At 66.7% G+C, this 57,233-nt stretch carries 48 protein-coding genes, 3 tRNA genes and 3 pseudogenes (2 of these 54 only partly in view); 26 read left to right on the top strand and 28 right to left on the bottom strand.

Annotated elements, in window-relative coordinates; genetic code table 11:
- A protein-coding gene (gene eccE / locus ACOI2T_RS36045; RefSeq protein WP_409503020.1) for a type VII secretion protein EccE crosses the window boundary here: on the bottom strand, positions 1–1,343 show its 5' portion. 349 nt of this gene lie to the left of the window's left edge; the window shows 1,343 of its 1,692 coding nt (coding positions 1–1,343); the start codon lies at positions 1,341–1,343; the stop codon falls past the left edge of the window.
- Positions 1,344–1,442: 99 nt separating this feature from the next.
- Between eccE and eccB the strand changes: the two genes are divergently transcribed.
- Positions 1,443–2,957, top strand: coding sequence for a type VII secretion protein EccB (gene eccB / locus ACOI2T_RS36040; protein ID WP_409503019.1), 1,515 nt, complete (start codon positions 1,443–1,445; stop codon positions 2,955–2,957).
- A 1-nt stretch (position 2,958) separates the two neighbouring features.
- On the opposite strand, the gene eccD (ACOI2T_RS36035) is transcribed toward eccB, so the two are convergent.
- Entirely contained in the window at positions 2,959–4,434 is a 1,476-nt protein-coding gene (gene eccD / locus ACOI2T_RS36035) for a type VII secretion integral membrane protein EccD (RefSeq protein WP_409503018.1), read from the bottom strand.
- An 88-nt stretch (positions 4,435–4,522) separates the two neighbouring features.
- Here eccD (ACOI2T_RS36035) and eccCa point away from each other — a divergent pair, with 88 nt between their 5' ends.
- The 3 genes from eccCa to mycP are packed head-to-tail and all read left to right on the top strand — an operon-like array spanning position 4,523 to position 11,471.
- A complete protein-coding gene (gene eccCa, locus ACOI2T_RS36030; RefSeq protein WP_409503017.1) occupies positions 4,523–8,551 on the top strand; it encodes a type VII secretion protein EccCa in 4,029 nt (1,342 codons plus the stop codon).
- Positions 8,548–10,062: a type VII secretion integral membrane protein EccD gene (gene eccD, locus ACOI2T_RS36025; protein ID WP_409503016.1), complete on the top strand. Its 1,515-nt coding sequence runs from the start codon at positions 8,548–8,550 to the stop codon at positions 10,060–10,062. Before eccCa ends, eccD (ACOI2T_RS36025) begins: the two co-directional genes overlap by 4 nt.
- A 38-nt stretch (positions 10,063–10,100) precedes the next feature.
- A complete protein-coding gene (mycP, locus tag ACOI2T_RS36020; RefSeq protein ID WP_409503084.1) occupies positions 10,101–11,471 on the top strand; it encodes a type VII secretion-associated serine protease mycosin in 1,371 nt (456 codons plus the stop codon).
- A gap of 56 nt (positions 11,472–11,527) precedes the next feature.
- Here mycP and ACOI2T_RS36015 read toward each other — a convergent pair whose 3' ends face one another.
- The 9 genes from ACOI2T_RS36015 to ACOI2T_RS35975 all read right to left on the bottom strand — a co-directional run bounded on the left by ACOI2T_RS36015 (position 11,528) and on the right by ACOI2T_RS35975 (position 16,962).
- Complete coding sequence (locus tag ACOI2T_RS36015; RefSeq protein WP_067849915.1) at positions 11,528–11,827, bottom strand: hypothetical protein; 300 nt, start codon at positions 11,825–11,827, stop codon at positions 11,528–11,530.
- Positions 11,828–11,850: 23 nt separating this feature from the next.
- Complete coding sequence (locus tag ACOI2T_RS36010) at positions 11,851–12,120, bottom strand: WXG100 family type VII secretion target (protein WP_067849912.1); 270 nt, start codon at positions 12,118–12,120, stop codon at positions 11,851–11,853.
- Between the two features lie 71 nt (positions 12,121–12,191).
- The gene (locus ACOI2T_RS36005; protein WP_409503015.1) at positions 12,192–13,001 is read right to left on the bottom strand and encodes an ESX secretion-associated protein EspG; all 810 of its coding nucleotides are present in this window, start codon (positions 12,999–13,001) and stop codon (positions 12,192–12,194) included.
- Positions 12,998–14,077, bottom strand: a complete 1,080-nt coding sequence (locus ACOI2T_RS36000; protein ID WP_409503014.1) for a PPE domain-containing protein — start codon at positions 14,075–14,077, stop codon at positions 12,998–13,000. The genes ACOI2T_RS36005 and ACOI2T_RS36000 overlap by 4 nt, the downstream gene beginning before the upstream one ends.
- A 24-nt stretch (positions 14,078–14,101) precedes the next feature.
- Complete coding sequence (locus ACOI2T_RS35995) at positions 14,102–14,398, bottom strand: PE family protein (RefSeq protein ID WP_067849906.1); 297 nt, start codon at positions 14,396–14,398, stop codon at positions 14,102–14,104.
- Positions 14,399–14,431: 33 nt separating this feature from the next.
- Positions 14,432–15,763 carry a hypothetical protein gene (locus ACOI2T_RS35990; protein WP_409503013.1) on the bottom strand — a complete coding sequence of 444 codons (1,332 nt, stop codon included), beginning with the start codon at positions 15,761–15,763 and terminating at the stop codon, positions 14,432–14,434.
- A gap of 9 nt (positions 15,764–15,772) precedes the next feature.
- A complete protein-coding gene (locus ACOI2T_RS35985) occupies positions 15,773–16,066 on the bottom strand; it encodes a hypothetical protein (RefSeq protein WP_067849903.1) in 294 nt (97 codons plus the stop codon).
- 234 nt (positions 16,067–16,300) lie between these two features.
- Positions 16,301–16,642 (bottom strand): YbaB/EbfC family nucleoid-associated protein, encoded by a 342-nt coding sequence (locus tag ACOI2T_RS35980; protein ID WP_409503012.1) that lies wholly within the window; start codon positions 16,640–16,642, stop codon positions 16,301–16,303.
- Positions 16,639–16,962, bottom strand: a complete 324-nt coding sequence (locus ACOI2T_RS35975; RefSeq protein WP_067849895.1) for a hypothetical protein — start codon at positions 16,960–16,962, stop codon at positions 16,639–16,641. The genes ACOI2T_RS35980 and ACOI2T_RS35975 overlap by 4 nt, the downstream gene beginning before the upstream one ends.
- Positions 16,963–17,338: 376 nt before the next feature.
- On the opposite strand from ACOI2T_RS35975, the pseudogene ACOI2T_RS35970 reads away from it, so the two are divergent.
- The 11 genes and pseudogenes from ACOI2T_RS35970 to ACOI2T_RS35920 all read left to right on the top strand — a co-directional run.
- Positions 17,339–18,562 (top strand): annotated as a pseudogene (locus ACOI2T_RS35970) (MinD/ParA family ATP-binding protein); the annotation flags it as partial.
- Positions 18,563–18,584: 22 nt separating this feature from the next.
- Positions 18,585–20,420 carry a type VII secretion AAA-ATPase EccA gene (eccA, locus tag ACOI2T_RS35965; protein WP_067849893.1) on the top strand — a complete coding sequence of 612 codons (1,836 nt, stop codon included), beginning with the start codon at positions 18,585–18,587 and terminating at the stop codon, positions 20,418–20,420.
- Positions 20,408–21,559, top strand: a pseudogene (locus ACOI2T_RS35960) (MinD/ParA family ATP-binding protein); the annotation flags it as partial. The gene eccA and the pseudogene ACOI2T_RS35960, both read left to right, overlap by 13 nt.
- A 108-nt stretch (positions 21,560–21,667) precedes the next feature.
- Positions 21,668–21,985 carry a hypothetical protein gene (locus tag ACOI2T_RS35955; RefSeq protein ID WP_067849891.1) on the top strand — a complete coding sequence of 106 codons (318 nt, stop codon included), beginning with the start codon at positions 21,668–21,670 and terminating at the stop codon, positions 21,983–21,985.
- Between the two features lie 2 nt (positions 21,986–21,987).
- Positions 21,988–24,273: a TPR repeat domain-containing protein gene (locus ACOI2T_RS35950; protein ID WP_067849888.1), complete on the top strand. Its 2,286-nt coding sequence runs from the start codon at positions 21,988–21,990 to the stop codon at positions 24,271–24,273.
- Positions 24,273–24,995, top strand: coding sequence for a hypothetical protein (locus tag ACOI2T_RS35945; protein ID WP_409503011.1), 723 nt, complete (start codon positions 24,273–24,275; stop codon positions 24,993–24,995). Before ACOI2T_RS35950 ends, ACOI2T_RS35945 begins: the two co-directional genes overlap by 1 nt.
- A 162-nt stretch (positions 24,996–25,157) precedes the next feature.
- A complete protein-coding gene (gyrA, locus tag ACOI2T_RS35940) occupies positions 25,158–28,925 on the top strand; it encodes an intein-containing DNA gyrase subunit A (RefSeq protein ID WP_409503010.1) in 3,768 nt (1,255 codons plus the stop codon).
- 52 nt (positions 28,926–28,977) lie between these two features.
- On the top strand, positions 28,978–29,838 hold the full coding sequence (locus ACOI2T_RS35935; RefSeq protein WP_409503009.1) for a DUF3566 domain-containing protein: 861 nt from the start codon (positions 28,978–28,980) through the stop codon (positions 29,836–29,838).
- 80 nt (positions 29,839–29,918) lie between these two features.
- A tRNA-Ile gene (locus ACOI2T_RS35930) sits at positions 29,919–29,992 on the top strand.
- A gap of 150 nt (positions 29,993–30,142) precedes the next feature.
- A tRNA-Ala gene (locus ACOI2T_RS35925) sits at positions 30,143–30,215 on the top strand.
- A gap of 218 nt (positions 30,216–30,433) precedes the next feature.
- Positions 30,434–30,925 carry a MarR family winged helix-turn-helix transcriptional regulator gene (locus ACOI2T_RS35920; protein WP_409503008.1) on the top strand — a complete coding sequence of 164 codons (492 nt, stop codon included), beginning with the start codon at positions 30,434–30,436 and terminating at the stop codon, positions 30,923–30,925.
- 5 nt (positions 30,926–30,930) lie between these two features.
- On the opposite strand, the gene ACOI2T_RS35915 is transcribed toward ACOI2T_RS35920, so the two are convergent.
- Positions 30,931–31,677 carry an SDR family oxidoreductase gene (locus ACOI2T_RS35915; RefSeq protein WP_409503007.1) on the bottom strand — a complete coding sequence of 249 codons (747 nt, stop codon included), beginning with the start codon at positions 31,675–31,677 and terminating at the stop codon, positions 30,931–30,933.
- 109 nt (positions 31,678–31,786) lie between these two features.
- Between ACOI2T_RS35915 and ACOI2T_RS35910 the strand changes: the two genes are divergently transcribed.
- Positions 31,787–32,251 (top strand): SRPBCC family protein, encoded by a 465-nt coding sequence (locus ACOI2T_RS35910; RefSeq protein WP_409503006.1) that lies wholly within the window; start codon positions 31,787–31,789, stop codon positions 32,249–32,251.
- Between the two features lie 3 nt (positions 32,252–32,254).
- Here ACOI2T_RS35910 and cwsA read toward each other — a convergent pair whose 3' ends face one another.
- The gene (gene cwsA, locus ACOI2T_RS35905; RefSeq protein WP_085143618.1) at positions 32,255–32,647 is read right to left on the bottom strand and encodes a cell wall synthesis protein CwsA; all 393 of its coding nucleotides are present in this window, start codon (positions 32,645–32,647) and stop codon (positions 32,255–32,257) included.
- A 123-nt stretch (positions 32,648–32,770) separates the two neighbouring features.
- On the opposite strand from cwsA, the gene ACOI2T_RS35900 reads away from it, so the two are divergent.
- Complete coding sequence (locus ACOI2T_RS35900) at positions 32,771–33,298, top strand: peptidylprolyl isomerase (RefSeq protein WP_067849847.1); 528 nt, start codon at positions 32,771–32,773, stop codon at positions 33,296–33,298.
- Positions 33,299–33,373: 75 nt separating this feature from the next.
- Here ACOI2T_RS35900 and ACOI2T_RS35895 read toward each other — a convergent pair whose 3' ends face one another.
- Both ACOI2T_RS35895 and crgA read right to left on the bottom strand, forming a co-directional pair.
- A complete protein-coding gene (locus tag ACOI2T_RS35895) occupies positions 33,374–33,781 on the bottom strand; it encodes a PH domain-containing protein (RefSeq protein ID WP_085143619.1) in 408 nt (135 codons plus the stop codon).
- 155 nt (positions 33,782–33,936) lie between these two features.
- Positions 33,937–34,221 (bottom strand): cell division protein CrgA, encoded by a 285-nt coding sequence (crgA, locus tag ACOI2T_RS35890; RefSeq protein WP_067849843.1) that lies wholly within the window; start codon positions 34,219–34,221, stop codon positions 33,937–33,939.
- 94 nt (positions 34,222–34,315) lie between these two features.
- Between crgA and ACOI2T_RS35885 the strand changes: the two genes are divergently transcribed.
- Together ACOI2T_RS35885 and ACOI2T_RS35880 are read left to right on the top strand one after the other, a co-directional pair.
- Positions 34,316–35,065, top strand: a complete 750-nt coding sequence (locus tag ACOI2T_RS35885) for a DUF881 domain-containing protein (protein ID WP_409503005.1) — start codon at positions 34,316–34,318, stop codon at positions 35,063–35,065.
- Positions 35,066–35,082: 17 nt separating this feature from the next.
- Entirely contained in the window at positions 35,083–35,757 is a 675-nt protein-coding gene (locus ACOI2T_RS35880; RefSeq protein ID WP_409503004.1) for an aminodeoxychorismate/anthranilate synthase component II, read from the top strand.
- Here the strand turns inward: ACOI2T_RS35880 and pknB are convergent.
- The 7 genes and pseudogenes from pknB to ACOI2T_RS35845 form a co-directional block, all read right to left on the bottom strand.
- On the bottom strand, positions 35,735–37,606 hold the full coding sequence (pknB, locus tag ACOI2T_RS35875; RefSeq protein WP_409503003.1) for a Stk1 family PASTA domain-containing Ser/Thr kinase: 1,872 nt from the start codon (positions 37,604–37,606) through the stop codon (positions 35,735–35,737). The two genes, ACOI2T_RS35880 and pknB, sit on opposite strands and share 23 nt — an antisense overlap.
- Positions 37,603–38,859 carry a protein kinase domain-containing protein gene (locus ACOI2T_RS35870; RefSeq protein WP_067849837.1) on the bottom strand — a complete coding sequence of 419 codons (1,257 nt, stop codon included), beginning with the start codon at positions 38,857–38,859 and terminating at the stop codon, positions 37,603–37,605. The genes pknB and ACOI2T_RS35870 overlap by 4 nt, the downstream gene beginning before the upstream one ends.
- Complete coding sequence (pbpA, locus tag ACOI2T_RS35865) at positions 38,856–40,331, bottom strand: D,D-transpeptidase PbpA (protein ID WP_067849835.1); 1,476 nt, start codon at positions 40,329–40,331, stop codon at positions 38,856–38,858. The genes ACOI2T_RS35870 and pbpA overlap by 4 nt, the downstream gene beginning before the upstream one ends.
- Positions 40,328–41,743: a peptidoglycan glycosyltransferase RodA gene (locus ACOI2T_RS35860; protein WP_409503002.1), complete on the bottom strand. Its 1,416-nt coding sequence runs from the start codon at positions 41,741–41,743 to the stop codon at positions 40,328–40,330. Before ACOI2T_RS35860 ends, pbpA begins: the two co-directional genes overlap by 4 nt.
- A complete protein-coding gene (locus tag ACOI2T_RS35855) occupies positions 41,740–43,263 on the bottom strand; it encodes a PP2C family protein-serine/threonine phosphatase (RefSeq protein ID WP_409503001.1) in 1,524 nt (507 codons plus the stop codon). The genes ACOI2T_RS35860 and ACOI2T_RS35855 overlap by 4 nt, the downstream gene beginning before the upstream one ends.
- A gap of 48 nt (positions 43,264–43,311) precedes the next feature.
- The gene (locus tag ACOI2T_RS35850) at positions 43,312–43,779 is read right to left on the bottom strand and encodes an FHA domain-containing protein FhaB/FipA (RefSeq protein ID WP_067849830.1); all 468 of its coding nucleotides are present in this window, start codon (positions 43,777–43,779) and stop codon (positions 43,312–43,314) included.
- Positions 43,780–43,910: 131 nt separating this feature from the next.
- Positions 43,911–45,357, bottom strand: a pseudogene (locus tag ACOI2T_RS35845) (DUF3662 and FHA domain-containing protein).
- Positions 45,358–45,617: 260 nt separating this feature from the next.
- Between ACOI2T_RS35845 and ACOI2T_RS35840 the strand changes: the two are divergent.
- Positions 45,618–45,700 (top strand) — tRNA-Leu (locus ACOI2T_RS35840).
- Between the two features lie 76 nt (positions 45,701–45,776).
- Here the strand turns inward: ACOI2T_RS35840 and ACOI2T_RS35835 are convergent.
- From ACOI2T_RS35835 to ACOI2T_RS35815, 5 genes are all read right to left on the bottom strand, one after another.
- On the bottom strand, positions 45,777–45,938 hold the full coding sequence (locus tag ACOI2T_RS35835; RefSeq protein WP_409502999.1) for a hypothetical protein: 162 nt from the start codon (positions 45,936–45,938) through the stop codon (positions 45,777–45,779).
- A gap of 126 nt (positions 45,939–46,064) precedes the next feature.
- Positions 46,065–47,039 carry a dipeptidase gene (locus ACOI2T_RS35830; protein WP_409502998.1) on the bottom strand — a complete coding sequence of 325 codons (975 nt, stop codon included), beginning with the start codon at positions 47,037–47,039 and terminating at the stop codon, positions 46,065–46,067.
- Positions 47,039–47,728, bottom strand: a complete 690-nt coding sequence (locus tag ACOI2T_RS35825; RefSeq protein ID WP_409502997.1) for a hypothetical protein — start codon at positions 47,726–47,728, stop codon at positions 47,039–47,041. Before ACOI2T_RS35825 ends, ACOI2T_RS35830 begins: the two co-directional genes overlap by 1 nt.
- Positions 47,728–49,461, bottom strand: a complete 1,734-nt coding sequence (locus ACOI2T_RS35820; RefSeq protein WP_409502996.1) for a hypothetical protein — start codon at positions 49,459–49,461, stop codon at positions 47,728–47,730. Before ACOI2T_RS35820 ends, ACOI2T_RS35825 begins: the two co-directional genes overlap by 1 nt.
- Positions 49,462–49,479: 18 nt before the next feature.
- Positions 49,480–50,238, bottom strand: coding sequence for an IclR family transcriptional regulator (locus ACOI2T_RS35815; RefSeq protein WP_409502995.1), 759 nt, complete (start codon positions 50,236–50,238; stop codon positions 49,480–49,482).
- A gap of 288 nt (positions 50,239–50,526) precedes the next feature.
- On the opposite strand from ACOI2T_RS35815, the gene ACOI2T_RS35810 reads away from it, so the two are divergent.
- From ACOI2T_RS35810 to ACOI2T_RS35785, 6 genes are read left to right on the top strand one after another with little or no spacing between them, the layout of a single operon-like run.
- Positions 50,527–52,140, top strand: coding sequence for an ABC transporter substrate-binding protein (locus ACOI2T_RS35810; RefSeq protein WP_409502994.1), 1,614 nt, complete (start codon positions 50,527–50,529; stop codon positions 52,138–52,140).
- Positions 52,137–53,216: an ABC transporter permease gene (locus ACOI2T_RS35805; RefSeq protein WP_409502993.1), complete on the top strand. Its 1,080-nt coding sequence runs from the start codon at positions 52,137–52,139 to the stop codon at positions 53,214–53,216. The genes ACOI2T_RS35810 and ACOI2T_RS35805 overlap by 4 nt, the downstream gene beginning before the upstream one ends.
- Entirely contained in the window at positions 53,213–54,121 is a 909-nt protein-coding gene (locus ACOI2T_RS35800) for an ABC transporter permease (protein ID WP_409502992.1), read from the top strand. Before ACOI2T_RS35805 ends, ACOI2T_RS35800 begins: the two co-directional genes overlap by 4 nt.
- Positions 54,118–54,930 carry an ABC transporter ATP-binding protein gene (locus tag ACOI2T_RS35795; RefSeq protein WP_409502991.1) on the top strand — a complete coding sequence of 271 codons (813 nt, stop codon included), beginning with the start codon at positions 54,118–54,120 and terminating at the stop codon, positions 54,928–54,930. The genes ACOI2T_RS35800 and ACOI2T_RS35795 overlap by 4 nt, the downstream gene beginning before the upstream one ends.
- Positions 54,927–55,736: an ABC transporter ATP-binding protein gene (locus tag ACOI2T_RS35790; protein WP_409502990.1), complete on the top strand. Its 810-nt coding sequence runs from the start codon at positions 54,927–54,929 to the stop codon at positions 55,734–55,736. The genes ACOI2T_RS35795 and ACOI2T_RS35790 overlap by 4 nt, the downstream gene beginning before the upstream one ends.
- A 30-nt stretch (positions 55,737–55,766) precedes the next feature.
- The gene (locus ACOI2T_RS35785; RefSeq protein ID WP_409502989.1) at positions 55,767–56,165 is read left to right on the top strand and encodes a RidA family protein; all 399 of its coding nucleotides are present in this window, start codon (positions 55,767–55,769) and stop codon (positions 56,163–56,165) included.
- Here the strand turns inward: ACOI2T_RS35785 and ACOI2T_RS35780 are convergent.
- Positions 56,137–57,233: the 3' portion of an MFS transporter gene (locus ACOI2T_RS35780; protein WP_421875454.1), read on the bottom strand. Its footprint extends 157 nt past the window's final position; only the last 1,097 of its 1,254 coding nucleotides appear in the window; the start codon falls outside the window, past its right edge; its stop codon occupies positions 56,137–56,139. The genes ACOI2T_RS35785 and ACOI2T_RS35780 overlap by 29 nt on opposite strands.

The following is a 57,233-nucleotide window of genomic DNA, read 5'->3' as shown; positions in this document are numbered from 1 at the left end:
TGAACCAGGATTCTGGCGCCGAGGGCCAGCGCCCGTAGGACCACCTGCTGAACCAGATGTAGCGACCCGGATATCTCCACCCGAGGGATCCGCGGCCCGAACACCGGAAGCGCGACGGCACGGCCGTGGTCGTCGGCGCCGATCACCTGCCCGCACCCCGACGCCGGTATCCGGATATCGCTGAAATCCGTACTGGCACTGCCGAAGCACCACGGGGTGACCTCATGCGCAGGCCGGGTCATCGGCAAACTCGCCATGAGTGCGGGCAGTTGGCGGCCCGGGAGGTCGCCCAACCCCTCCACCGGAGCACGGTTGACCGGGCCGAAACTGTCGAACCGCGCGGTGCCGGTGATTCCGGTCGAGTCCGCACCGAAATTCCGCAGAGATATCGCCACCGTGGTCGAGTAGCTGGGCACCGTCCACAGCCGGCCGAGGCCTTCGGTGGTCAGGATGTCGCGCATGAGCCCGAAACTCGTCATCCGAAAGTTGCCGTCGGCACAGTAATCCCAATCCTCGTGCAGATTGGCCAAATTCGCGCCTCCGCAGAGTTGACTGATGGCCTGGCCGATCTCGGCCGCTGCCAAGACCCGTACCCGCATACCGGCCTCGGTCAGCCGGTTGGCCACCCGGCGCGTGGCCACCATCGCCGTGCGCAACATACCGGTGCGACCGCCGCCGCGCAGTCCGACCGCTTCTGGGCAGCGTGACGGGTCGAAACGGATCGTCACCCACACGGTTCGGTGCGCGATGGCGGGCAACGGGCCCAGGACGGCGTCATACACCGCGGCCAGCGGGGTGTGACCATGCGATCTCGACCCGTGACTGATCACGTCGATCGAATCGAGCTCGAGGTCGAACTGCCGCAAACATTCGACCAGAATCTCGAGCGGGACCATCTCCCCCGACACCGTCGAGCCGGGTTCCATGACCGTGAGGTCTTCGGGTTTGTCCTCGATGCGCAGCACCGTGACGAGAGTTCGGCCATCCCAACGAAACCCGTATGGACCCCCGTCGGGATCGGCGGCATCCGCGACGTGGTCGAACGCGTCGGGGACCTCGACCAGGCCGGCGCGTCTGCGGCGTCCACGCACGAACGCCCACCGCGCCGCCGCGGCCTGCAGCAAGCTGACGCCGCGCCAGCGGCCGATCATCACGGCGATGAGCAGCACCGCACCGCCTGCCCAGATCCACCATGGCGTGCGCGTCCAGATCCACAGCATCGCCGCCAGCACGACGATGAGCTGTGCCAACACCAGTTCGGTTAACGGAAGCACACGTTGCGGATAAATGTTGGTGGAGGCCAGAAGTCGATTCTGTGGGGCTTGCTCGGTTGCGGTGGCCACGCGTCGATGATCCTGTCCGGAGGCGGAAAGACTTAGCACGCAGTCTAAGCCGCGGTGTAAAGTCGGTGCCCTGCCGCCGATCTGACAGGGGGATGTCGAGTGCCGGCGCAAATCACGACTCGTGCGCAGGTAAACGGATATCGGTTCCTGCTGCGCCGCCTGGAACATGCCTTGATCCGAGGCGATTCGCGCATGATCCACGATCCGATGCGCGGGCAGACCAGATCAATGCTCGTCGGTCTCGTGATCGGCATCATCATCGTCGGAGCGTGCGGCGTCCTGGCGTTCTTCAAGCCGCAACCGTCCGTCGGCAACGCCAACATCTTGCTGAGCAAGTCGAACGGCGCGATATTCGTCCGGATCGGCGACCGTGCGCACCCGGCCCTCAACGTGGCATCGGCCCGGTTGATCGCCGGCAGCAGCGAAGCGCCCGCCGTCGTCGACGACAAGAAGCTGGCTGCCCTGCAACGCGGGCCCGTCGTGGGCATCGTCGGTGCGCCGATGTCGATCGCCGGCGGCGATGACATGTCGAAATCCCATTGGACCGTGTGCGATGCGACCGAGACACCTGCGGTCGTGGAGAGCACCGGGTCACGGATGGTGCGTACGTCGGTGTTGGCCAGCGAGCCGGTGTTGAACGGCGAGACCCGGTCGGCCGGGTCCGGCGACGCGGTGCTCGTGCGGGCAGCCGGGCAGGACTATCTGCTGTATGACGGGGTGCGCGCGCCGATCGATCCGGCTGACCCGGTGCTGGCCAACGCGTTGCATCTGAGCGGGGCCGAATCCCGCGAGATCTCCCCGGGCTTGCTCAACGCGTTCCCGCTGGCGGCGCCCATCGTTCCGGTGTCGGTTCCGGGTGCCGGTCAGCGCGGTCCGGCGGTTCTGCCGGAATCGGTCACGGTGGGTTCGATCATCCGGACCTCCGACACCGCCGGTGACAAGCTCTTCGTCGTGCTGGCCGACGGGGTTCAGCAGATCTCACCCCCGACCGCCGACATCATCCGTTACGGCGACCCCGCCGCCGACCATGAGCCGCAGACCGTGTCACCGGCGCTCCTCACCGCGGTGCCGGTGGTCGAGCGGCTTCCGTTGGGCCACTACCCGACGGTCACGCCCAGGATCGCCGACGTGCATACCGACCCCGTCGTATGCTTTACCTGGCAGCGGGGCAACACCGAGAATTCGGCCTCGACGCACATGCTGATCGGTCGCAGGGTGCCGGTGCCGGCCGGTGCCGCGACCGTGCCGCTGGCCACCGCCGACGGTAATGGTCCACAGCTGGATTCGGTGTATCTCAAACCCGGTACCGGAGAATACGTTCAGGCGGTCGGTGCCGCACCGGCGTCGGGCGCCATGGGCCAGTTGTTCTATGTCGCCGACACCGGTCAGCGCTTCCACATTCACGATCCGGCCGCCGCCGGTGCGCTCGGGGTGCACGGCGTCGACGACCCCGCCAACCCGCACGGTGAACACAAGCTTCCGCAACTCGCGCCATGGCCGGTTCTGTCGTTGTTACCCGCGGGTCCCGAGCTTTCCCAGCAGGCGGCACTCATCGCGCACGATGGGATGTCGGCCGACGCCGCGGGCGGGCCGTTTCAACTGCCCGAGAACTGACCTACAGCCGCAGGCCACGAACGTAGCCGTAGAGGCCGACGATCCAGAAGCACAGCGGGAACACGAGCCCGATCGCGAGGTATTCGAGTATTTCGACCCACCGTCTCATCACCGGTGAGAAGTCCAGCCGCGGTGCGATGAGCCCGCACAACAACGCCAGGGTCGCCAGCGCGACCGCGGCCAGTCCAGCCCGCGCATGCCAGGCGGGAAGTTCGGCCGCGATCTTGAAGACCGTGAGGACCGCGATACTCAGGCCGGCACCGATCATCGTGGCCGACTGCACCAGGTCATGGTGCGTGCGGCCGCGCAGACACATCGCGGCGGCCACCACCACCGCGAACAGCGTTCCCTGCCAATAGAAACCGTCGGACGTGTCGACGGCGAGGTAACAGCCGAACATCGCGGTGATACCGACACCGACGAGGATCCCGGTGAGGTACTCGTTGGCGCGCCTCACCCGGTGCAGCAGGCGTTCCTCGGTGGGTATCACTTGCAGGCCGATCGCACTGACGCCCTCGACCGTAGCCCCGCCGTGGGTCTCGATCTCATCGAGAGGTTCACCTGCCGTCGGTACGCGCGGCAACGGCAGCCGGGAGAGCAGGATCGTGACGCGCGGCGCCAGATACAGCACGATCACCGACACCGTCGCGACGACGGCGCCGAGCGCCCGCGGTTGTGGGTGCCAGAGGTTGACCGCGACCGCAGTCGCACCCCCGAGTAGCGACAACGCGATCACGAAGCTGTGGAACACGTGGCCCGTGCGAGTGATCTGCAGAATGAGTTGTGCCGCAAGCGCAACGACGCCGAACGCCAACGGAAGTGACGGTACGGTGAAACCATCGGGAATAACGCACAACGATCCGGTGAACAACAGCGGAACCGCGAGCACGGAGAGTGCCACCGACGCGAAAAGGCCGTCGTCACGGCGGGTTACGGCGCAGGCAGCGCCGACGAGAATCACCCCGCACGCGAGCGTGACGGCAGCCGCGACGACGGCGGGGCCGGTTTGCGGAAGTTGCCATGACCAGGCGACTGCGGCCAAGAACGCAAAGCTGAAGGCCACCAGACCGGTTCGGTGCGAACTTAGCCACCGGCGCGCGGTCGAGGCATTGGCAGCGCCCTCGATGTCGTCGAACAAGGTTGGCATCGAGGGAGTTGCACAGGCCCGCACGATCAGTACGTCGCCGTCGAACACGCCGGCTGACGACAGTGTTCGGTCCGGCTCGATCACGGGCCGGCCCAACGGTGCGAGGCTCCACCGGTCGGCTGTGTCGTCGAACCGTACATGCATGGCTCCCCGCGCCGTCAGCTGCGCGTTCGCGATGTCGAGCAGATCGGCCATGTAGCTGCGGATTTCGAGATCCTCCGGCAGGCCGACGTCCAGCCGCAGGTCGCCGATCAACACGGTGACGCGAGTGAGCCCGGTATCGGTACCCGACGGGGTTTCCAGGTCCGCAAGCGATGGGGGCAGGGTCATCTGCGGCAACCTATCGTGCGCGCGGTCAGTAAGGTGATGTCTGGAAACTAGCAGCCGGGGACGACAGTTGGCGCCGGGGGGATGTTCGGTGGGGACGCAGGGTTTCGTGCGACGGACGCGAGTCGCGGTGCCCCGGATGCCCGGTGGCGAGGTCAATCTGCAGGCTCCGCCCGAGGTTCCGCGGGTCATCCCGGGCAACCTGTTCATCCGGTTGCTCCCGGTGGTGATGGTCATCGCCGTGATCGGAATGATCGCACTGATGTTCACCGTCGGTGGCCGCGCCATGGCGACCAACCCGATGATGATGATGTTCCCGATGATGATGCTGCTGTCGATGGTCGGCATGTTCATGGGCGGTGGCACCCGATCCGGCAAGGCCGCCGCCGAACTCAACGAGGAACGCAAAGACTACTTCCGGTATCTGTCGAACCTGCGCGACGACGCGGAGAAGACGGGCGACGAGCAACGCCGCGCACTGCAGTGGAGCCACCCCGATCCCCGGACCTTGCCGGACGTCGTGGGGACCCGGCGGATGTGGGAACGCAGGCCCGCCGACGGAGACTTCTGCCACGTGCGAGTCGGCGTCGGGACGCATCGGCTGGCGACCCGGCTCCTGGCCCCGGAAACCGGCCCCGCCGAGGATCTCGAGCCGGTGTCGACGGTGGCGCTGCGCCGCTTCGTGCGGACGCATTCGGTCGCGCATGCCATGCCGACCGCGGTGTCGTTGCGGGCGTTCCCGGTTGTCGACTTCGAAGGCGAGCCCGGGCTGACCCGGCAGCTGGTCCGCTCGATGCTGCTGGAGCTGTGTGTTTTTCACGGGCCGGAGCATTTGGAGGTCGCGGTCGTCACGGCCAATCCCGACGGTGAGAACTGGCAGTGGGTGAAGTGGTTGCCCCAGGCGCAGCACCAGACCGACAGTGACGGCCTCGGGACATCGCGGCTCGTTTTCTCGTCGCTGCGCGATCTCGAGAGCGTCCTGGCGATCGACCTGGGCCAGCGCGGCCGGTTCAGCCGCACGATCCCGCTCAACCAAGGCACCCGGCATCTGGTGGTGATCCTCGACGACGGACACGTCGCCGGCGACGAGCGCCTGGCGACCGAGGCCGGTATCGAGAACACCACGCTGCTCGATCTCAATGCCACCGCTGGGCGAGTGTCGGCCAAGGGCGGTCTGCACCTCGTGGTGGAACGGGACTGGATCGCGGCGCGAACGGCGGCCGACGTGGAACGGTTCGCCACCCCGGATGCGTTGAGCCTGGCCGAGGCCGAGGCCACCGCGCGCCGCATCGGGCGGTACCGGCCCGCCAATGCTGCCCACATCGTCAGCTTGGAGACCGAGACCCGGGCGACCGACCCCGGCCTGATGACGCTGTTGGGTGTCGACGACGCCGCGGAGATCGTTCCCGAACAGGTGTGGCGGCAGCGTTCGCCGCGGGAACGGCTACGTGTCCCGATCGGCTACACGCCCAACGGCCTGCCACTCGAGCTGGACATCAAGGAGTCGGCGGAAGGCGGCATGGGCCCGCACGGCCTGTGTATCGGTGCGACCGGCTCGGGTAAATCCGAGTTCCTGCGGACGCTGGTGCTGGCCATGATCACCTCGCACTCGCCCGAGGTGCTGAACCTGGTGTTGGTCGACTTCAAGGGTGGCGCAACCTTTCTGGGGTTGGACGCGGCCCCGCACGTAGCCGCGGTGATCACCAACCTGGAAGACGAACTCACCATGGTCGACCGCATGCAGGACGCGCTGGCCGGCGAGATCAACCGCAGGCAGGAGTTGCTGCGTGCGGCAGGCAATTTCCCCAATGTCAGCGAATACGAGCGAGCCCGCGCGAGCGGCGCCGACCTGGACCCGTTGCCCGCGTTGTTCATCGTCGTCGACGAGTTCTCCGAACTGCTCTCGCAGAAACCGGATTTCGCCGAACTGTTCGTGATGATCGGCCGCCTGGGCCGGTCGTTGCACATTCACCTGCTGCTGGCGTCGCAGCGGCTCGAGGAGGGCAAGCTGCGGGGCCTGGACTCGCATCTGTCCTACCGGATCGGGTTGAAGACGTTCTCGGCAGGCGAATCCCGCAGCGTGCTCGGGGTGCCGGATGCCTACCATCTGCCGAATGTGCCCGGATCGGCCTACCTCAAATGCGACGCCGACGAACCCAAGCGGTTCAACACCTGCTACGTGTCGGGTGAATATGTGAAACCGCGCACGGTCACCCGGCGTGCCCGCGGCGGGCCGGGTGCGGCGTTGCGGCCCAAGCTCTTCACGGCTGTGCCGGTGCCCAAGGAAGCCGAACCGCCGGTGTACGAACCGGTGCCCGAGCCCGACACCGGGAGCACCGCCCAGACGCCGATCAAGGCGACCGTGCTCGACGTGGTGGTGAGCCGGTTGGCCGGGCACGGCCGGCCTGCGCACGAGGTGTGGCTGCCACCGCTCGATGACAGCCCCGCGGTCAACGACCTGTTGCCGAGCGCGGTGTGGAGTGATCTCGTCAACGTCAACGGGCAACTGTCGATGCCGCTGGGAATCGTGGACCGCCCCTACGATCAGCGCCGAGACGTGCTGACCGTCGACTTGTCCGGTGCCGAAGGCAATTTCGCGGTCATTGGTGGCCCCCAGTCGGGGAAATCGACCACCTTGCGAACGTTGATCATGGCGGGCGCCGCCACCCATACCCCCGAGCAGTTGCAGTTCTACTGTCTGGATTTCGGCGGCGGCACACTGGCCAGCATGGCCCGCCTGCCGCATGTGGGATCGGTGGCAGGCCGCATGGATGCCGACCGTATCCGCCGCACCGTGGCCGAGGTGTCGAGCCTGTTGCGCCGACGCGAAGCGCTGTTCCGCGAGGCGGGCATCGAGTCGATGCGCGAGTTCCGGCGCCGCAAGGCGGAGCTCGCGAAACTACCCGCGGCCGAGGCCGCCAAGCACCCGTTGGCAACTGACGGGTTCGGCGACGTCGTGCTCGTGGTCGATGGGTGGAGTTCGATCCGTAGCGATTTCGAGGCGCTCGAGGGGCCGCTGCAATCCATTGCGGTGCAGGGTTTGTCGTACGGGATCCACCTCGCCGTGTCGGCCACACGCTGGATGGAGATCCGGCCCGCGGTCAAGGACATGCTCGGCACCCGGATCGAACTGCGCCTCGGCGACCCGGTCGACAGCGAGATGGGCCGCAAGGTCGCCGAAGTGGTGCCGATCGGCGTTCCGGGGCGCGGGGTGTCGCGCGACAAGCTGCATCTGCTGATCGGCCTGCCTCGTCTCGATTCCAGCTCGACTGTCGAGGACCTACCGGAAGGCGTGGCCCGCTCGTCCGACGCGGTCGCCGCGCACTACGGCACCCGGCAGGCCCCGCCGGTGCGGATGCTTCCGCACAATCTCGAGCGCGACCGCGTCGTCGCCTTGGCTGCCGAGCGCGGTCTGCTCGGGCACGGTCGCGTCGCAATCGGAATCGACGAAGCCGAATTGGCACCGGTCGTCGTCGATTTCGATGCGCAACCGCACTTCGTCACGCTGGCCGACGTGGAATCGGGCAAGACCAATTTCCTGCGGAACATCGCCCAGGGAGTTCTGGAGAACAGCACTCCGGAACAGGCGAAGCTGTTTCTGGTCGACTACCGCCGGTCGTTGCTCGGTGCGGTCGAGTCGGACCATCTCGGCGGCTATGCCACGGCCGCGCAGTCCTGCGGCGAACTGATGATGAGCCTGGCCGCGACGCTGCAGGACCGGCTGCCGCCGACCGACGTGACACAGCAGCAACTGCGCGACCGGTCGTGGTGGTCGGGACCCGACTTGTACGTGTTGATCGACGATTACGACCTGGTGGCGGTCAGCACCATGAACCATCCGCTGGCACCCATCGCGGAGTATCTGGCGCAGGCCCGCGACATCGGCCTTCGCGTGATCGTCACGCGGCGCAGCGGCGGGGCGGGGCGCGCGATCTTCGACCCGTTCATCGGCAGGCTCAAGGACCTGTCGTGCAACGCGCTCATCATGAGCGGATCGCGCGAGGAGGGCAATCTCTTCGGCGGTGTGAAAGCCACCGCAATGCCGCCCGGCAGAGGCTATCTGGTGTCGCGGACGATGCCGAGCGGCGTCGTGCAGTTGTCACGGATGCCGGACGCATGAGCCTGACCGCGCCCCGCTACCGGATGCCGACCGGAGTGGACGAACTGACCCCGATCCGCACCGTGTCGCCCATACCGGAGCACTTGCGGGTTTCGGTGAGCAGTGGACGAACCCAGGTCGACATCACGCTGCCCGCCAACGCTCGCGTCGCCGACATCCTGCCCTACCTCGTGCGGCTGATCGCCGATCATGAACGCACCGGCGAGGAGCCGGCGTCGATCGATGACGAACGGACGTCGCGTAACACGTTGACCCGAGGTTCTCAGGAGCTGCCCGCCGATCGCACCTTGCGGGAAGCGGGCGTGCGGCACGGCGATGTGCTGACCTTGTGTGCCGAGCCGACGCTGTTGCCGCCCATCCGTTACGACGATGTGGTCGACGCCGCGGCCCAGCTCAATCGCGCCTCGTATGCGTCGTGGGGGCCGACGTCTGCGGCGGTGATGGCGATCGTGGCGCTGTACGCGTGTGTGGGCATCCTCGGTTGGATGTCGTTGGACATGCGTTTCGATCCGGCGCGGCCGGTGATCGTCGGCCTCGACCTCGCCGGCTCGTTGGCGCTCGTCGCGGCGGCCACCGTGGCACAGCGGATGTATTCCTACGGGCGGGTCGCAGCCGTACTGGGTTGGGCGGCAATACTTCTCGCCGGCGCCGCATCGTTGGCGATCTTCGCCGGGCTGCCCGGTTGGGGTGTGGTCGCCACATGCGGTGCGGTGATCGTGCTCAGTTACGGGGCGTACCGGCTGATCGGCGCCGGCGGCGGTGGCTATCTCGCCGGAGCCCTGTATGCGGCGGTCATGGGCGTGGTGGTCGCGGTCCGGACCGGGTTCGGCGTCACCGATGACCGGTTGGGAGTGGCGGTGTGTCTGGTGACGCTACTGCTGTGCTGGGCGGTTCCCCGGGTGACCGCCGGATGGGACCGATTCGACCTCCGAACCGGTTCCACCGCGGCGCCGGTCGATGCGCTCGACGATCCGTTCGGAACCGTCGCGGACCGCTCGCTGCCGGATAGGCGACAACTCGTGGAGACGGTGCCGACCGCCGACGAGATCAGGGAACGCGGTCGCGCCGCGGTGAGCGTACGCGCGGCGTTGTACGTCGGCTGCGGGGCGGCCCTGGTGTCCGGTATGGCGCTGCTGCTGACGCCATGGGGGCAGCCCCGGTGGCCCGACCTTGCCTTCGGGGCACTGTGCGCGGTGGTCTTCGGTCTGCGAGTGCGGTTGTGTCGCAGTGCCGCCGAGCAGTCCGGCGTGTTGCTCACGGCGGCCGTGGCGATCATCATCACGTGCGTGGCGGCCACGGCAGGCCCACCGGAATTCGCCGCGACCGGCTTGGCCGGGCTCGGGCTGATCGTGGCGGGAGGCGCCGCGACCGCGGTATTCGCGGGGCCGGCCCGGTCGCGCCGCCGCGAGCGAACACTGGATTACCTGAATTACCTCGCGGTCGCCGCACTCATTCCCGTGGCGCTGGCGGTGCTCGGCCTGTACGCGCAGTTGCGCGCCGGCGGGCTGTGACCGTGTGGAGGCGGCTCGACCGCGTGCCGGCCATCGCGATGGTCCTACTGATCGTCGCCGGAACCGCAGGAGCGGGAACCGCATTCGCGGTGGAACCGCCCGTTGTACCGCCCGGGCCCGCCCCCGCGGGCCCGGTGGCCCCGCCCGATCCGACCGAACAGAAGACCGTGTGCGCGGTCGCGGGCAGCCGACCGCAAACCGATTACCGGCTGGCCCCCATCGCGCAGGCCATGCTGCACTACCGCGACGCGTGGGCGTACTCGCGCGGGGCCGGGCAGAAGGTCGCGGTGATCGACACCGGGGTCAACCCGCACCCGCGTCTGCCCGCGCTGCAACCCGGTGGTGACTACGTGTCCGGCACCGACGGGTTGTCCGATTGCGATGCCCACGGCACGCTCGTGGCAGGCATCATCGCGGCCGCGCCGAGCGCAGACGACGCGTTCGCCGGGGTGGCGCCGGACGCCGCGATCCTGGCGATCCGGCAGAACAGCCTGTCCTTCGCCGTCAAGGGCGGCCGCCAGTCATACGACCCGAATTCAGTGTCCCCCGGTACCGGCGCCGCGGGTTACGGGAACACCCACACCTTGGCGCTGGCCGTCACGAGGGCCGTCGACCTGGGTGCCACCGTCATCAACCTGTCGGTGTTGGCTTGTGCCCCATCGGGTATCGGGATCGACGATGCGGACTTGGGCCGGGCGGTCCGGTACGCGTTCGACCGCAACGTCGTGGTGGTCGCGGCAGCAGGCAATGTCGACAAACAGGGACCGTGCGGCGCGCAGAACACGATGGCCGACCCGAACCTGCCCGTCGACACCGCCTGGCCGGACGTGCGGACCGTGGCCAGCCCGGCCTGGTTCGACGACTATGTCCTGACGGTCGGTTCGCTGTCTCCGTACGGCGAGCCCTCCGATTTCAGCCTCAACGGCCCCTGGGTCGACGTCGCGGCTCCGGGTGAACAGGTGGTTTCACTCGACCCCAACGGTCCCGGGCTGATCAACGGGATACCGGGGCAGAACGGTCTGGCACCGATCAACGGCACCAGCTACGCCGCACCATACGTGGCCGGGGTGGCTGCGCTCGTACGGGCGCGGTTCCCGGAATTGTCTGCGGCACAAGTGATGGAGCGTATCGAGCGCACCGCCCGAACGCCGGGTGCCGGTCCCAACATCGCCAGCGGATACGGCGTCGTCGATCCGGTCGCGGCTCTCACCGCGGACCTCGTCACTCAGGACGTCGACGATGCTCGCGGTACTCCGATCGCCGGCCCGCCCGCGCCGGGGCCCGATGCGAACCGGGCCAGAAACATCGCGTTCGTCGCGGCAGGTGGCTGCGTGGCCGCGATGGTGTTCGCGTGGGCGCTGAGCGTGGCATACCGTCGCCGCAACGCCGAACAGTCGGAAAATCTCTGAGAATCAACGAAAAGCGAAGCGGGGCACCCAGATAGACCGGGCGCCCCGCTTGCGCGTCACACCAAGTCGGCGGCGTTGGCGCGGTCCAGCGCGGCCATCAGGTCCTGCTGATCACGGCCCCGGGTGTTGCCGACGACCATGTCCTGCACCGCCTGCTCCATCAAGCCGGCGAGCTGCTTGTGCGTGAGCTGCAGCGCCTGGGCGCCCTCGCCCTCGTAGACGCTGTAGAGCACGTTGAACACATTGTTCACCTCATCCTGCAGAGCGCGCGCGTCCCCGAGTCCGGAGTCGAGCGCATCCAAGAATCCGTGGTTCTGCGCGAAGTCGTACTTGATCGTGCTGCCGTCGAACGACATGTTCGTCTCCTTCTCTTCCCGCTCTAGGCCTGGTCCGCCGTGGCGATGCTCTGAATGTGCTTCTTGCCCTTCTCGGCAACGTTGGTCAGCGTCTGGATGAGCAGGTTGTACTCATCGTGCTGACCGGTCTTCAACTCGTTGAACTTGCCTGCCGCGACACCGTTCCACGGACCGCTGACCATGGTCTCGGTCTCGCCCTGCATCTTGGCGACCAGGCTGCGGGCCCGGCCCATGGCCTCGTCGATCTGGGTGATCTTGGCCGCGGCTTCCTGCGGTGTGAGTGCTACTACCATCGGTGCGTTTCCTATCTGGTGGTTGTTTCGATCTACCTAGGCGCTGTCAGGTCTTCGTCTGCTATTGGCGACTACCGGGCGTCCCCTTCCCACCCGCTCGGAGTGAGTTCGGCGAGTTGTGAAATCGCCTGCATCACACGGTGGTCCGAGCCGGGTTTGATGGTCGTCCACAGCTGACCGGACGGCGACACGCTGGGAGCCGACACCAACCTGCCGCGCTTTGTGTAGAAGACTGCGACCGCACCAGGCACGCGGACCACACGATCGGCCGCGGTATCGAGGACGTGACACACGATCTCGGCGAACGCGATGCGGGCCGCGAACGCGGACCCGAGGGCCGACGCCACCTGGTGCCCGGCACCGAGGGCCCGTAATCGATCGGTGAAGAACGTGACGCTGTGTCCGCCGCTGAGGCACTCGGCCAGGTCGGTGGCCGGTGCGCTGAAGGGCTCGACCGCGGCGGGCTGGCTCGCGGGCAGCTCGGCGATCACCGCACCGGCAATACCGGTATGGGAATCGATCGCTCTGAGCTGCAGGCCATTTCCGATCCGGCGGGCTGCCACACACATGAATCCCGTTTGTACGAGCGAGATCCGGGCCAACCCATCGGGTGTGACCAGACGAATGGCGATCTCCCGAGCCGGGCGTCGCAGCGCCGTCACCATTTCGGCGAGTTCGGTGTCGACCCCGTCGGAGCCGATCAGACCCCGTGCGGCCAACTGCCCGGTGGCCAGATCAGTGGCCCTCGCCAACGCCTCGACCGTGCCGTGCCTGGGCCGTATAGCGAGCACAGTCGGGAACTCGGTGACACCGAGTCGCGAGCCGACCACCTGCAGTTCGTCGTCGGTCAGCGCGAACGCCGATGCGGCCCGCGTGCTCACGGCTCCTCCGAGCTTGCACCGATGACGGCAGGCGAAACCCAGCTGTCCGAGACCTGTTCGAGGGTGCGCGAATCGTCGGCGAACTCGTCGGGTGCGGTTCCCGGGTCGGCAAGCCCGTCGAATGCCGCGGTGTCGGGACCCCAGCTGACGCTGTCGACCAGGATGGGTGTGTCGTTGATACCGGTCGCAGGCAGCCAGGTGGAACTGTTCGCGGCAAGACCGGCGGCCGCTTCGCCGCCGCCCTCCAGAACCTCTGGCGGGTACATCGATTCGTGGTCACGTCCACCGTCCTGACCGCGCGCGAGCCCGGCCATCGGTGCGTAGGGCGCACCGGCCATGGTCGACGCGGCCGCCGGTGATACCGCCGAGACCCGGCCGCTGTTGCTCGGCCGTTCGGAACCCGAGACGCCACGGCCGGCGTGCGGGCCCAACGGCATGGGTGGCGGCGCGTACCCGCCGCCTGCTCCCGCGGAGCCGGCCGCAGCACCGGCGGCCGCTGCGGCCGCGGCCCGCTCGGCAGCCGCGGCATCGCCTTTGGCGACCTCGGGTGGCAGCGGCTCTTCCCAAGCCGTTGCCAGGGGCGCGACCGCGTTCTCGTACTGCTGCATGACCGCGGCGGCGTTGGCCTGGTCAGCCGTTGCCGCAGCGTCGAATTCGGCGAACGATCCGGTCAGGACGGCGCCGTTGTAAGCGGCAAGTGAGGCCATCATGTCGCGCTGTGCCTCGCCTTCGACGGCCTCAGACACGCTCGGCATGGCCAGGATCGCGACGGTGGCCGCCACGGCGGCCTGTTCGGCGAGCTGGCCGTTGGCGGCGGCGTTGAGCGCCTTGGCCTGCAGCCAATCGCCCAGTTCCTGCAGACGTGCCAACACATCCGGTGCGTGCTGGCTTTCCCACGAGGTGCGGACCCGGTCGAGGAGCTGGGTGTACTCGGTGGCTGCGGCGTTGAAACCGTTGGCGACCCTGACCCAGGCCGCGCCGGCATCGCCGACCGACGATGGTCCGGGGCCCTCGGTGAGGTCGCGCGCGAGTTGTTCGGTGCTTCGCGACTCCCACACCACGCCGGTGTAACCCACGGTGAATCCGAACCTTTCGGCCTGTCAGACGGTGAACTCTGCGTCGGCGGCAGCGACATTCCCGGCGCTCGAGCGCAGCGCCGCGGCCACCTCGCGGAGCTCCGTGACGCCGAGTGCGGCCGATTTCGCATAGGACGTGTGCACCTCGTTGAGCGTGGACGACGCCCGTACGGAAACCTCATCGCGACCGACCGGCACCGTGTTGAGCTGAGCCTCTTCGGCGCGCAGCAGGCTCTCCAGCCGGTCGGCTATGGCATCGAGCCGCGTGGCGGCGTCACCCAATTCGCGGGTGCGGATCGACAATCCTTGTGAATCGGCCATGTCTTCTCCCCTGTTGTCGTGATTCGCATCGGTTCACGCCTCCCCGATCACCGGCGGTGCTGCCGTACCGAGGTCACCGACGATCTCGTCCCCGTGGTCGGTGGTCTGCAGGAAGGCCGGGGCGGTGTGGTCCCCGCCGGCCATCCGGCCGCCGTGGGCCATCGGTGCCATCGGTGCGCCCATCATCGGCGCGCCGTAACCAGCGCCGAGTGCTGCGCCTGCGCGCGCCGACGAGGCGACCGCCCGACCCAGGTCCTCGCTCACCGGTGGCATCGGGGGCGCAGACCGGGCGGCGAGCGTGCTGGCGCCGGATCCGCCTGCGCTACCACCACCGGCACCGCCGCCCGCGCTTCCGCCGCCGCCCGCCGCATGGCCGGCCCGGGCCGCGGTGCCCGCGGCAGCCGCCGTGGAACCGGCCGTACCGGCCGTGCCCTGGGACGCCATGCCGCTGAGCTGCGAGGCCAGATCGGTCGCGGTCTGCGTGCCGGCCTGCGCGGCCTTCGTCGCAGCACTCATGAGCGAGGAAAGTCCCTGCGAGCCACCCGAAGCCGACGAGGTCGCCGAAGTGAGCTGACTCGGCACGGCGGTGGTGGTCAGCGGTGCCTCGGTCACCGGAACCGGCTCACCCGCCGCGGTGACCGCCGCGGTCTGGGCGGCGAGTTCGGCCTGCAGTTCGGTCATCGTCTCGGTGGCGCGGGTGACTGCCTCGGTGGCCGCGGCGATGGCGGCGGCCCAGCCCCACGGGAAGATGATGTTGGGACCGATCGCGGCCATGGTCGCCATGAACTCGCCGATGATCTCGATCAGCCTGGCCTCGGCCTGTTTGACCGTCGCCGCGGCGGCAGCGAGCGAGTTGCGCAGTGCGTTGGCCTGAGCCTTGAGCGCGGCGCCGTTGTCGAGTGCGGTGGCGGTCTTGGCGGCCGCGGCAGTGCCGCCTGCGCCTTCCCAGTTCCCGGTCAGATCGCCCAGTGCCGATGCCAGGGAGCTGTTGGAGCTGTCGAAGGCCTGTGCGACGCCGTCGAACATCTGAGTCGGATCGAGCCCCTCGAACACACCGTCGCCGAGGGTGCCGAGCGCATCGGTCACGGGTTTGATCAGTTGTCCCGGATCCATCGGACTGGCCGGCGCATTCGGTGGGGGGCCGCCCTCGGGCGGGAGCGGGCCCGGTGGCGGCGCCGTGGGCAGCGGCGGAAACCCGAGCCGCGCCAGGATTTCCTGCACCGGCAGGTTCAGATACTCGGCGAGGCCGTGCTCCTGCGCGGCGATCACCGCGCTCGCGTCGAACCCAGGGAGCTGGCCGGCGAATTGCGCTGTGACATCGCCCGAGCCCGTCACCGCAGCAGTCGGCTGGGGTATTGCAGCCACAGCGAACGCCTAGGCGGAGAAGCCGGAGTCGGCGGATGACAGGCCCGCGCTGGCGCCGGAGGTTACGCCGCCGATGCCGGCGTGTACACCGCCGACGAGCAACGTGCCGGCCAGATTGGTCGCTTGCGCACGCCCGTACGCCGCCAGGTAGGTCGCACCGATCGGCCCGATGGCGGTTGCGGCGGCCGCGAGCATCGCGGCCGAATCTGCCGATCCCGCAGCGCTGATCACCTCGCCGGCCGTCGCGTTGGCAGTGGCGAACGCCGCCATGCCGACGGGCACAGCCGTCAATCCAGAACTCACTGAAAACCCCCGGGTGTGCTGTCGTGTGCGCAGGCCCGCTACGTTGCGGGGATTGTGGCAACTGCTAACACCAAAGCCCAAAGCTGAAGCCTAGCCCGTACCAGTCTCTTTGGCGACCCCCCGACTCGAAATAGTTGTGTGCCAATACAAAACACACGGGGCGTGGCGGCGACGTTCGCAAAGTTTCGCATACGGCCGATCGAGGGTCGGCGTTCTCCGACGTAAGGCGGCGCTTCAGCCGATCGTGTCGTCCGACCGCCGCAGCGGTTCGCGCTCGATCTCCTGATACCGCGAGTTGAACTGTTCGACGAGACGATCCCGACGGTCTACCGCGGCTTTGGCGGCTGTTTGCGCAATGTTCACAATCAGATTCGCGAGCTCATGCGCGCCCAATCGGGTTGCTGCGCCCCCCATGGTGAGGTCGGTCATCGCGCCGGTGGCGTCGACCTCGACGGTCACCGCACGGTCGGGGCTCGTCGCGCGCACCCGGATCGCCGCACACTGTTCCTGCATGGCCGCGAGCAGGTCGCGCTGGCGCGCCATGCGGGCGACCACCGCGTCGGCGAGACCGGTCATACGGATCGCATCCAGCTGTTCGGCAACACGTCGTCGCCCTCCGCGGCGCGGTCCTCGGCCATCCTGAGGTCTTCTTCGTTGGCCAGCTTCAGGTTTCGTATCACCGCTGGTGAAACGTTCTGTGACAGTAGCTCGCGGCGGCGCGCGACCTGAGCCCGTACGGCGGACAGGCGACAGAGTGCGAGGATCTCGGCAGCGAGGAGTTCGGGAGATTTCTGCAGTTCGCGAGGGTCGATCCGCAGGGCGACGGGCAGCCCGCGTTCGGTTGTCGAAACGGCGATTCCCCCGTTACGTGACGTGGCGGTGGGAACTTCTGCCATCGAAACTCCTCGACAGAGAGTTTGCTGGAACGACGGGTGAGGCGGCGAAGTCGAGTTACTACGGCCCCGGATCTTCAGTACGATACCAACCGGGCGCGCCGATAGAGCTGTGTAAGACGTGGAAAGGAATTGGGAGAAGTTGGCCAATGACCGTGGGGCGCCTGCTCAACCGCCCTGGTTGCACGGCTATCAGCAGCCGTCGGTAGGGCCGCGACATTCGTTGCTGGGTCGTGACATTGCACAGGAAGAACACGACGGTGCGCCTTACGCCAGCGACAACCAGTTTGCTGACGAGCCTCAGGACCCACCCGGACGGCATCGCAACGGCAACGGCGAAGCCCGCAGCGAGAAGTTAGCCACGTCGTATCAGCCGGTCCCGCAACCCGATCCGGTCGCGCCGGTCGCACCGCAGGACCCGGTGGAAGCGCGCGCCGCGGAGTTGTTGCGACTGCTCGGCCCGGATCGGCCGGTGGACGTCGAGGCGCCGCAGGCAGTGGACGACGTGACCGACCCCGCGGTGATCGCGTCGCCGAATCCGCCGCCGGTCCCCTCGCCACCACAACCGCCGCCACTGCTGCCGCAGCCTCCACAGCTGCCACCGCCGAACCCGGCCGAGCGCATGCCCGCATACCCGCCACCGCACCACACGTTGCGGCCGCTGGATGACGCGGCGATCGCCAACCGTGACCGCTTCGCCCCGCAATCGGGTTGGCGGCGGGCTCTTTACCGAGCAACCGCAGGCAGGGTGAATCCGGGCGACTCGCCTCGAGACCGGCGCCGCGAAGAGTTGTACAGCCGCATCAGACAGCCGATCCGGGGCGACTTCCGGATCGCGGTGTTGTCGATCAAGGGTGGAGTCGGTAAGACGACGACGACCCTGGGACTCGGTTCGGCGCTCGCCACGATCCGCACTGATCGTGTCATCGCGGTCGATGCGAACCCCGACCGCGGCACGTTGGCTCAGCGCATCAACGACCCGTCGACCGCTACGGTACGAGACCTGTTGTCGGATCCGAACATCACGAGGTACTCCGACGTGCGCTACTACACGCGGATGTCGGAGAGCCGGCTCGAGGTGCTCGGCAGCCCGATCGACCCGGCCATCTCGGAGGCGTTCGGCGAACTCGACTACCGCCGCACGATCGACATCCTGCAGAACTTCTACAACGTCATCCTCACCGACTGCGGCACCGGCATCATGCATTCGGCGATGCGCGGCGTCCTCGATCTCGCCCATGCCGTCGTGCTGGTCAGCTCGCCTGCACTGGATGCCGCGCGCAGCGCGTCGGCCACCCTCGAATGGCTTACCCAGCACGGGTATTCGGATCTGGTGCGGGAGGCTCACCTGGTGCTGAGCGCGTCGCGGCCGGGCGGAACTGCGGTCCGGATGGACAAGGTTTACGAGCATTTCGAATCCCGGTGCCGATCTGTTCACCTGATTCCATTCGACTCCCACCTGGCCGAGGGGGGCGAGGTCGACTTGGAACTGCTCAAACCGGCAACGTTCCAGGCATACGTCGAATTGGCCGGGGCCGTCGCGGAGAAGTTCGCGCTCCTGAGGCCGAACGGCGGGCGGCCGTATGCGGGGCCGGACGCCTGAACCACACGACAGGCAGGACACAATGAGCGGACGCAGCAGAGACGCCCAGCGCGTGTTCGACGCGGGAGTGCTGTCACTGGGAATCCCGATCAACGGCGTCGAGACCGACCGGGATGTCGAGTACGCGAAGTTGGCGTTCGCGCGCGCCACCGAGTACGACCCCGATATGTGCGATGCGTGGTTGGGGCGCGTCGCCGCAGGCGAGTCCAGCCCCGAGATCATCTACCACCTCTACCGCACGAGCAGCACCACGTTGTTTCGCGAACAGCGCCGACTGGGGTTGCCGGGCCGCGCGCTCAGCGGACGGTTCCACACCAATCTCTACATCGACTACGACCTCAGTTCGTTCACCGAGATCTGGCTGGCGTACGCGGCGGGCATGATCGCCGGCAAGGACTACACCGAAGCCGAGAACACCCTCGACGAGCTCGACCGGATCCGGGCGCGGATGCCCGGCGGCGACGCGGCATCGGACGAGATCTGCGCCTACATCCGCGGCGTGATGCACTTTCTCACCCAGCGCTGGCCGGATGTCCTTGTCACCCTGGCCAATTCGGCGTCGTTCCGCGACGAGTTCATCGCCGCGGGCGCGAACATGATGGTGGGCACCGCGTGTGCTCAGCTCGGTCTGTTCGGCGAGGCGATCCGGCGCCTCGAGCAGGCAGGAACCGGGCCGATCCCGGCGGCCCGCCAGGCTGCCGACTTCTGCCGCGGCCTGACGCTGCGGGAGATGGGCAAAGAGGACGAGGCCCGAGCGGTGTTCGAGCGTCTCTACAGCGAGGATCCGGCATTCACGGCGAATGCGGCGGCACTGCGAGATCCGAAATACCGGCTGATGATCACCGATCAAGAGACGATCGATTCGCGGACCGACAAGTGGGATCCCAAATCGGCGCGATCACACAGCGAGCGAGACGACGAGCAGCAGGCCGACCGGAACAACAGCTTCCTGCGGGAAGCGCAAGAGGAATTGGACCGCCAGGTGGGCCTGGCCGAGGTCAAGACGCAGGTCGCGAAGCTGCGGTCGACCGCCAAACTGGCGAAAGTCCGCGAAGACAAGGGTCTCAGCTCGGTACCCCGCAGCCTGCATCTCGCTTTCACCGGCCCACCCGGGACCGGCAAGACCACCATCGCCCGGGTGATCGCCAAAATCTATTGCGGCCTCGGCCTTTTGAAGACGCCGTCGGTGGTCGAAGCGACCCGTGCCGATTTCGTCGGACAGCATCTGGGCAGCACCGCGATCAAGACGTCCGAGCTCATCGACCGTGCCCTCGACGGCGTGCTCTTCATCGACGAGGCCTACACCCTCATCCAGTCGGGTCTGGCCGGCGGTGACGCGTTCGGCAGGGAGGCCGTCGACACGCTGCTGGCCCGTATGGAAGACGACCGGGACCGCCTCGTGGTGATCATCGCGGGCTACGACCGGGAGATCGACCGGTTCCTGGCGGCCAACGAAGGTCTGTCGTCTCGGTTCTCGCGTCGTATCCGGTTCAGTTCCTACAGTGCCGACGAGTTGGGTGACATCGCCCGGGTGATCGCCAGGGCGAGAGATTCCGATCTGACCGACGACGCCTACCGTGAGCTGATCGCGGTGTGCCGGAAATTGTGCGAGACCGAATCGCTCGACCAGGCCGGGCAACGGCGGTTGAGCATCGACATCGCCGGCAACGGTCGCTTCATCCGCAACGTCGTGGAATCCGCCGAGGAGGAACGGGCCTTCCGGCTCAGCGAGGACCCCGACGTCGACCTCGATTCACTCAGCGAGGACGTGTTGCGGCGGATCGAACCGGCCGACATCCGGGCCGGTCTGCGCAACGTGCTCGAAATGCACATGGACATGCACAAGGAGAACCGATGACGGCGCCTTCGGGCAGCGACGGGCCCGCCGAACTCGACGAGCCGACGCGCCAGATCCCGCGCGTCGCCGACGCCGAGGTGTTCAACCAACGCTCGACGTACTCGACACGGTATGTCCCCCAACCACATCCGCCGCTGCAAACCCCGTTCGTGACGGGCCAGCATCCCGGCGCGATGGCCGGACAGCCCGTGGCCGCGGGCCCGCAACAGCTGCGCCTGATCGCACCCGTGCAGCGCAGGCCCAGCAGCGGCTGGCGACGGCTCGTGTACCTGCTGACCGCCGGCCTGATCAATCCCGGTGAATCCCCGCGCGACCGCAACCGGCGGGCACTTGTCGCCCGCGTCAACAAGGAGGTGCGCGGCGACTACCGGATCGCGGTGCTGTCGCTGAAAGGTGGCGTCGGCAAAACCACGACGACCGTCGCGCTGGGGGCCACGCTGGCGTCGATCCGCGGTGACCGGGTGATCGCCGTGGATGCCAATCCGGATTTCGGCACGCTGGCTCAACGCGGCCCCGACCAGACCCGGGCCACCGTGCGTGACCTGCTGGCCGACACGTCGATCAGGCGGTACTCCGATGTGCGGGCCTACACGTCGCAGGGTGAGAGCCGCCTCGAGATCATGGCCTCCGAACGCGACCCGGCGGTGTCCGAGTCGTTCTCGGAAGAGGACTACCGCCAGGTCATCTCGTTGCTGCAGCGGTTCTACAACATCATCCTCACCGACTGCGGAACCGGTCTCATGCACTCGGCGATGAAGGGCGTCCTGGACGAGGCGAACGCGATCATCCTGGTCACCTCGCCCGCGATGGACGGAGCCACCAGTGCGCAGGGCACGCTCGACTGGCTGAGTCACCAGGGTTACGGGCATCTCGTGGCCAATGCCGTCGTGGTGGTGAGTTCGTCGCGTCCGGGGGCCACGTCGATGGATATCGACGAACTGATGCGATATTTCCAAAGCCGTTCACGTGCTGTTCATTTCATCCCGTTCGACGATCACCTCGCCGAAGGCTCGGAAGTGGTCCTGAACTTGATGAATCGCAAGACGCAGGACGCGTTCATCGAACTCGCCGCGACGGTCGCAGACGCCTTTGTCCGCACCGACCGGCGGGCGGGTGGGCCGGTGATGCGGGTCGAGTAGTGCTTCGGGTATTGCGCCGCAAGAGATTCGGCGACTAGCGTTGGAATCTGTGTTCTGCCGGCGAGGGCGGCGGCAGCGGCGGGATCAATCAACTGCAGGGGGACTGCTGTGTCGTTGAAAGCCGATCTGGATCAAATGCGCACCGTGGGTGGACATCTCAGAGGACTCGCCGTCGAGGTCACCGGCATGAAGTTCGGACCGATGATGATGGGCACCGATTCGGCAGCGCTCAAGAGCGTGGGCGCGATGCAGAACATCCAGTACAACGTGCTCAACACGACGTTGATACCGACGTGTTCGGAGCGGCTCAGCGAGACCGGCGACATCATGATCAACATCGCCGACAAGTTCCAGAACGGCGACGAGAGCAAGCTTCTCGACGTCGTCAACACGTTCAACAAAGCCACCGGCACGTGGGGTGAATGACGATGGGCTTCACCAAGTCCCAGGTTCAGAACATGGACCCGAACGTGATCGGCAACATCGCCAAGGGCTGGGACGATCTCGGTACGAAGATCGAGCAGAAGTTCGACTCCTATGTGAACAAGGTCAAGAACACCGCCGACGGCGGCTACTGGGAGGGCAAGGCGGCGGAGGCCGCCCAGACCCGGGCCGACGCCGACCGCAAGGTCGCGGTGGGTCTGGTCGACGAGGTGCAGTCGGCGGCGAACACCGCGCGTGGGGTGCGAGACAACATCGTCACCGCGCGGACCAACGTGCTGAACAAGGTCTCGGCGATCTCGGGTGAGCAGTTTCTGGTGCACGACGACTGGTCGCTGACCGACCCGTCGGGCATCCAGGACACCGGACAGCGGGCCGCCCGGATGCGCCTGCTGGCCGGCGAACTCAAAACCCTCGTCGACGCACTCGTCACCGCCGACGACAACGGCGCGACCACGATCAACAACCTCGCCTCCGGGCTGATCGCCAAGTTCACCGATCCCGCATCGCTGAGCGGTCAGCAGGGAACCTCCGACGGCAGCGCGATATTCGACGGGAACATCCCGCCGGATGTGTTGCAGCGTTTGATCGAGGCCGGATCGCTGACGCCGGACCAGCTCGCCGCGCTCCAGTCCGGCCAGCCGGTCGAGATCTCGGCATCGCAGATGGAATACATCAACGCGATGATGCGCTCGCTCGACGGGAAAACGCCCGAAGAGATCGAAGAGATGCTCAAGGGTCTTCCGCCGGAAGCCCGTACCGGCCTGGCCAACATGTTCCAGATCGCGTCCAACGGCCGCGTCACCGCGACCGTCGAGGGCAACTACGACGTCCCGACCAACGGCGGTTTCAACCTGCTGCCGCAGAAGATGCGGGATTCCCTCACGCGCAGTGACCTCGTGGAGAACGGTACGTTCACCGCGGGCGCCAGCACGGGATTCCCGGTCGTGTACGACACCATCAATGTCAATGGCGTCGGCACCAACCAGGCGATCGCGCGGATCGCCGGGATGAGCGACTCGAACATGCGGGCCGGATCCGACCTCGACCACAAAGTGCTCGACGTCGCGGGCAAGTACCTCGACGCACAGGTGCGCGCCGAAACGGGCGGCGACCAGATGATGTTCTCGATCGACGACCGCGGTGCCGATCCGAAGGAAGTCCAGATCACCGAGCCGATGTTCGGCGCGGTGGCCGACGACGAGTTCGCCGTCGCCGCGGCGGTCACCAACCCCGACACCGGTGAGAAGTTGATCGGCAACATCTTCCAGCACGAGTGGCAGGACGACGGCAAGACCGTGTCGGCGCTGTTCGACACGTCCGCCGGTGACGCGGTGACGACGCCGGGAGATCCGGTCGACGCGAAAAACGCCGAACTGCACGGCGATATCGCCGAGGCGACGGCGGACTACATGTCCGAGCACAAGGCGGACCTGCTACGGGTCCCCGGCTATGAGGACAAGATCTCGGCCGGCCAGCTGAACCCGGAACTCATGCGAAGCCTCGCCGACGACCTCGCGCCGTACTACAGCACCTTCGCGGGCGCCGAGACCATCCCCGGGGTCGACAACTTCGATGAGAAGAGTCAACTCGCCGACATGTACGCCGTACTCGCCAGCGATCCCGAGGCGGGGGCCAAGGCCGCGACGCACACCTACGCGCAGGAGAACGCGTTGGCGGCCGAGTACGGCAGCGGTGAGGCCGCGAGCACCTACGCCCAGATCGCGGGGCAGATGCACAGCGCGCTCGTCGACGGCACCGCCGACGCGAAGGCGTCGATGGACCGCAACGACATTTACAACGCGCAGTACGAGTACGCCCTGAACTCCGCGAATTTCGACACCGCGAAGTCGGTGGCGACCACCGCGTTCGACGCTGCAGGGCTCAAGGCAGGCAAGTGGGCTGTCGACATCATCGCCCCACACGCCAAGCTCGAGCTGATGGGCATCGTCGATCAGCAGGCCGCGATGGATCCGAACAACGGCAGGCCCAACGACGTCGCGACGGGTCAGGTCGATTCCGACGTCACCGTGCAGAACATGCTCAACGGGCTGCAGACGGAGGACCCGTCGGTTATCGACGATCCCGCGTTCGCGGATCTGCGTGAAACAGACGCCAACGGTGAGGTGCGCCTCGTGGTCAACGGGCTCGACGATCAGCAGGCAGTCAAGGAGCGGCTGCGCGACCACTACGGCATCGACATCACCGAGTGGGAGAACGAGTACGACCGCGGTGCACGGGCCGGCCAGATCCAGACACCATCAGGGAATTGATGCGCCTGCGGGTTATCGCCGCGGCTCTGCTGGTTGGCGGCTGTGCGACCCCACAACCGTCCGCTCCCTCGCCTGCGCCGGTCGATCCGCGGGCACTGTCGCATTTCACGATCGTGTGGAGCGATCCGGCCGGGTTGGATCTGCTGTCCGCCGAAGGCACGTATCTGCGGGCCAGCGTCGAGTCGTTGCGGCTCGCGGCGGCGAACAGTAACCGCGACGCCGCCTACCCGGGATTCTGGGAGACGCTGACCGGGCCCGCCAAGGACTATGCCGAGAGCTTCTTCGCCCTCGGACCCGACGATGCCTTGCACGGTGTCAATCGCTTCGAAGTGATCGGGGTCGCCGACCATGACGACCGGCTTAACGCTGGGCTGTGCATCTACGAACGGCAACTGGGCGTCGAAGATGCCGACGGCCGGTTCACGTTCAACCGCATGGGTAGCCATTACTGGGAATTGACGGTAGAGAAAGCGGGCGAAGCCTCCCCACCGGCAGGCCAGCGAGGTCGAGACACCTATCCACAGGCCGCGATGTTCGGATCGTGGCGCACCGTCAAATGGGCGAGGCAGCCGGCGGACACCCCGAACCCATGCGCGGGCCGGCCCACGCCCGGTGTGGAACCCGAGGCCTGGCCTGCGCTGATGCCGGGCAGCCGACCTTATGTGACCGAGGATGTCCCGACCGCGCCGAATTACCCCGGCTGGTCGAACAACGTCACGTGACGAAGTCGCTCGCGCGCCTGTCTCAGGCGTGTCGGAACCCGGCAACCGCCGGTGGCCACAGCGCGAACCACTAAACTGGTGAGGTTGCCGCCCCCGCGTACCGGGGTGCGGTGCGCCTGCATGCGGCCTCACACGGGGCCGCGGCTGACGAGCGAGGACTAGATGACAGACACCACCCTCCCACCGGGAGGAGACTCCGCGGACCGCGTCGAACCGGTCGACATCCAGCAGGAGATGCAGCGCAGCTACATCGACTACGCCATGAGCGTGATCGTCGGCCGCGCGCTGCCCGAGGTGCGCGACGGTCTGAAGCCGGTGCACCGCCGGGTGCTCTACGCGATGTACGACTCCGGGTTCCGCCCGGACCGCAGCCACGCCAAGTCGGCACGGTCCGTCGCCGAGACGATGGGTAACTACCACCCGCACGGTGACGCCTCGATCTACGACACTCTGGTCCGCATGGCCCAGCCGTGGTCACTGCGCTATCCACTTGTCGACGGCCAGGGCAACTTCGGCTCGCCGGGTAACGATCCGCCAGCCGCCATGCGGTACTGCGTGACCGGCGATGCGTTGGTGCGGCTGCCGTTGGGGCAGTCGGTGCGAATCGGGGACATCGTGCCCTCGGCCCGGCCGAGTACCGACAACGTCGTGGATCTCAAAGTGCAGGACCGCCACGGCAATCCGGTCTTGGCAGATCGCCTTTTCCACTCCGGCGATCATCAGACGTATACGGTGCGCACCGATGAAGGCTTCGAGGTCACGGGAACGGCGAACCATCCGCTGTTGTGCCTGGTCGATGTCGCCGGTGTCCCCACGCTGCTGTGGAAGCTGATTGAAGAGATCCGGCCGGATGACCGTGTGGTGATCCAGCGGACACCACCCGTCGAGTTCGGGCCCGCCGATTGGCACGACGCGCTCGAGGCGTTGCTGGTGGGCGCCTTCATCAGTGAAGGCTTTGTATCTGAGAACCGGGCTGGATTCAACAATCTGGACCGCGATTTCTTCACGATGGTCGTGGCCGCCTACGACGCGGTTGTCGGCGGGCCGAGGTATACGTCATCGCGGGTGATCGCATCGGGTTCCGAGCTGCACGAGCTCGACATTCAGAATCTCAGTGCTTTGCGCAAGTCTCGGCTCGGCGACATGATCGGGCAGCGTTCGGCAGTCAAGGCCGTACCGGAATGGCTGTGGAACGCGCCTGCCGCCGTGAAGCGGGTCTTCCTGCAAGCCCTGTTCGAGGGCGATGGATCTTGCTCGGCTTTGCCGCGCAACACGATTCAGGTGTCGTACTCGACGCGCAGCGACCAGCTCGCCAAGGATGTGCAGCAGATGCTGCTGGAGTTCGGCGTGATTTCGCGCCGGTACCGTCATGCGACCGGCGAACACAAGGTGGTCATCACCAACCGTGCCCAGGCCGAGCTCTTCGTCTCACAGGTTGGATTCGGGGGGGCCAAGCGCGACAAGCTCGATGCGATCGTCGCGGCTCTTCCGGAGAAGGCGGCGGGGCTCGACGGTGATCATGTTCCTGGCCTCGGCCGGTTCATCCGCGCGCATGGTGGCGGCCGCTGGGCCGACAAGGAGTGGCTGCGCAAGCACAACGTCGATCGACTCGACCGTTGGCGCCGCGCCGGCGATGAAATTCTCAGCCGTATCGCCGATGCCGATGTGCGGGCAATCGCGACCGACCTGACGGACGGCCGGTTCTACTACGCGCGGGTCGCGTCGGTGACGGATGCCGGCGTGCAGCCCGTGTACAGCCTGCGGGTTGACACGGACGACCACGCGTTCATCACCAACGGGTTCGTCAGCCACAACACGGAAGCGCGCCTCACTCCGTTGGCGATGGAGATGTTGCGTGAAATCGACGAGGAGACAGTCGATTTCATCCCGAACTACGACGGCCGGGTACAGGAGCCCACGGTTCTGCCGAGCCGGTTCCCGAACCTGCTCGCCAACGGTTCGGGCGGTATCGCCGTCGGCATGGCCACCAACATCCCGCCGCACAACCTGCGCGAGCTGGCCGAGGCGGTGTACTGGTGCCTGGAGAACTACGAGGCTGACGAAGAAGCGACGCTCGCGGCGGTCACCGAGCGGGTCAAGGGGCCCGACTTCCCCACTGCCGGTTTGATTGTCGGCTCGCAGGGCATCGAGGACACGTACAAGACGGGCCGCGGGTCGATCAAGATGCGCGGTGTCGTCGAGATCGAGGAGGACTCCCGCGGGCGCACCTCGATCGTGATCACCGAGTTGCCCTATCAGGTCAACCACGACAACTTCATCACCTCGATCGCCGAGCAGGTCCGCGACGGCAAGCTGGCCGGCATCTCGAACATCGAGGATCAGGGCAGTGACCGCGTCGGCATCCGAATCGTGGTGGAGCTCAAGCGAGATGCCGTCGCGAAGGTGGTGCTGAACAACCTCTACAAGCACACCCAGCTGCAGACCAGCTTCGGCGCGAACATGCTGTCGATCGTCGACGGGGTGCCGCGCACGCTGCGTCTCGACCAGTTGATCCGGCTGTATGTCGACCATCAACTCGATGTCATCGTGCGGCGCACCCGGTACCGGTTGCGCAAGGCCAATGAGCGGGCCCACATCCTGCGTGGTCTGGTCAAGGCGCTCGACGCCCTCGACGAGGTGATCGCGTTGATCCGGGCGTCGCAGACCGTCGACATCGCCCGGGCCGGCCTGATCGAGTTGCTCGACATCGACGACATCCAGGCGCAGGCCATCCTCGACATGCAGCTGCGCCGGCTGGCAGCGCTCGAGCGGCAGAAGATCGTCGACGATCTGGCCAAGATCGAGGCCGAGATCGCCGACCTCGAGGACATCCTGGCCAAGCCGGAACGGCAGCGGGCCATCGTGCGCGACGAGCTCGCCGAGATCGTCGAGAAGCACGGCGACGACCGTCGCACCCGGATCGTGCCCGCCGACGGCGAGGTGTCCGACGAGGATCTCATCGCACGTGAGGACGTCGTCGTCACGATCACCGAGACCGGCTACGCCAAACGCACCAAGACCGATCTGTACCGCAGCCAGAAACGCGGCGGTAAGGGCGTGCAGGGTGCCGGGCTCAAGGCCGACGACATCGTCAACCACTTCTTCGTCTGCTCGACCCACGACTGGATCCTGTTCTTCACCACGCAGGGCCGCGTCTACCGGGCGAAGGCCTATGACCTGCCGGAGGCATCCCGTACGGCGCGCGGGCAGCACGTCGCCAACCTCCTGGCCTTCCAGCCGGAGGAGCGCATCGCGCAGGTCATCCAGCTCAAGTCGTACGAGGACGCGCCCTATCTGGTGCTCGCGACCCGCAACGGCCTGGTGAAGAAGTCCAAGCTCGTCGACTTCGACTCCAACCGCTCGGGCGGCATCGTCGCGGTGAATCTGCGGGATGGCGACGAACTGGTCGGTGCGGTGCTGTGCTCGGCCGAGGACGACCTGCTGCTGGTGTCGGCCAAGGGCCAGTCGATCCGATTCTCCGCGACCGACGAGGCGCTGCGCCCGATGGGCCGTGCCACGTCCGGCGTGCAGGGCATGCGGTTCAACGAAGAAGACCGGCTGCTGTCGCTCAACGTTGTCCGCCCCGATACGTACCTGCTGGTCGCGACATCGGGTGGCTACGCCAAGCGCACCGCGATCGAGGAGTACACGGTGCAGGGCCGCGGCGGCAAGGGCATCCTGACGATCCAGTACGACCGCAAACGTGGCAGTCTGGTCGGAGCGCTGATCGTCGACGATGACACCGAGCTGTACGCCATCACTTCTGGCGGCGGTGTCATCCGGACCGCTGCACGTCAGGTGCGTAAGGCAGGACGCCAAACCAAGGGGGTCCGCTTGATGAACCTGGGCGAGGGCGACACACTGATTGCGATCGCGCGCAACGCCGAGGAGGGCCCGGATGCGGAAGGCGCCGAGTCCGACGAGTCGTGAGGGAGCCGCTGGGGTCCGACCGGGCCCCCGGCCTGAGCTAAGGAGCTGTTAGGTGAGTTCACCGAGCGAGCCGGGATACCCGCGCGCGGGCGACCGGCCGGGCAGCAGCACCAACGGCTCGGCGCCGGGTGGCGAGGTCGGAGCCGCGGGCAACGCCGCGTCACGCGCGGGCGGCCACATCACCGACTCGGGTGATGTGCCACCGTGGCAGCGCGGCGCGTCGCGCACGGCGCAGCAGCCGCCCGCGGAGGCGCGCGGCGACGCATCCCGGGGACCCGCCGGCGAGGCCCGGGCGCAGCGATTTGTCTCGGGATCGGAAACCGAGACCGAGCAGCAGCCACGCCCGGCACCGCGTCCTGAGCCGCGGAACGAACCTCGCAACGAGCCGAGGAGCGAGCCGGTGCGCCCCGAGGCGTATGCCAGCGAGCTGCCGGATCTGTCCGGTCCGGTACCCCGTCCGCCGCAGCGTAAGACCGGCAACGACAGTGCGCGGTCGTCGGCGACGCCCACCACGCGCATCCAGGTGGCGAACCGCCCGCAACAGACCGGTCCCGTGCGGGCCAGCATGCAGATCCGCCGGGTGGACCCGTGGACCGTGCTCAAGGTCTCGCTGGTGCTGTCGGTGGTGTTGTTCTTCGTGTGGATGATCGCGGTGGCGTTCCTCTACCTCGTCCTCGGCGGGATGGGCGTGTGGAGCAAGCTCAACAGCAACGTTGGCGACCTGCTGACCAGCGCGAGTGGCAGCACCGGCGGCGAGCTCGTCTCGAGCGGCACGATCTTCGGCGGTGCCGCCCTGATCGGTCTGGTCAACATCGTCGTGCTGAGTGCCATGGCCACGATCGGTGCGTTCATCTACAACCTCACAACCGATCTCGTGGGCGGTGTCGAAGTGACATTGGCCGACCGGGACTGAGGGACGTCACCGCCGACGGAACCGATTTGGGTAGCCGACCACCATTGAGGTAATCTCGTCGCTCGGTCGTCCCCTATTTCGGGCCTATAGCTCAGGCGGTTAGAGCGCTTCGCTGATAACGAAGAGGTCGGAGGTTCGAGTCCTCCTAGGCCCACGAAGCCGGCATTGCCGGTGATCACCGAGAGGGTGCGCCATGCGGTTCGTGGTTCTGGCTGTGATCGTGGCCGCGGCGGTGATCGTGTGGCGATCACGGCACGGCGACGAAGTTTGGCACGAGGCGGACTAGCCCATCTCGGCCAGTCGAGGGGCCTTAGCTCAGTTGGTAGAGCGCTGCCTTTGCAAGGCAGATGTCAGGAGTTCGAATCTCCTAGGCTCCACAAGTTGAATCTGCGGTCCAGAAGCGGTTTCGGTGTTAGCCACCGGGACCGCTTTTCTCGTTCTCGCCTACACTTGCCCACAATCTTCCTCAACATCAGACCCGTACAGGTGACCGGCTTCGAGCCCGTTCGGTGGCCGTCGACACGGATAGTCGCCGAAACCGCGTATCGGGGTTGAGTTTTGCTTAGATAGGCGACATGCATCTCGATGACGCGCGATGACTGATTCCGGCGAGTACCCGCTGACGCCGAGGCAGCAGCGGGCCTGGCTGAATTTCATGCGGGTCTATCACCGGCTCGAATATGAGGTGAACCGTCACCTGCGCACCGAGAGCGGTCTTTCACTCTACGACTACACGGTGCTCAGCACGCTCTCGCGCGCACCGGATCGCCGCCTGCAGCTGACCACACTGGCCACGGTGATCGGGTGGGAACGCAGCCGGGTTTCTCACCACCTGATGCGGATGGCACGTCGCGGCCTGGTCGAGCGCACAACCTGTGACACCGACGGTCGCGGCACTGTCGTCGTCCTGACCGACGAGGGCTGGGGCCAGCTCGCCGGCGCCGCCCCGGTGCACGCGGAGTGGGTACACCGGGCGTTCTTCGCCGATCTGGATCCCGAGCACGAGGATGCCCTCGCCGACATCCTCGCCGTTGTACACGAGAGTCTGTTGCGCGAGGGCACCTTGCCGCGTCCCGACCTCAGCTAGACCAGCTAAACCTGGTTCATGCCCCCGTCGACGAAGATCTCCGCACCTGTCATGAAGCTGCTCGCATCGGAGCCGAGGAACACCACCACGGCGGCCAGTTCGGCAGGATCGCCTAACCGCTTCATCGGGTTCGTTGCCAGACCGTCGAAGAACACCTGCCGCTGGTCTTTGTCAGGCACGAGTTCGGTGAGTCCCTCGGTCAGGATGGGACCGGGTGTGACCGTGTTGACCCGGAAGCCACGGTCGCCAAGCTCGGTGGCCCAGGTGCGGCCGAAGGACCGGATAGCAGCCTTTGCCGCGGCGTAGGCGCCGAATGCCGGGGTACCCCTGGTGGCCGCGGTGGAGCCGGACAGAACGATCGAGGCACCGGGATTGAGTAGCGGCATCGTCTTCTGCACGGTGAACACTGTCCCGCCCACGTTGCGGTTGAACGTGTCGATGAGGTGTTCGGGTGTCTCGTCCTCCAGCGTGGCGAACTCGCCACTGCCGGCGTTGGTGAAGACGATGTCGAGGCCGGCACCTGCGTCGCGGATGACCCCGACAAGTCGGTCCAGGTCCTCGGTGCTGGTGACATCGCTGGCAACACCGACGACACCGGAACCGAGCGAGGCTGCGGCGGCGTCGACGCGCTGTTGGGTACGCCCGGTGATGAACACCTTGGCGCCCTCGTCGGCGAAGGCTCGCGCCGTCGCGTAACCGATACCGGATGTGCCGCCGGTGATCAGTGCTGTCTTTCCTTCGAGCTGAGCCATCCCGTCCTCCTGTCGTCGAAAACGCTTGATGCGTTCCATATCCAGCAACTAGGTGACATGTCACGTTATTCCGGGACATGTCACCTATCCACTTGGTAGCGTCGACTCCGTGACTCAGCTCGAGTACTCCGACTCCATCCACGTCGCCATCCCGCCGGATGCCCTCTACGCCATCGTTTCCGATGTCACCCGTACCGGCGAGTGGAGCCCCATCTGCCGTGAGTGCTGGTGGGACGAGGACGGTGGGCCGCGCGTGGGCGCCTGGTTCACCGGACGCAACGTGACGCCTGACCGCGAATGGGAGACCCGCAGTCAGGTTGTCGCCGCCGATCCCGGACGTGAGTTCTCCTGGGAGGTCAACGGCGGCTGGGTGCGTTGGGGCTTCACCTTGGAGCCAGAGGATGCCGGCACCCGATTGACCGAGTCCTGGGCCTTTCTGGAGCCCGGAATCGCAGGCTTCCACGAGCGCTACGGCGAGCGGGCCGACGCCGAGATCGCCGCGCGCAGCGAGGCGGCGCTGAGCGGGATACCGGCCACCCTCGCGGCCATCAAGGCTGTCGCAGAGGGCGCCTAGGCTCTACGGCTTCGGCGTGACCTCCACGCTCGGCGGCAGCGGCGAGGGCTCGGGGCGGGTCGAGCGTCGCACGATCGAGAACACGACCGCGCCGCCCGCCAGGACGGCTGCCGCGACCCCGGCGATGACGAGCGGACGGCGCCGCTTCTTGGGCGGTGCCGTGGCTTCCTGGATGACTTCCGGCAGCGCGGCGACCGCTTCGGCGGCCGCGGCCAACTGGCGGCGCAGCTTGCCGGACTCGTAGCGACGGCGCAGCCCGTTCGCGGTTGCCTGTGCCGAGTTCAGTCCCAGACCGACGACGCCCCTGGTGATGTCGACCGGGCCGACCGCGGTGTATTTCAAACCGCGGGAAAGTCGTTGATGGGGGGCCAACCGGAGATCGGCATTCGCGGTCATCTCGCACCTTTCTGAGCCATCGGGTTCCGACTGCCAGTCCAGCCTGCCATCTCGAACGCGGTCAGGTGGGTAAGTGACGGGTGCCGATGGGCGCGCGTGACCGGGATGGCACACTGACATTCCGTGACGAGCCCCATTCAGACCGCAACCGCGACCCTGCACACGAACCGCGGCGACATCAAGATCGCCCTGTTCGGTAACCACGCTCCCAAGACCGTGGCCAACTTCGTCGGTTTGGCGCAGGGCACCAAGGACTACAGCACCGAGAACGCGTCGGGCAGCACGTCCGGTCCCTTCTACGACGGGGCAATCTTCCACCGGGTGATCGACGGCTTCATGATCCAGGGCGGCGACCCGACCGGCACCGGTCGCGGCGGCCCGGGGTACCAGTTCGCCGACGAGTTCCACCCGGAGCTGCAGTTCGACAAGCCCTACCTGCTGGCGATGGCCAACGCCGGGCCGGGCACCAACGGTTCGCAGTTCTTCATCACGGTCGGCAAGACCCCCCATCTGAACCGTCGCCACACCATCTTCGGCGAGGTTGTCGACCCGGAGTCCCAGAAGGTCGTCGATGCGATCGCATCGACTGCGACCGACCGGGGTGACCGCCCCACCGAGCCGGTGGTGATCGAGTCGGTCACGGTGTCATAGCCACGGCCTGACCCGCATACGCAACAACGCGACGTCCCCGTCTGCGGGGACGTCGCGTCTGTGTGCGGGACTTCTTCAGTAGCCGGCCGCTTTGAGGGCGTCGAGAACGTCGAGCGGGTCGGTGCCCAGGTCCCATCGAGTCATGACGAGCAGCCGATCGTCGGCCGTGTCGATCTCGAGCAGGCGGACCTTGCGGGCGATGCGCCGGAACTCGGTGATGCGGATCGAACGGACGTCATTGCGCCGAAGTATCCGGGTGCGCGACCAACCGCGAACAGTGAGACCGTCTTCGCTGATTGCCAGTTTTGGCCGGGCGCGCCAGGAGAACGTTGCAAAGGTGAGCAATCCCACGGCGGCAATGCCGGCAAGAACACGTCCTGGTGGATCTGTGATCAGGGTCACAGCTGCGATAGCCATCATAAGTCCGGCTATGCCGCAACCTGCGATTCCAGCGGTGGGAGGCCCCCAACTAGTTTGCTGCACGGGCAGTGCACACCCTTTTACCGTTACTAATGAAGTTATCCACAGGTGCTATCCCCAATGGGGATGAATCACAACGATGTGATTGAGCGCCCGGGACGTTGCTAAACCGGTAACGCACGGAACGTAAGATGAATTCATTATGATGCCGTCTTGACTCAGCGCCAGCGCATCGTGAGCAACAGACCGGTGATCATGAAAGCAAAGGCGATCGCGTAGTTCCACGGACCGAGATCGGCCATCCATTGAAGGAACGACGGGGTGTCGATCGGATTGGTGGCGGCGAGCTGGAACACCAGCAGCCAGATGAGGCCGAACAGCATGAGGCCGATGAACAGCGCGACGAACCAGACGCTGGACGGTCCGGCTTTAACCTTGACCGGTGTCCGGCTCACCGGCTTGATGGTGAAGTCGTTCTTTTTGCGGACTTTGGACTTGGGCATGGGTACCTTCGCGGACAGTCGGCGTCACACGGTGCGACGATGAAGCAGGATGCTTCACGAGCCTAACGTAGCTGCACGTCCGGAAGAGGAGCCGATGGACCAGCCCCGTCGTTCCCCATGGCGCTTCGGCGTCCCGGTGGTGTGCCTGCTCGCGGGCCTGCTGCTCGCCGCGACGCACGGCGTCTCCGGCGGAGACGAGATTCGCCGCAGCGACGCTCCGCGCCTGGTGGACCTCGTGCGGGAGGCTCAGCAGTCGGTGGACCGGCTGACCGTTCGGCGTGATTCGCTGGCGACGGAGATCGACAGCCATCACGGCGGCTCCCCCAGCTCGCATGCCGCGCTCGACGCGATCACCGCGCGCAGCGCCGAATTGGCCGCAGACGCCGGGATGGAGCCCATCCGCGGTCCGGGCCTCGTGGTGACGCTCACCGACGCCCAGCGTGACGCTGAGGGCCGGTTCCCCCGCGATGCCGCACCCGATGACCTCGTCGTGCATCAGCAGGACATCCAGGCCGTCCTGAACGCTCTGTGGAGCGCAGGCGCGGAGGGCATCCAGATGCAGGATCAGCGCATCATCGCGACCTCCGCACCGCTCTGTGTGGGTAACACCCTGCTGCTCAACGGCCGCACCTACAGCCCGCCGTACGTCATCACCGCGATCGGTGACACAGCGGCCATGCAGGCCGCCCTCGCCGCCGCACCGCTCGTCACGCTCTACAAGCAGTACGTGGTCCGGTTCGGCTTGGGCTACGTCGAAGAACCGCGGGCCCAGGTCGAACTCGTCGGGCACACCGAGCCCGTGCGGATGCGCTACGCGAAACCCGCAGGCCCCATCGGCTACTGAGCCGGTAACCTGGGCCGATGCAGGTTCTCGTCGTCGACAATTACGACAGCTTCGTGTTCAACTTGGTCCAGTACCTGGGCCAGCTCGGCGTGGACGCACAGGTCTGGCGCAACGACGACGAACGGCTGAGCAGCGACGCCGCCATCGCCAAGGTGGTCGCCGACTTCGACGGCGTGCTCCTGAGTCCAGGGCCGGGCACGCCCGAGCGCGCCGGCGCCTCGATCCCGCTGGTGCGCGCCTGTGCCGCGGCCCGCACTCCCCTACTCGGGGTGTGCCTGGGACATCAGGCCATCGGCGTCGCGTTCGGCGGCACCGTGGACCGTGCCCCCGAACTACTACACGGCAAAACGAGCGTCGTGCACCACACCGATGACGGTGTGCTGAAAGGACTTCCGGATCCGTTCACCGCGACGCGCTACCACTCGCTGACCATCCTGCCCGAGACCGTCCCGGACGAGCTCGAGGTCATCGCACGCACCGAAGGCGGCGTGATCATGGGCGTGCGCCATGTCGAGTTGCCCATCCACGGCGTGCAGTTCCACCCCGAGTCGATCTTGACCGAGGGCGGGCATCGCATGCTGGCCAACTGGCTCGGCTACTGCGGTGCCGCGCCCGCCGAGACTCTCGTCCGACAGCTCGAGGACGAGGTCGCCCGCGCGGTCGCGGCCGCTACGACGCGAAACTCAGCGTAATCCGCGCGTCCCGGTTCACCGGGGTGCCCGCCGCGGGAGTCTGATTCACGACGGCGTTCGTGCGCTGACCGCTGTCGCGAACGTCGGCGCCCTTGTCGAGTTGCCCGGTCCAACCGAGGGCCGTCAACCGCGGATAAGCGTCCGCCCAGAACTGCCCGACCAGGTCGGGCATGATGAACTGGTTGCCCTTCGACACGTGGATCTGAATGACCGTGTCCTTCGGAACCGACTGCCCTGCGGGCGGCTCGGTGCCGACCACCTGGCCGGCTGGCGCGGTGTTGTCCACCTCGACGACGACGGTGTTGGGGAAGCCTGATGCCCCCAGGATCGCCTTGCAACTGTCGGCGGTCTGCCCGACGCAGTCAAGAACCTGGGCGTTCTCAGGGCCGGAGCCCACGGCAATGGTGATCTCGTAGATGACCCCGGTGTTCTGGTTCGCCGGCGGATTGGTCGCGATCACCTTGCCCTTTTGCTCGGGCGTCGACGGGGTCGAGGATTCCCTGACTTTCTCGAACCCGGCGTCTTTGAGCTTCTGCCTGGCCTGTGAGGGTGTCATTCCGACCACGTCGGGTACTGGCGCCTGTTGCGGACCGGTAGAGACGTTGATGGTGATTTCGTCCCCGGCGGCCACGGTGCTGTTCGCGGCGGGCTCGGTGTCGATGACTTGATCGACAGGTACAGAATTGTCGGGCCGGGGCTCGGTACGAGTTTTGAAACCCCGGTTCTGCAACGCGGCTTGCGCGTCATCGACGGACTGACCGCTCACGTCGGGCACCTGCACGTCGCGCGGACTGCTGCCGACCATGTTGATCGCGACCGTCACGACCACGGTGAGCACCGCGAGCACCGCCACCGCGATGAGCCAGCGGGCCACCGAGTTGCCGCGCTCACGTGAATAACCGGCGGGCCGTGGGACCGGCATGTCCTGGGTCGCGGGTCCGCGATCCATCGGTGCGGTCAGCATCGACGTGCGCTCGGCGTCGGTGAACACCTTGGGCGCATCGGGTGCCTGCCCGCTGTGCACGCGGATCAGGTCCGTCCGCATCTCCGCGGCGGATTGGTAGCGGTTGTCGGGGTTCTTGGCCAGTGCTTTGAGGACGACGGCGTCGAGCTCGGGCGAGATGCCCTGGTGGCGGTGCGACGGCGGAATCGGATCCTCGCGCACGTGCTGGTAGGCCACCGCGACCGGCGAGTCACCGATGAAAGGCGGTTCGCCCGTGAGGATCTCGTACAGGACGCAGCCGAGCGAGTAGACGTCGGAGCGGGCGTCGACCGTCTCGCCGCGGGCCTGCTCCGGGGACAGGTATTGCGCGGTTCCGATCACCGCGGCGGTTTGCGTGACGCTGTTGCCGGTGTCGGCGAGCGCCCGTGCGATGCCGAAGTCCATCACCTTCACAGCGTTGTTCTTGCTGATCATGATGTTGGCCGGCTTGACGTCGCGGTGGATGATGCCGTGCTGATGGCTGAAGTTCAGCGCCTGGCACGCGTCGGCGATGATCTCGATCGCACGCTTCGGCGGGATGGGGCCGTCGGTGTGGACGATGTCGCGCAGCGTCACGCCGTCGACGTACTCCATGACGATGTAGGGCAGCGGTCCGTTCGGCGTCTCGGCCTCGCCGGTGTCGTACACCGCGACGATCGCCGGATGGTTCAGCGCGGCGGCGTTCTGGGCCTCGCGGCGGAACCGGAGATAGAAGCTCGGGTCGCGGGCCAGGTCGGCGCGTAGCACCTTCACCGCGACGTCACGGTGCAGCCGCGTATCGCGTGCCAGATGAACTTCGGACATGCCGCCGAAGCCGAGGATTTCACCGAGTTCGTATCGGTCGGAGAGGTGCTGAGGCGTCGTCATTGCAGTATCTGTTCCGGTGCTGCGGGGGCCCGCGGCATGATCACGTGGAGTCCCAGCTCAGGCAACGCTGCCGGCGACTGGTAAGGCGTTGTCTCGGTCACCGTGTCGGTCACCGTGGGTGGTGGCGTCTGCTCCCTTTCCTTGCGGTCCTGCGCATTGAGCACGATCAGGATCGCGATGACGATCGCCAGCGCGCCGAGGACGCCAGCCGCCCACAATAGCGCGCGCTGGCCGGATGAGAACGTACGCCGCGGTGGCGGCGCCGGGCGGTGGGCGCTGGTGGCCGTCGGCCTCGCGCGTGCGGCGGTGACGGGCGCGCGCCCGGTCAGGTCGGCGGCCGCGCGCGCCTGCGCGGCGGACGGCACCGCGGCCGGGGCGGCCCGTCCCAGTGTCGGGGCCTGGTTGGGCCGGGGCGGGCGGCGGCCGGAGCGCACCGCGGCGACGGCGTCGGCGAACGGCCCGCCCGACTTGTAGCGCATGCCGGGGTTCTTGACGAGCGTGATCTCGATCAGCTCACGCACATTGGGCGGCAGATCGGCTGGCAGCGGCGGTGGCGTCTCCTTGATGTGCTTCATCGCCACCGTCAGCGCACCGTCACCGGTGAACGGACGCTTGCCCGAAACCGATTCGTAGCCAACGACTCCCAGTGAGTAGACGTCGCTGGCCGCGGTCGCGTCATGGCCGAGCGCCTGCTCGGGCGCGATGTACTGGGCGGTGCCCATCACCATGCCGGTCTGGGTGACCGGTGCGGCGTCGACGGCCTTGGCGATACCGAAGTCGGTGAGCTTCACCTGACCGGTCGGGGTGATCAGGATGTTGCCCGGCTTGACGTCGCGGTGCACCAGGCCCGCCGTGTGAGCGACCTGCAGCGCGCGCCCGGTCTGCTCGAGCATGTCGAGCGCATGACGCAGCGACAGGCGGCCGGTGCGCTTGAGCACAGAGTTCAGCGGCTCACCGTTGATGAGCTCCATGACCAGATACGCCGTACGGCCTTCGCCGTCGAGCTCGGTCTCGCCGTAGTCGTACACGCTCGCGATGCCGGGGTGGTTGAGCATCGCGACCGTGCGGGCCTCGGCCCGGAACCGCTCGACGAACTCGGCGTCGGTCGAGAACTCGGCCTTGAGCACCTTGACCGCGACCCGGCGGCCCAGCCGCGAGTCGACGGCTTCCCACACCTGGCCCATACCGCCGGTGGCGATCAGTCGCTGCAGCCGGTAACGACCGGACAGCGTGACTCCGACCCGGGGGCTCATGTTCCCTCCCGCAGCGCCGCCGCGATCGTGGCGCGTCCGATAGGGGCGGCCAATGCGCCGCCGGTGGCTGACAACCGGTCGCCGCCGTCCTCGACCAGCACCGCGACCGCGACCTTGGGGTCGGAGGCCGGTGCAAAGGCGATGTACCAGGCATGCGGCGGAGTGTTGCGGGGGTCAGTCCCGTGCTCCGCCGTACCGGTTTTCGAAGCGATCTGCACGCCGGCGATAGCTCCCTTCTGCTGAGTCACCTGCTCGGCGGCGACCATCAAATCCGTAAGTGTAGCCGCGACCTGGGGTGACACCGCTCGGCGCTCTTGGACGGGCGCGGTGGTGCTGATGGTGGCCAGATCCGGCCCCTTGAGGTTATCCACAAGATAGGGGCGCATGGATATGCCGTCATTGGCGATTGTCGCGGCCACCTGTGCGTTCTGCAACGGTGTGAGCGCGACGTCGCGCTGCCCGATGCTCGACATGCCCAGCGCGGCGCCGTCGAGAATCGGTCCGGTGGTGGACTCGGCGACCTGCAGCGGGATCGCCGGTGGCGGCGCGTCCAGGCCGAACGCCTGGGCCGTCGCCTTGAGCTTGTCGGCGCCGGTGTCGAGACCCAATTCGACGAACGCGGTGTTGCAGGACTTCGCGAACGCGTCGCGCAGCGACGTGGTGGGTCCGGGTCCGCATGCCGCGCCGCCGAAGTTCTCCAGCGTCGCGGTGCTGTCCGGCAACGACGTCCGCGCCGCGGACGTCAGCTGCGTGTCCGGGGTGGCACCGGCTTGTAGCGCAGCCGCGGTGGTGATGACCTTGAACGTCGACCCCGGCGGGTAGGTCTCGGAGATCGCGCGGTTGAGCAACGGCGACTGCGAATCGTCGCGCAACTGCTCCCACGCCGTGGTCTGCGCGTTGAGATCATGCGTGGCCAGCAGATTGGGGTCGTAGGACGGTGCCGAGACCATGGCCAGAATCTTGCCGGTCGACGGTTCGAGCGCGACGACCGAGCCCCGGCAGGGCCCGTCACAGCCGGTCTGCATCGCGTTCCACGCGGCCTGCTGCACCTGCGGCTTGATGGTCGTGTCGACGTTGCCGCCCCGCGGATCGCGTCCGGTGAAGAAATCGGCGAGCCGGCGGCCGAACAGTCGCTCGTCCGAGCCGTTGAGGATGGTGTCCTCGGCGCGCTCGAGGCCCGTGCTCGAGTACGCCAGCGAGTAGAAACCGGTGACCGGCGCGTAAGCCTGTGGATCGGGATAGACGCGCAGGTACCGGAACCGCCCGTCGGTCGCGACCGAGTAGGCCAAAAGCTGACCGCCCGCGCTGATCTGCCCGCGCTGGCGCGAGTATTCGTCGAGCAGCACCCGCTGGTTGCGCGGGTCGGCGCGTAACCCGTCGGCGGTGAAGACCTGGGTCATCGTGGCATTGGCCAGCAGCAGCACGATCAGCACCATGATGGCGACGGCTACCCGGCGCAGTGAGGTGTTCATACCTTCTCGATCACCTCGGTACTGGCCGCCGCGATGGGCGTCGCGTTCGGTGGCCGCTCGGTGGTGATCGGTCGCCGTGCGGCGTAGGAGATGCGCACCAAGATGGCCAGCAGCACATAGTTGGCCACCAGCGACGAGCCGCCGTAGGACATCCACGGTGTGGTGAGCCCGGTCAGCGGGATCAGTCGGGTGACGCCGCCGACGACGATGAACAGCTGGATGGCCAGCGTCGAGGCCAGGCCCGCGGCAAGAAGCTTGCCGAAGCTGTCCCGTACGGCGATCGCGGTGCGCAGGCCGCGGATGATGACGATCGTGTAGAGCATGAGAACGCCTGCGAGACCGACCAATCCGAGTTCTTCACCGATCGCGGCCACGATGAAATCCGTGGCGGCGGCCGGAACCGTGCCGGGCTGCCCGTTGCCGAGACCGGTGCCGAAGATGCCGCCGGTTGCGAAGCTGAACAGCGACTGCACCATCTGATAGCCGGCGCCCTCAGGGTCGGCGAACGGGTCCAGCCAGGTCTGTACCCGCACCCGGACGTGACCGAAAACGTGGTATGCCGCAACGCTTCCCACCGCGAACAGCGCGAGCCCGATGACCACCCAGCTGAGCCGTTCGGTGGCGACATAGAGCAGCACGAGAAACGATGCGTACAGCAGAAGTGAAGTGCCCAAGTCTTTTTCGAAGATCATCACGCCCACCGACGCGGCCCACGCCAACAGCAGCGGTGCCAGATCACGCGGGCGGGGCAGGTCGACCCCGAGGAAATGCTTACCGGCACTGGTGAACAGGCTGCGCTTGGCCACCAACACCGACGAGAAGAAGATCAGCAGCAGGATCTTGGAGAACTCGGCAGGCTGAATCGAGAAGCCCGGGAACTGAATCCAGATCTTCGCGCCGTACTGCTCGGAGTACCTCGCCGGCAGCAGAGCCGGAATGACAAGCAGCACAAGGCCGGTCAGGCCGCAGATGTATCCGTACCGGGCCAGCATGCGGTGGTCTTTGAGAAAGATCACCACGAGGGAGAACGCGATGACGCCGACAAGGGTCCACAGCATCTGCTGGTTCGCCGTTCCGCCGAGGCCGTCGGAGGTCATCTCGCCCTTGGCCAGATCCAGCCGGTGGATCATCACCAGGCCCAGCCCGTTGAGCAGCGCGACCACCGGCAGCAGCAGCGGATCGGCGTACGGCGCGAACCGTCGCACGGCCAGGTGTGCGCCGCCGAACAGTGCCAGGTATCCGATCGTGTAGCGGGCCAGATCCCAGCTGACGCCCTGTTCCTGATTGGTCTCGACGATCAGCAGCGCGACGGTGGTGATCAGGGCCGCGAACCCCAGTAGCAGCAGTTCCGCGTTGCGCCGGTTCGGTAGCGGCGGCATGACGGTAACCGGCGACTGGGGCTGCGTCGTCATGACACCGCCCGGCAGTTCGTCCCCGGTTCGGGTGGCGGGGGAGGCAGTGCGGTGACGGTGGGCGACGGCGTTGGCGAAGGCGACGGAGCCGGCGCGCCCGGGGGCGGCGGGGTCGGCGCGGGCGCGGTGACGGTCGTCGGCGTCTCCGGCGCCGGAGAGCCACCCGGGCCGCGTGCGCTGGGTTCGGGCGCGGGTTCGGAGGTGGGCGCCGGCGGCGGGGGTGTGGTGGTCGTCGGGGTGGTCGCTCGGCGCGGCGCGCACACCGGCAGCACGGAACTGCGGGCGAGCTCGGTGATCTGGGCGAACGCCTCGTCGAGGGTGCCGCCGGGCAGCCCGGCCACCACCTGCGCGCGTTCGGACGGGCGCATGTCGTTGACGGCCATCAGCCGGCAGGCGAGGTTGTCCTGATTTTCGTCGGCGCCGATCAGCGACAGCTCGTTGCGGTCGTTGAGGCAGCCGAGCCGGTAGGGCTCCTGCAGGGAGTAACCGAGAAACGAGCCCTGGATACCGCGCATGATCGAGACCGTGCCGTCGTGCTCGGCGACGTAATAGTTGTTGCGGATGATCTCCCGGCCGATCGCCAGGCCGCCCACCACCACCAACAACAGGAGTATCGCGGCGATGACGATGCGCCGCCGCGACCGGGGCTTGCGCGACGGTTCGGCGGGCTGAGGCACCACTCGTTTGGGTTCGTTGCGGCGCGGGTTGAATGCCGACGCCCGCCCGGCCGCGGTGTTGGGCGGTGCGGTCTGGTCGTCGTCACCGGACACCGCGCCGGCGAGGATCGGCTGCGTCTGCCCGTAGTCGTAGTCGACGACGTCGGCCACCACCACGGTGACGTTGTCGGGGCCACCGCCGCGCAGCGCCAATTCGATGAGCCGGTCGGCGCTTTCGGCGACGTCCTCGATCTGCAGCGCCTCGTGGATGGTCTCCTGGCTGACCGGATCGGACAACCCGTCCGAGCACAGCAGGTAACGGTCGCCGGCCTTGGCCTCGCGCATGATCAGCGTCGGCTCGACCTCATGGCCGGTGAGCGCCCGCATGATGAGCGAGCGCTGTGGATGGCTGTGGGCCTCTTCGGCCGTGATGCGGCCCTCGTCGACGAGCGTCTGGACGAAGGTGTCGTCTTTGGTGATCTGCGTCAGTTCCCCGTCGCGCAGCAGATAGCCCCGCGAGTCACCGATGTGCACCAGGCCCAGCCGGTTGCCCGCGAACAGGATCGCGGTCAGCGTCGTGCCCATACCGTCGAGTTCGGGGTCGGCCTCGACGTGCGCGGCGATCGCGGAGTTGCCCTCGGCCACCGCGGCGTGCAGCTTGCTCAGCAGATCGCCGCCGGGCTCATCGTCGTCGAGGTGGGCCAGCGCTGCGATGACGAGCTGTGAGGCCACCTCGCCGGCGGCATGCCCGCCCATCCCGTCGGCGAGCGCGAGCAGCCGGGCACCTGCGTAGACGGAGTCTTCGTTGTTGGCGCGGACCAGGCCGCGATCGCTGCGCGCGGCATATCGGAGAACGAGGGTCATATCGCTCCTCGCGTGCGCGGGGTCATATCGCTCCTCGCGTGCGCGGCGTCACGGGCGCAGCTCGATTACCGTCTTGCCGATCCGAACCGGCGTGCCTATGGGAACCCGTACCGCTGTTGTCACCTTCGCCCTGTCGAGGTATGTGCCGTTGGTCGATCCTAGGTCCTCGACGTACCACTCCGAACCTCGTGGCGAGAGTCTGGCGTGGCGCGTCGAGGCGTAGTCGTCGGTCAGGACCAATGTCGAGTCATCTGCCCGGCCGATCAGCACCGGTTGGTTGCCCAGCGTGATGCGGGTACCGGCCAGGGCGCCGTCGGTCACCACGAGCTGGCGCGCCACGTGGCGTCGTTGCCGATTGGGCAGCAGCGAACCACGCAACGCAAGCCCACGACGCACCATCACCGCACCCGTCGGCGCGTATATATCGGTGCGCAGGATGCGCAGCACCGACCAAATGAACAGCCACAGCAGCAACAGGAAGCCGACGCGCGTCAGCTGCAGCACTAACCCCTGCATCCGACGTCCTTTCCGTGGCAGTCCCGTTGGTGTCCTTCAGCGACCTTCGGCATCGTCACGATACTTGGACAGCGATGGGCATGAGGGTGAAGCGGGCTGCTTGTCACCCCGTTGTGTCCGGTCCGCGACGCTCAGTGCACGCGCACGATGATCTCGGAGTGTCCCAGGCGGATGACGTCGCCGTCCGCCAGTTGCCACTCCTGCACCGGTGCGTTGTTCACTGTGGTGCCGTTGGTGGAGTTGAGGTCTGACAGCAACGCCACCTGACCGTCCCACCGGATCTCCAGATGCCGACGCGACACACCCGTGTCCGGCAGCCGGAACTGAGCGTCCTGGCCGCGGCCGATCACGTTCGCGCCTTCGCGGAGCTGATAGGTCCGGCCACTGCCGTCGTCGAGCTGCAGCGTGACGGTCGCACCACCGGCCTGGTAGTCACCCGCGCCGTAGCCGCCGCCGTACCCGGCCTGACCGCCGCCAGGAGCGCCGTACTCGTAATCCCGGCCGGCCGGCTCGCCGTAACCCTGATCGGGGTAGCCGCCGGGTGCCGGTTCGCCGTAGCCACGGCCGTAATCCGGCTGCTGGCCGTATTCCGGACGTCCGTACGACTGACCGCCGTAGCCGCCCTGCTCGGGGTATCCGCCGCCCGGGCGAGGCTCCTGCCTGCCGTAGTCGTCGTGACGCCCGGGTGCGGGCTGACGGCCGTAGTCGTACTCGCCTGCGGGACCGCCGTAGCCGGGCTGGCCGCCGGGGGGCGGCCCATAGCCACCGGGCTGCTGGCCGTATCCGCGGCCGGCGCTGGTCATAGCCGCCGCCCGGCTGGCCGTAGCCACCACCGGCAGGCGGGCGCTGCTCGTAGGACTGCGGGGGATAGCCGCCCTGATCGGGATAGCCACCCTGCTCCGGGTAGCCACCCTGGTCGGGATACCCGCCCTGCTCGGGGTATCCGCCGCGGGGCGGGTAGCCGCCCTGGTCCTGCGGGGGGTAGCCGCCCTGGTCCTGCGGGGGGTACCCGCCTTGCTCCGGCGGGTACTGGCCGCCACGCGGATCGTCCTGCTGACGCCCGTACCGGTCGTCGTAGTAATCGTCGCCGGGCCGACCTTGTCCCTGGCCGCCGCGGTAATTCGGGTTATCGGTCATAGGTGGTTCTCCTGATTCTGCGGTGAACGCATGGTCGCGTTGGGCTCGCGCGGATTCGCTGGCGGTCGAATCGGGGTTGACCGCGCCGTGCGCGCGGAACTGTCCGGTGTGCAAGTTCGGTGATTGCTCAAATCTAACGACCACATCACCATACGTTTGCCACCCCTGATCACGGATAAATCCCCCCAGATGCTTGGCGAACGCGGTCGAGGTCAGGTCAGTATCGGCGCTTACCTTCTGATAGTCAGTCCCACTGAGGGTAATTACGTACTCGTTCGGTGCCAAAACTTGTCCGCCTGCGACCGTCCGGGCCCGCGACTCGGCCTCGCGGCGCAATGCCGCCTCGACTTCCTGCGGGACGATGGAACCGCCGAACACGCGGGCGAAGGCATCGCCCACGGTGGACTCGAGCTTGCGTTCGATGCGGTCGACAAATCCCATGTCACCGCCCGCCTTCACTCGTCGTCGTTGATGGCCCAGATCGGCAGCCGGTGCTACCGCGTGTCGCTCTGGCCACACTGCTCACATGCATGGTATCGGCCTGAGCTGCCAATGCGGGACCAACAGAACTCTGAGAATCGGATCGCGGCTGGTCAATGACGTGATCTTGATGACCTTAAGAATTCATTCACCTTGATATGGCCGTGATCGGCGCGGTTTGGGAACCGAGCGCGCCCAGTGATACGCTGCCTCGGTCATTCGGGCGAGTGGCGGAATGGCAGACGCGCTGGCTTCAGGTGCCAGTGTCCTTCGGGACGTGGGGGTTCAAGTCCCCCTTCGCCCACAACGAAAAGGCCCCGGCGGTACGCCGGGGCCTTTTTCTGTGTGTTGTCTTACATAGTGTTCTGTCTCTCGCAGCGTCATCCCGCGTCGGCCGGCCACACCGGGTGCGGCGCTACCGCTTGATAGGACGGGTGGCGTCGCTTCGCCGCCTCGAGCGCGTCGGCATCGGGATGCGCTGCGAGCCAGGCAGGGTGTGTCTCGAGCGATATCACCGTCGCACTGACGTTCTTCTTCTGCATGGCGACCTCCCTTGGGCCACTACTTGATCCGTAGGCTCAAGCGTGCTCGGCAAAGCTGAGCGCAGCAGTCGACAAGGCCGTGAAGTTGCTAAGAAAGAAGACGTCGCGTTCCGAGCGAACGCCGGGCTAGCTCATCGGCTCGAAACCGGCCCGGTAGACCCGCAGGAAGTTCTCGCCCATGACCGCTGCGGTCTCCTTCTCGGTGAGCCGCCCGGAATCGATGAGTACCTGGGCCACCTGACCGATCTTGGCGAAGTCGTCCATCCATTCCGCGGGTGGTGCGGGCGCGTCGGGTTGTGATGCTCCTGGTTGCTCGGAACGGGTCCACCGTCCCTTGCGCATCCATTCGACGTCGTCGTCGGGAGAACCGGGCGCCATGTCGGAACCGAACGCGACGTGGTCGATGCCGAGCCGATCGACGTGGCGGGCGATGAGTTCGGCCGCGTCTTCGGCACTGCCGGCGTACTGCCCGGCGATGTTGTTGTAGGTGCACACGCCCAGGACGCCACCGTGGGCGACCAGAGCGTCGAGCACCCGTTCGCTTTTGTTGCGCGGATGGTCGTAGATGGCACGGGAATTCGCGTGATTGATCAGTACCGGACGCGCCGAGTGTTCGATGGCGTCCTCGGAGGTCTTGTCCCCCACGTGCGACAGGTCGACCATCATGCCGACCCGGTTCATCTCCCTGACGATTTCGCGGCCGAACCGGGACAGCCCGGAATCGGTTGGCTCGTAGCAGGATCCGCCGATGGCGTTCTGGTTGTTGTAGGTGAGTTGAACGATGCGCACGCCCATGTGCCAGAAGTGCTCGACGAATCCGAGCCGGTCGTTGAACAACGACGAGTTCTGGGTTCCGAGCACGATGCCGACACGTCCGGTGTCGGCGGCTTCCTCGAGGTCGGCGGCGCTGCGGACGAGAAGCGCCGTGTCGCTGTTGTCGCGGATCAGGTCGTTCCACTTGGCGATGGCGTCCATCGTCTCCAGCGCGTCTTCCCAGAACGACGCTGTGATGGTCACCCCGGCAACACCTTTGGCTGCCAGGTCGCGGAGGATGTCGGTGTCGTAGCGGCCGCACTGCAGGCCGTCGATGATCATGACCATCAGCCGGCCACCTCGTCGGCGTAGGACCGGATATAGGTGTAGGACTCTTCGTCGAACTCACCGATGACATTGCCGTGTTCGTCGTAGATCTGGGAGCCGGCGTGGTTTCGCGAGACCTCGGAATCGGGCGTGAGCGCCTGATCCGATGCGTAGAACATCCGCCAGAACTGTTCGGTGTCGGCGTCGAAGCCCCGTCTCAACGCGTCCCGCACGGCGGGCCCCTCAGCCTCGAGCGGCACCTCGGCCGCAGGCCGGGGCACCGCTCGGTAGGCCAGCGTTACCGAATCGTCGTCGACGGCGGTGACCTCGAGGTGCAGGCCGCGGACCTGTGCGTATTCGTCGAGACTTCCGAAGATCGCTGCGCCGTCGATGTTTTCGATGGTGACCGACGCGTTCTCGGCGCCCGACCGCAGGATCAGCAGGTCGATGATGGTCGGTGCGACGTAGTAGGCGGATTGTCCATCGGCTGACCAGGACGTGGGCGTGCGCATCTCGATTCGCCCGTCGAAACGGTCGATCTGATACTGGGTGCGCTCGAGTTCGGTCAGCGCGTCGAAGCCACGCGCCTGCGCGAACGTCAGGACGTCGCGCACCGGATTGACCATGTGGCGTTGGGCTCCACGCGCGTGGAGAAACCGATTGGTGATGTGGCGGAACTCGCGCACCGAGTAGTTCATGAGTGCAGTCATCACTTGACCTTTCCGTGAGTGACGGGAATCGCCGGGTACGGATCGATGACGGCGGTTCCGGCGGTGATCTCTGCTGCGGTCGGAGCGCCGATGAAGATGAGCCCGAGCACGTTTCGCTGATCCTCGCTGTCGACCGTGCGATGCAAGCCGTGGATGGCGGCGTTGACGAACCGCACGATTGAGACGGGTACGAAATCCCGGTCCAGCATGTTCATGTGTGGCGAGTGGAATCGTTGGCCGGCCAGTGACTGCACCCGTTCGATGACGGCCCGCAGCTCGGGTCGATCGGCCAGCACCTCTCCCACCGGTTGTCCGGCGTGCCGGTGGCGCAGCTCGGCGGTAAGCGTTTGGATGTCGGTCGGGAGATCCAGCGCCCAGTTGCGGCCCCCGGTCACCTCGTCGGCCGGGCCGCGTCGGGGTTCCTCGGCGTCGGCGGATTTGTACCACACGTAGTCGCGAGCACCGTCGGCCTCCATGTCGATGTCGAGCGCCCACCGGTACTCGTCGGTGACCAATGCCGCGAGCTCCCCCACGGTCATCTTCGGGTCGGAATGCGTGAGCTCCGACCGGATCCCGTTGACGAGCGCGTCCTCGATCGCGGTGGCGGGCAACAACTCCAAGAGGTTGGCCGCCACGACCTCCCACGCTTCAACCCCTCCGGTGTCGGTGAGCACCTCCAGCAACCGGGCTCCGGTCGTGGTCCCGCCTTCAAGCAGTCCACGCAGGACTCCGGCGGCACGCCGCAGATCGATGCCGACGTCGTGGGGATCTTCGAATACCTGATACACGTACGGGTCCGCGGAGTAGTACGCGGCCGCGTCCTCGATCAGCTGAAGCATCTGCCGGGCCTCGGCGGAATTCGGCGCCAGCTCGACTGCCGCCGCCTCGGCGATGAGCCGCTGACGCTCACCGAGCCAGGCACCGATGAGGTGGGGATGGGTGTTGACGAAGAACAGCAATCCGAGGGCGGAGCCATTGCCGATTCCGACCATCCTCCGCAGCTCGGGCGTCAGAGCCACGGCATCGGGACTGCGATGCGCCGCCAGGGCATCGACGAGGTCGGCCGCGTACTCGCGCATCAGATACGCCGAGAAGAGCTGCGCGTGCAGCGGGTCTCGCAGGGGGTGGTCGTCTTCCAGCGCGAGGAACGAGCGCGTGTTGAACGTACCGTTGCCGTCCAGGCCGGTGTTCCGCATCAAATAGCCGATTTCCCAGAGGAACCGGGTGTCGGGCTGCCGGCCGGCCGCGAGAGCGTCGACGACGTGATCGAAGGCGCGGAAGCTGCGGTTCGAGCGCGCCCACGTCAAAGTTCCTGGGATGGCCCGCCCCACATAGAGCTTGGGGAGTTCCTCGCGGGTCCGTGCCCGGTCCTCCGGTGTGGTCTCGCGGTCGATCAGCGCTGCCATCATGTCCCAGTTCTTCTGGGTGATGCGCCCGGTGCGACCCTCGGGGTCGGGCTCGAAGCCGAACACCACGAAGTCGAATACGTGGTTGCCTGCCCGCACGCGATAGAGCGCTTCCCCACGGGACTTCTCGTCGATGTCGAAGTAAACGCGCTCGAAGCTCCACTGCTCGCGCACCATCCGCTCGAGCACGGCCCTGGCCACCGACATCCGGCTGGGCGCGAGCGCCTGCAGCCGCTGCGGCAGCATCAGCAGTTCCGGGTCGAGTAGGTGCTCCGTGGCGGTTCGATCTCCCGGTAGGTGATTGCGACCGGACAAGACCGTTGTCATTCGTTGAGCTCCTTTTGCCTATTCTGAGGTGAAACCTGTTGTGGCTGAGAGAATTTCTTCGATGTCGCGCGCGGCGGGCTCCAAGACGGCCAGGGCGGCGCGGGTGCGGGTACGCGATTGCGGCCAGTGCGCGCACAGCGAGTAACGCACCGAGCCGACAACGCGGCCGACGGGAACCGCGACGACTTCGATGGGGTCGTACTCGGCGTCGAGCACGGTCGCGTAGCCGTCCGCGCGGACCTGGTCGAGCTGCGCGGCCGGGGCGAGTTCGACGCCGGAATCAGCCAGACGCCGGAACTCATGCGGGGATGCGTAAGCCGTAAGCACGAGCCCCAGGGCACTGTCCATGATCGGGAACCGATGACCGTGCGCGACGCTGACCCGGACACCCCGGGACGGCAGGCCTCGCTCGATGACGGTGACGGCGTCACTGTCGATCGCCCCGAGGGACACCACCTCGCCGAGCTCCTCGGCCGCTGCCGAGATGCGGTCTGCGATACGGGCATTGAGCCCGGAATGCCGTAACGCCGCCTGGCCCAGACGAACCGCTCGCAGGCTGAGGCGATAGGTGCCGTTGGCCAGGTTGTCCAGCCAGCCGGCATCCACCAACGTCACCAGTTGCCGGTGCACGATCGACCGTGACGAGCCGAGTTTCCGTGCGAGCTGAGACGCCCCGACCGGACCGTTGGTGTCGGCGAGTTCGTCGAGCAACTGCAGCAGCTTCAGATTGGACGCCAGCGGGGCGGTGCGCGCCTCGGGCCGTTCAGTGGAGGTCATGAGAGTCCGTCATCTAATAGGTGACAATGTTGTTGTATGAAAGACACCTGGAAGGTAGCTCGGGTGCGCGAGTTGTGTCAACGCTCAGAATTATCGCAGTTCATACGCAAAAATCGGCAATTCTCGCGCGCTCTTCCATTGTGGGCACTTGTGTGTAAGATCACTAGCGCCGTCGTCACTAATTGATGGCATATGTCACCTATACGGCGACGCGAGTGGCAGCTTTCGTACGGGCGTCCTTGCACAGCCGGACTGCAAGCAGTCGAAAGCTCATCGCGAAGGGAAACGATGAAACCCACCCTTTTGAGGAATGCGAGCGCGGCCGGCGCTGTCGTCGTCGCCGGAGCTCTGGTCCTCACCTCATGCGCGGGCACCAACAATGCCGGCGGTGCGACCTCCAACGCTTCGGTACTGGTGATCGACCACTCGTTCACTGCGCAGTCGATCGACCCGGCCACGATCTTTCAAGTGACCGATTCGATGGTCGCTACCGGGATCTACCAGACCCTGGTCAGTTATGAAGGCGCCAACACCGAACCTTCACCCGAATTGGCAAAGTCCTGGACCGTCAGCCCGGACGGTCGGGCGACGACGTTCGAACTCGACGACCGCGCGAAGTTCGCCGACGGCACCCCGGTGACCGCCGATGATGTCGTGTTCTCGCTCGAGCGTCTTCGCAACCTCAAGGCCAGTCCGTCCTATCTGATGGACGGTCTGAAGGTGACCGCACCCGACGAAAAGACCGTGGTCGTCAGTTCCGACCAACCAGCGCCCTATATCCCCAGCCTCGTCAGTTCGACCGCGGCGGCCATCGTCGATGCGGACAAGGTGAAAGCGGCCGGCGGTACCGACGGAGCCGACGCCTCCACCGCCGACAAGGCCGGGTCGTTGTTCACCTCGGCCGACAACAACGTCGGCAGCGGTCCGTACAAACTGCAGCAGTACGACTCGAACTCGCAGATCACGTTGGTCCGGAACGACAATTGGTGGCTCGGCAAGGCCCCGTTCGAGCGCATCATCATCCGTAACGTCAAGAGTGCGCAACAGCAGCGGTCCAGCATCGAGTCCGGTGAGAGCCGGATCGCGATGGACATCCCCGGACGGATCGCCGATGACATCGACCAAGCCAGGCTCACGGTCACACCGTCGCCGTCGCCCGAAGTCCTCTATCTCGCCATGTCGATGGATGCTGGTTCGCCGACGTCCAATCCCCTTGTCCGCGAGGCCATCCAACGCGGTCTGGATTATCAGGCGCTCGTCGACCTGGCCGGGCCCGGTACCAAGCGGGCCGCGGGCATCATCCCAGGGCACCTCGCCGGGGCCATCCCGGTCGACGAAGCCGTCGACACCGATGTCACCGCCGCGAAGGCCCTGATCGACAAGGCCGGTGCCTCGGGCGCCACGATCTCGTTCGACTACGCCAACGATTACAGCCGGCTCGCGGGCGTCGACTACAACGTCATCGCCCAGGCGATTCAGGCGCAACTCAAGGCGATCGGCCTCAATGTCGAGCTCAATCCGGCGCCGACGTCGACATCGTTGCAGCGCTACAGCGACGGGCAGACCCAACTCGCGTTGTGGTCATGGCCGCCCGACTACCCGGATCCCGGTAACCTGCTGGTCTTTTCGCCCGGCGATCTGATCGGCGAGCGGGTGCACTGGTCGGCGCAAGCCGCGCCGGACGTCGTGAAGCTCACCGACGCGGCCCGCACGGCGGTCGGCGACCGACGGCAGCAGGCCTATCTGGACTGGAACAAGGCCGTGGCCGCAAAGGGGCCGTACGCGTACCTGCTTGAACCGTCGTTCACGCTGGTGACCGCCAAGAGCGTGACTGCCGAGCGCGACATCATGGCCGGATTGAACCTCGCCGACATCACCTCGAATCAGGCCAATAGCCAATGACCACAACATCGGTGGATTCCGTCGGCGCATCGGTCGACAGTGGTCCGGGTGCCGCCAACGGCTTCACCCGGTTCGTCGTCCGCCGCGTGGCCACCTCGCTCGTCACGCTGGTCGGCATCACGTTGGTGTCGTTCGGCATCAGTGTGCTGGTGCCGGTGCGTGCCGAGACGGTGAACCTCAGTCAACAGGCGCAGGCCAATCCTGAAGTGGTGGAGGCATTTCGCGAGAAGTTCGGCCTGCAGCTGCCGATCTGGGAGCAGTATCTGCGCTACCTCGGTGGGCTGCTGCGCGGCGATCTCGGCATCTCTCAGCAGACCGGCAATCCGGTCGGCCAGGACTTGGCGAACTACGCGCCCGCCACGCTGGAACTCGTAATTTTCGCGACGGTGATGTCACTCATCGCCGGGGTCGGCTTCGGCATCATCGCCTCGGCCTGCCGCAACCGGTGGCCGGACCATGTCGCCCGGGTGGTTTCGTTGATCGGCGTGAGCCTGCCGACGTACTGGCTCGCGCTGGTCGGTTCGACCGTGCTGTTTCGCCAACTCGGCTGGCTCCCGGGTAGCGGCAGGCTCGATGCGGTCATGATCCCGCCTCCGCGCATCACAGGGTTCTATACGGTGGATTCGCTGCTCGCCGGCGACCTTCCGGCATTCGCGTCGGCGGTCAGCCACCTCATCCTGCCCGCGTCGGTGCTCGCGGTGTCGACCCTGGGAATGATCCTGCGATTCACCCGGAGTTCGGTGATCGACGGGTTGAACACCGATGCCGTGAAGGCCGCACGGGCCAAAGGGCTTCCCGCGCATCGAGTGTTGATCCGATATGCGGTACGGATGGCCTCCAGCCCGATCATCACCGTGGCCGCGCTGTCGTTCGGATTCCTGCTCGCCGCGACCGTGTACGTCGAGCAGATCTTCTCGTGGGGCGGCATGGGGCAGTACGCCTACCGCGCGTCGACCAACCTGGACCTCAGCGCGATCACCGGCATCGCCGTGGTGGTGGCCGTGATCTTCTTGGTCGTCAACTTCACCGCCGATATGCTCGCCGCCGTCTTCGATCCGAGGATTCGTCTGCAGTGACCACAACCGATTCACTCGATACCCAACAGCCGGTGCGCCACCACACCGGACCACGCACGGCAAACCGGCGCCGTCCGATCCCGAAGTGGATGCGTCGTCCCGGTGTCGTCTTCGCGTTCATCGTGCTGTTCGCCTGGCTGGTGGTCATGGCTGTCCCGATGCTGCGGCCCTACGATCCGACAGTCGCTGCGGGTCCGGCGCTTTCACCGCCGTCCTCGGAGTTCCTGCTCGGCACCGACGCGCTGGGCCGAGACACTTTGAGCCGCACCCTCGCCGGTGCCTCGGTCTCGATCGTCAACGGCGTGCTGATCGTGGTGGCGGCCGCCGTGATCGGAACCGTTGTCGGCCTGGTGGCCGGATTCTTCGGTGGCTGGGTCGACGAAACACTGATGCGCGTGGCCGATCTGGTGTTCGCCTTCCCGGGCATCATCCTGGCCATGGCGATCGCCGCGGCGCTGGGACCCAGTGTGCAGAACGCGGTCATCGCGGCTGCGATCAGCTGGTGGCCCGGCTACGCGCGGGCGGTCCGATCCATCGTGCTCTCGCTGCGAGAATCCGAGTTCGTGCTTTCGAATCGGCTTGCCGGCGTCGGCACGGTCCGCTCGATCGTGTCCGATCTGCTGCCTGCGGTGTCGGGTTCGGTCCTCGTGCTCGCCATGCTGGACATCGGCGGTGCGATTCTGTTCCTGGCCGGCCTGTCGTTCCTCGGCCTCGGCGCAGTGCCACCGGACCCCGAGTGGGGCGCCATGATTTCCGACGCCGTCCAGTACTTCGACGAGTGGTGGCTCGCGGTCGCACCGGGTGTGGCGATCATCTCCGTGGTCTTGGCGTTCAACCTGATCGGTGACGCGCTGCGCGACCAACTTGAGCCACGCCTGCAGGAGATCTCGGGGGAAGGCGCATGACACTCCTCGAGGTCGAAAACTTGTCGATCGCCCGCCCGTCCGGCGGCACGGTCGTCAGCGAAGTGTCGTTCTCCGTCGATGCACGCCAAGTCGTCGGCGTGGTCGGCGAATCCGGCTCTGGCAAGACGATGACCGGGATGAGCCTGATCGGACTCGTGCCCGAGCCGCTGCGGGTCACCGGTTCTGCGCGGTTGAACGGGCGTGAACTGCTCGACCAGACGCCCCGCCAGTGGCAGCACACGCGTGGGCGCGAGGTGGCCATGGTGCTTCAGGATCCGTCGTCGAGCCTGCATCCGATGCTCAAGATCGGCGAACAGCTCACCGATCACGCACGTATCCATCTCGGGCTCGACCGCGCCGCCGCCAAGCGCAGAGCCGTCACGCTCCTGGAGCAGGTGCATCTACCTGACCCGCAGGCATTGCTGAAGCGATACCCACATCAACTGTCCGGCGGAATGAAACAGCGGGTGTCCATTGCGATGGCACTGGCATGTGATCCCGCCCTGCTCATCGCCGACGAGGTGACGACCGCCCTCGACGCCAACATCCGGGTGGAGATCCTGCGTCTGCTCGACGAGTTACGCGAGGCGACCGGCATGGGCATCGTCTTCATCACCCACGACCTCGCCATGCTGTCGTCGTTCGCGCACCGGGTCAACGTCTTTCGCGACGGCAGCATCGTCGAAGCAGCCGACGCCGCGGCAATCTTCCATGATCCGCAACATCCGTATACCCGTGAACTCCTCGACGCGGTGCCCCACGTGCCGTGGAAGATGGGTGTCGCGACCGGAGCCGAGGACGGCCGATGACCACGTCTACTCCCCTGCTGTCTGTTCGCGATGCCGTCGTGAGGTACAAGGCCCGCGGCCAAGCGGCCAAGGTTGCCGTCCGCGGGGTCAGCATCGACATCCATCCGGGCCAGATCATCGGTATCGTCGGCGAAAGCGGCTGCGGTAAATCCTCTTTGGCACGGGCCATGGTGGGGTTGCAACCCGTCGACTCCGGGACGATCGAATTCGACGGCACGGTCGTCGCACCACTGCCGATCCGTCGGCGGGCGGCGGCGATGATTCCGCTGCAGATGGTTTTTCAGGACCCGTACGCATCGCTCAACCCGCGCAGGCGTATCGAGGACCAGCTGGCGGAAGTGATCCGCGGCAGCCGCCGGGCGATGGGCCAGTCGACGCCCACGAAGGCCGACGTCGCCGACGTCGTCTCGACGGTGCTCGACCAGGTCGGTCTCCACCCGGTGCTGCGAAACCGCTACCCGCACGCGCTGTCGGGTGGACAGCGACAACGTGTCGCCATCGCCAAAGTACTTGCCGTGGATACGAAAGTGATCGTGGCCGACGAGCCGATCGCCTCGCTGGACGCGTCGTCGCAGAAGCGCATCGCCGCGCTGCTGCGGGACCTGGTCGACACCCTCGGCCTCGGGATGGCGATCATCTCGCACGACCTCGCGGTGATCGCCTCGATCGCCGACGTCACCGCGGTCATGCGGCAAGGCGAGTTCGTCGAAGTCGGCTCGACCCAGCAGATCTGGACCACCCCGCAGCACGAATACACCAGGGAACTTCTCGGTGCCGTGCCCGAACTGGTAGGCCGACCGGGCTGAACCGCCCGTCGTACATCGCAAGGAGTAGCCATGACCGCGCCATCAACCGGCTTGCAGCACATCCTGAGTGAAGGCGACGACGGCACCGACCTCTCGTCGGAGCTGACCATCCTTCCCACCGGCGTGGTGACCACGACGCAGATACCCAGCCTGCCTGACGGTTCCATCGATACCGGCGACATAAAATCGCAGTCCCGTCAAACCCTGGAAAACCTGAAAGCCGCGCTGGAATCCGTCGGGTCGTCGCTGTCTGACGTCGCACATCTGACGATCTACCTGACCGACATGGCCGAACGGGCAGCCTTCAACGACGTGTACCGGGAGATGTTCACCCATCCGTATCCGGTCCGGTGTGCGGTGGGAGTGGCAGCGCTCGCGCGGCCGGAGATGAAGGTCGAGGTCACCGCATTGGCGGTGCAGCGGGGCTGACGGCATCGGTCGTTCGGTCGGTGACACCGCCGATCGGGCCCGCCGCACGAGCGACGAGCGGGCAGCACGCGGCGAGCGTCGCCAGCAGGGCCGCGACGGTGACGGCCCCGATCGAGCCGTGTGCCTCGGTTGCCACGCCGGCACATGCGGTGCCGACCGCGCCGCCGACGAGTGCGCCGCTGTTGAGCCAACCGAACGCCTCGGTTGCCGAGTGTTCGGCGACCTCGCGTGACACGAACAGATAGAGAGCCGACATGGCCGGGGCGAATCCGAGCCCCGAGAAGAACAGGGCCACGAACTGCAGCGCCAGATTGTCGACGACGCCGAACAGTGCCGTGCCGATCGCCACGGCCGCCAATGCGGCCACGACCCAGGCAATGCCGAGCCGACGGTGTCCGAGCAGGAGCCCGCCGATCAGTGAGCCGACGCTCGCCACCGCGATCGCCGCACCGGCTGTGACACCGTCGCGCCCCAGTTCGGCGACGATGCCGACCTCGAGCGCCATGAACGACGCGACGAGCAGCAGGCTCGTCACCATGGCGAGGATCACGGTTCGATTCGCGAGAACGCGCCCGAAACTCGATCTGCCGGCGGCGACGCCCGGGTGCAACCGCCTGGCACTGAGGAGGAACCAGGCTGTTCCCAGGACGGTGACGGCGGCCGACAGAACCAGCGGCGCGGCGGTCGAGACGGCCGATGCGAGGAACGTGGCCCCAACCGGACCGACGACCCAGATCAGTTCCTGGGCGGTCGTGTCGAGCGCGAACAAGGCGCGAACACCTTCGCCGGCAACCATTTTCGGGTACAGCGCGCGGACCACTGGCATCAACGGAGGAACCGATGCGCCGATGAGCACACCGAGCGTCATCAGGAGAACCGATGACGAGCCCGCGAACGCGAGCGCGAGCATGCTGGCGCCGCTGACCAACGCGGCAACCGACAATGTCGGCACCACCCCCAGCCGGCCGGCCAGCCGCGCGGTGACCGGCATGGCCACGGCCTGGCCGACACTGACGGCCGCCACCACGGCACCCGCCTGCGCATAGGAGCCCGAAAGTCCCTGCACGT

Source organism: Mycolicibacterium wolinskyi str. Jessa 2025 (genome assembly GCF_049241375.1).
GTDB lineage: Bacteria > Actinomycetota > Actinomycetes > Mycobacteriales > Mycobacteriaceae > Mycobacterium > Mycobacterium wolinskyi.
The sequence above is the reverse complement of the archived record's forward strand: the minus strand, read 5'-3'. Positions and strand labels throughout refer to the sequence as shown.

What these genes read in the sequence shown, in the direction of transcription:
- ACOI2T_RS35945 (WP_409503011.1), top strand. Translation starts at nt 24,273, where the DNA reads ATGCGCCTGCGGGTTATCGCCGCGGCTCTGCTGGTTGGCGGCTGTGCG.
- eccD (WP_409503016.1), top strand. Translation starts at nt 8,548, where the DNA reads ATGAGCCTGACCGCGCCCCGCTACCGGATGCCGACCGGAGTGGACGAA.
- ACOI2T_RS35795 (WP_409502991.1), top strand. Translation starts at nt 54,118, where the DNA reads ATGACACTCCTCGAGGTCGAAAACTTGTCGATCGCCCGCCCGTCCGGC.
- ACOI2T_RS36015 (WP_067849915.1), bottom strand. Translation starts at nt 11,827, where the DNA reads ATGTCGTTCGACGGCAGCACGATCAAGTACGACTTCGCGCAGAACCAC.
- ACOI2T_RS35860 (WP_409503002.1), bottom strand. Translation starts at nt 41,743, where the DNA reads ATGACGACGCAGCCCCAGTCGCCGGTTACCGTCATGCCGCCGCTACCG.
- ACOI2T_RS35995 (WP_067849906.1), bottom strand. Translation starts at nt 14,398, where the DNA reads ATGGCCGATTCACAAGGATTGTCGATCCGCACCCGCGAATTGGGTGAC.
- ACOI2T_RS35975 (WP_067849895.1), bottom strand. Translation starts at nt 16,962, where the DNA reads ATGGCAGAAGTTCCCACCGCCACGTCACGTAACGGGGGAATCGCCGTT.
- ACOI2T_RS35980 (WP_409503012.1), bottom strand. Translation starts at nt 16,642, where the DNA reads ATGACCGGTCTCGCCGACGCGGTGGTCGCCCGCATGGCGCGCCAGCGC.
- ACOI2T_RS36010 (WP_067849912.1), bottom strand. Translation starts at nt 12,120, where the DNA reads ATGGTAGTAGCACTCACACCGCAGGAAGCCGCGGCCAAGATCACCCAG.
- ACOI2T_RS35785 (WP_409502989.1), top strand. Translation starts at nt 55,767, where the DNA reads ATGACCGCGCCATCAACCGGCTTGCAGCACATCCTGAGTGAAGGCGAC.
- ACOI2T_RS35870 (WP_067849837.1), bottom strand. Translation starts at nt 38,859, where the DNA reads ATGAGCCCCCGGGTCGGAGTCACGCTGTCCGGTCGTTACCGGCTGCAG.
- ACOI2T_RS35830 (WP_409502998.1), bottom strand. Translation starts at nt 47,039, where the DNA reads ATGGTCATGATCATCGACGGCCTGCAGTGCGGCCGCTACGACACCGAC.
- ACOI2T_RS35805 (WP_409502993.1), top strand. Translation starts at nt 52,137, where the DNA reads ATGACCACAACATCGGTGGATTCCGTCGGCGCATCGGTCGACAGTGGT.
- ACOI2T_RS35880 (WP_409503004.1), top strand. Translation starts at nt 35,083, where the DNA reads ATGCAGGTTCTCGTCGTCGACAATTACGACAGCTTCGTGTTCAACTTG.
- pbpA (WP_067849835.1), bottom strand. Translation starts at nt 40,331, where the DNA reads ATGAACACCTCACTGCGCCGGGTAGCCGTCGCCATCATGGTGCTGATC.
- ACOI2T_RS35885 (WP_409503005.1), top strand. Translation starts at nt 34,316, where the DNA reads ATGGACCAGCCCCGTCGTTCCCCATGGCGCTTCGGCGTCCCGGTGGTG.
- ACOI2T_RS35850 (WP_067849830.1), bottom strand. Translation starts at nt 43,779, where the DNA reads ATGCAGGGGTTAGTGCTGCAGCTGACGCGCGTCGGCTTCCTGTTGCTG.
- mycP (WP_409503084.1), top strand. Translation starts at nt 10,101, where the DNA reads ATGGTCCTACTGATCGTCGCCGGAACCGCAGGAGCGGGAACCGCATTC.
- ACOI2T_RS35950 (WP_067849888.1), top strand. Translation starts at nt 21,988, where the DNA reads ATGGGCTTCACCAAGTCCCAGGTTCAGAACATGGACCCGAACGTGATC.
- eccD (WP_409503018.1), bottom strand. Translation starts at nt 4,434, where the DNA reads ATGACCCTGCCCCCATCGCTTGCGGACCTGGAAACCCCGTCGGGTACC.
- ACOI2T_RS35915 (WP_409503007.1), bottom strand. Translation starts at nt 31,677, where the DNA reads ATGGCTCAGCTCGAAGGAAAGACAGCACTGATCACCGGCGGCACATCC.
- eccA (WP_067849893.1), top strand. Translation starts at nt 18,585, where the DNA reads ATGAGCGGACGCAGCAGAGACGCCCAGCGCGTGTTCGACGCGGGAGTG.
- ACOI2T_RS35920 (WP_409503008.1), top strand. Translation starts at nt 30,434, where the DNA reads ATGACTGATTCCGGCGAGTACCCGCTGACGCCGAGGCAGCAGCGGGCC.
- ACOI2T_RS35835 (WP_409502999.1), bottom strand. Translation starts at nt 45,938, where the DNA reads ATGCAGAAGAAGAACGTCAGTGCGACGGTGATATCGCTCGAGACACAC.
- ACOI2T_RS35790 (WP_409502990.1), top strand. Translation starts at nt 54,927, where the DNA reads ATGACCACGTCTACTCCCCTGCTGTCTGTTCGCGATGCCGTCGTGAGG.
- cwsA (WP_085143618.1), bottom strand. Translation starts at nt 32,647, where the DNA reads ATGACCGCGAATGCCGATCTCCGGTTGGCCCCCCATCAACGACTTTCC.
- gyrA (WP_409503010.1), top strand. Translation starts at nt 25,158, where the DNA reads ATGACAGACACCACCCTCCCACCGGGAGGAGACTCCGCGGACCGCGTC.
- ACOI2T_RS35825 (WP_409502997.1), bottom strand. Translation starts at nt 47,728, where the DNA reads ATGACTGCACTCATGAACTACTCGGTGCGCGAGTTCCGCCACATCACC.
- crgA (WP_067849843.1), bottom strand. Translation starts at nt 34,221, where the DNA reads ATGCCCAAGTCCAAAGTCCGCAAAAAGAACGACTTCACCATCAAGCCG.
- ACOI2T_RS35855 (WP_409503001.1), bottom strand. Translation starts at nt 43,263, where the DNA reads ATGACCCTCGTTCTCCGATATGCCGCGCGCAGCGATCGCGGCCTGGTC.
- ACOI2T_RS35820 (WP_409502996.1), bottom strand. Translation starts at nt 49,461, where the DNA reads ATGACAACGGTCTTGTCCGGTCGCAATCACCTACCGGGAGATCGAACC.
- ACOI2T_RS35810 (WP_409502994.1), top strand. Translation starts at nt 50,527, where the DNA reads ATGAAACCCACCCTTTTGAGGAATGCGAGCGCGGCCGGCGCTGTCGTC.
- pknB (WP_409503003.1), bottom strand. Translation starts at nt 37,606, where the DNA reads ATGACGACGCCTCAGCACCTCTCCGACCGATACGAACTCGGTGAAATC.
- ACOI2T_RS35815 (WP_409502995.1), bottom strand. Translation starts at nt 50,238, where the DNA reads ATGACCTCCACTGAACGGCCCGAGGCGCGCACCGCCCCGCTGGCGTCC.